The following is a 55,016-nucleotide window of genomic DNA, read 5'->3' as shown; positions in this document are numbered from 1 at the left end:
ACGCCCATGAGAATGTAATCATGACGCGCACCTTCTCAAAGGTGTACGGGCTGGGCGGAATGCGTGTCGGATGGGGCTATGCGCACCGCCCGATCATCGACGTGCTGAACCGGGTGCGCCAGCCCTTCAACCTGTCAATGACCGCATTGGCGGCGGCTGAAGCTGCGGTAAACGATGTGGAATTCCTGACCTTCTGTCAGGCCGAAAACGCGCGCCTTCGTGTGTGGCTGGCCGATCAATTGGCCAAGACAGGCGTGCCGTCGGACCCGTCCTGCACCAACTTCATCCTAGCGCGTTTCGCCGATCAGGCCGAGGCCGAGGCCTGCGATGACTACCTGAAAACGCAGGGTTTGATTGTCCGCCGGGTTGCAGGCTACAACCTGCCGAACGCCTTGCGGATCACCGTGGGCGACGAAGAAGCCTGCCGCCGTGTGGTTGCGGCGATCACTGCATTCAAAGAGGGCGCAGCATGAGCCAGATTTACGACCGCGTTGCGCTGATCGGGCTGGGCCTGATTGCTTCGTCCATGTTCTGGGCGATGAAACGTGCAGGGCTGGCCGGGGAAGTGACGGGTTATGCCCGGTCTGAAAAGTCCCGTGAAACCGCGCGCAGGATCGGATTGTGTGACCGTGTTTGCGACACGGCACGCGAGGCGGTCGAAGGCGCCGATCTTGTCGTGCTCTGCGTGCCTGTGGGGGCTATGGGCGCAGTTGCAAAAGAGATTGCATCCGTGCTGAAACCCGGTGCCACCGTTTCGGATGTGGGTTCGGTCAAGCGGGGCGTCATTCGGGCGGTGCAACCGCATATCCCCGACGGTGTGCATTTCGTCCCCGCGCATCCTTTGGCAGGGACCGAGCATTCCGGCCCTGAATCCGGGTTTGCCGAACTCTTTGACAATCGCTGGTGCCTGTTGGTCCCGGTCGAGGGTTCGGACCCGGATGCCATTGCCCGCCTGCGCGCGCTTTGGGAGGGTATGGGGTCGAATGTCGATGAGATGGATGCGGATCATCACGATCTGGTCCTCGCCGTAACGTCCCATGCGCCGCACCTGATTGCCTACACGATGGTTGGCGTGGCCGACGATCTGCGACGGGTAACCGACAGCGAAGTCATCAAATATTCGGCCGCCGGCTTCCGCGACTTCACCCGGATTGCCGCGTCCGACCCGACCATGTGGCGGGATGTGTTCCTGTCCAACAAGGATGCGACGCTGGAAATCCTGGGCCGGTTCACCGAAGAGCTTTTTGCCCTGCAACGCGCCATACGCACCGGCGACGGCGATCATTTGTTTGACTACTTCACCCGCACCCGTGCTATTCGTCGCGGCATCATCGATGCCGGGCAGGATACGGATGCGCCGGACTTTGGGCGGGGAAAGGCAAGTTCATGAAACTGCGCTGGGGGCATATTCTGATCGGGGTCGTGGCTTTGAGCGCCGCGCCGGTTCAGGCCGCGCCCCTTGACCAGTCTTTGGTGCCCCTCATGCGCCCTTTGACTGTTCAGCAGGCTGTCAGCGCGCCTGCCCCTTCTGACATTGCCAACCTGCGTCCGGTTTCGCGTCCGGTTTCCCCGCAAGTCACCGCTGCGGCGGCGCGCCCGTCGGAACTGCCGCTTCTGGGGCCGGACACGTCCTTGATGCCTTATTTGCGGCCCGAGTCTGTCGAACAGCAGGTGTTGTTCAAAAGGCGCAAGCTGCGCAAAGGGTCTGTTTGCGGGGATATTGCCATTCAAGGCAAACCTGTTGGCCGTGTGGGCAGCAAGAATTCAGCCTGCGGTGTCAAGGATGCGGTGCAGATCACCTCGGTTTCGGGTGTGATGCTCAGCCGCCCCTCGACGATGGATTGCGGCACCGCCATTGCGTTGAACAAGTGGGTCGACAAGACCGTCAAACCCACCTTCAAACGCCGCGGACCCGTGGTCGAGTTGCAAATCGCCGCCCATTATGCCTGCCGAACCCGCAACAACCGTAAAGGCGCGCGGATATCCGAACATGGCAAGGGTCGTGCGATCGATATCTCAGGTTTCAAAATGGCTGACGGTGAGGTGGTGACCGTCCTGAACGGGTGGCGCAAGAACCCTTCTCAGAAACAGCTCAAGAAGATCTGGCGCGGGGCGTGCGGCCCGTTTGGCACCGTGCTGGGGCCGAATTCCGATCGCTATCACAAGGATCATTTCCACCTTGATACGGCCCGCTATCGCAGCGGACCCTACTGCCGTTAACGCAGGATCAGGCGCGGGGCAGGGCCCAAAGGCAGCGGCCCGAGCGCCACGAAACCATCGCGGAAATTCAGTTGCAGATCCAGCGCGTTGGGGTTTCCGCCCAGCCCTGCCAGAAAGTTCAGCCCTCGGGTGACGGGATCTACGGCCTGATCGGGCAGGGCACCCGCCGCGTTTGCCATTGCGATCATATCCCGCCAGTTTTCGGCTTTGACGGCAATCTCTCCAGTCGGGATACCTTGGGCGTCCACATCCAGATCGCCTGTCGCGAACAGGCGCAGCTCACCCCATTTGATCTCGGCCAGACGCAGATCGATGGCCACGGGCTGCGGACGGCTGTCTTCGAGGGCGGACCGGCTCCAAACCTTGTCGAAAATGGTGACCATATCCAGTTCCAGCGTCTCAAAGCTCTGCGGTAACGAACTTGCGGAATGCATCAGGGCTCGCAGTTTTTCCCCCGGTGTAAACCCATCCGCGCGGGCCGTGATGGAATAGGCTTCTGAAATTGGCGTTTGTTCCATGATCAGGCTCAGCGTGTCACCCGAGGCCAGCTTGGTGGAGTTTTCCGTCACCGACCAGGCTCCGGCCGTCAAAGCCATTTTCTCCAGCACGAGCGAGACGCCGGGCTGCAATTGCAGCTCGGCAAGCAATTCGTCGGCCACAATTGTTGATGTCTGGTCGAAATATGACAGGCGTTGCGGTGTGTCCGCGAACCGCAATATCTGACGACCGGGCCAGATGGCGGGGCTTTTGAATTCGATCCAATCCGCGCTCCATGCCGTGCCGTTCACCGGATCCGCCAGCGCCGGATTGTTCAGACGGGTCATGTGGTGGGTCGGATAGCCCGCTGTCGCGACATTCGAGAAATCCGCTTGCCAGCCGCGCGCCTCCTGCTGTTCGAACCAGCCAGTGATCGCAGAGCGCAGACCATATCCGGCCACGAACCAATAGGCGCTCCATGCCAGGGAAACAAAAATCAACACTCGTATCAGACGCATTCGAAAGGCCCTTTTTCCCGCCTTGGAATTGATGTTTATAGGCCGAAACAGGCAAGGACCAGTGCAATGACGATGTGGGTATTCGGATATGGATCACTGCTGTGGAATCCGGGCTTTCCGGTGGCACGCAGTGAACGCGCGACACTTCATGGTTATTCCCGGTCCTTCTGCATGAGCTCGATCCACCATCGCGGGACCGAAGAAAAACCCGGCCTGGTGCTGGCACTGGACGAACAGGAGAACGCAAGTTGCACCGGTTTGGCCCTTGCGGTCGAGGCGGGTCACGAAGACCGTACGCTGCACGAGCTGCGCGAGCGCGAGCTGATTTCCTCGGCCTATGTTGAACGTATGCTGGATGTGCACCTGGAAAACGGCGAAATCGTCAATGCCGTTACCTATGTGATCGATGCCGACCACGTCCAGTATTGCGGCGGGATGCCGTTGGAGGAACAGGCCCGGATCATCGCCCATGCGGTTGGCGGGCGCGGTCCGAATGACGAATATCTTTACAACACCGTAGAACATCTGGCCGAGATCGGGCTGCGTGACCATGATCTTGAGTGGTTGGCGCAACGGGTGCGCGACATCACCGCATAAACTCTTGGCGTCACGCGCGGAATCCCGCTAGATTCGACGCAAAGCAGGCAAATACCGGGAACCACGCGCATGGCGCAGGCACATCAGGGCGCGAGACCCCATTTCTCGCATCCAATTCGACAAATTCTGTTGATGTTGATGGCGATCGGCCTGTCCGGGCTGGGGGTGTTTCTGGCGCTTCCATACGTTTTGCCGGTTTTTTATGCCAATCCGTATCTAAATGGCTTCATCCTGATTGTGTTCTTTATCGGCGTCTTCGCCTGTTTTTATCAGGTTACGCAGCTGATCGGGTCCGTGCGCTGGATCGAGGCCTTTGTCGGTGGTGTTGTTCGCGAAGATGCGCGCACACCACAGTTGCTGGCGCCTTTGGCATCGCTGCTGCGCGAGCGAGGCGCGCGCTCACAGATCAGTTCCACCTCTACCCGGTCTATTCTGGATTCCGTGGCCGAGCGTGTCGAAGAAGAACGTGAAATCACGCGTTATATAACCAACGTTCTGATCTATCTGGGTCTGCTGGGTACATTCTTTGGCCTGGCGACAACCGTTCCAGCCATTGTCGACACCATCCGCAGCCTGAACCCGCAGGAAGGCGAAGAGGGGCTGGCCGTCTTCAATCGCCTGATGACGGGCCTCGAGGCGCAGTTGCAAGGGATGGGTGTTGCGTTCGGGTCCTCTCTGCTGGGCTTGGCGGGATCGCTGATTGTTGGTTTGCTCGAAGTGTTTGCCGGGCACGGGCAGAACCGCTTTTATCGCGAGCTCGAAGAATGGTTGTCCTCGATCACCCGCGTCGGATTTGCCGGTGGTGAAGAGGGTGGAGCAGAGATCGCCGTACTGACACCTGTGCTGGATGCCATGTCCGAACAGATGGATGCGTTGCAGGATCTGTTTGCCGCTCAGGAAAGCGAGCGGGCTGAGGTTTCGGCCAAGCTGGGGCAACTGGTCGATGTGATTGCCGAGATGAACAATCGCCAGGCCAATACCGAAAGCGTCACTTCGGCTCTGGAGCGTGTCGCGCTGGGGCAGGATGCGTTGCTTGACCACATGCGCGAACACGGTGCAGGCGATGGAATCGACGCCGAAAGCCGGATGCGCCTGCGCTCGATGGACGTGCAGTTGCTGCGCATTCTCGAAGAGATTTCGGCGGGTCGTCAGGAAAGCATGAACGAATTCCGCAAGGATATCGAACTGCTGGTCAAGGCCCTGACCCTGCCTCGAGGCGCGGTGCGCACCACGCCGGAAGGAGAGTAACCCATGGCGCTGTCCCGCCGCACCGGTCAACGCTTCCAGGGCTCGGTCTGGCCCGGATTCGTGGACGCGATGACCGGGCTGTTGATGGTGCTGACATTCGTTCTGACCATTTTCATGGTGATTCAGTTTGTTCTGCGCGAAACTATTTCGGGGCAGGAAGACGAACTGACGACACTGGCAGACGAAGTTGCCGCGCTTGCGGGCGCGCTTGGTTTGGAAGAGCGTGAAAACAGCCGCTTGCAGGCAAGGCTGGGTGCGTTGAACACGACGCTGTCGCAGGCCGAAGACGATCTGGCGCAAGCGCAGTCGCTGATCGCCTCACTGACCACCGAACGCGACCGTCAGGCCGCCGCGCTGGATCAGGCGCAGACCCGTATCACGAATTTCGAAGCACAGGTTGCGGCGCTGCTTGCCGAGCAGGAACAGGCTTTGGGCGACATCGCAGCGCTTGAGACTGAGCGCGAGCAATTGCTGACGGAAAAAGAGGCGCTGAACCTTGCCCTTGCACAAAGTCGCGAGGAAATCGATGCGCAGACGGAAGCGGCCCGATTGGCAGCCGCCCGCCGCGAGGCGCTGGAAGCAATGGTTGCGGATCTGGAGCAAAGCGACAAGGAACGCGCGGCGGAAATTGCCACTCTTGAACAGCAACTGAGCGATGAAGAAGCCGCCCGCCTGGTCGAAGCCGCTGCTGCCGAGGCATTGCGAAACCGTCTTCAGGATGCGGATGCCGAACTGACGGCCATGACGCTCGCGTTGGAGGCACAACGCAAAGAGGCCGAAGACACGCTGACTCTTCTGGCCGCCGCGCAAGCCGCGCGGGCTGAGCTTGAGCGACAATTCGGCGACGTGAATCCTGATGAATTGCGCGCCCAGCTTGAAGCCGCCCTGGAGGCGCAAACGCAAGCGCAGGCGGATGCTGATGAACAACGCACCTTGGCCGAACAAAGGCAGGCCTTGCTGGCTCTGGCCGAATCGACATTGTCAGAAGAGAAAGAAATCTCAGCCGAGGCCCAGCGTGAGGCGGCACTTCTCAACCAGCAGATTGCCGCCCTGCGCGGGCAGTTGGGGTCATTGCAGGCCCTGTTGGATGATTTCGAAGAGCGCAACGAGGCCGCCGAAATCCAAATCCAGACTTTGGGTCAGGACCTGAATGCCGCGCTGGCCCGTGCCGCTTCGGAAGAACGCCGCCGCCGCCTGCTGGAAGAAGCCGAACGCCTGCGTCTCGAGGCCGAGGCCGAAGCACTGGCCGGTCAGAATGAGGAACTGGCAGCGCAGGCGGAAGATCTGCAACGTTATCGTTCGGAATTTTTCGGACGTCTTCGGGATGTCCTTGGCGATCAGGAAGGCGTGCGGATTGAAGGCGACCGTTTTGTCTTTTCGTCCGAGGTTTTGTTTCCGACAGGATCAGCCGTGCTGTCCGCGGAAGGGCAGCAGGAGGTTGCGAAAGTTGCCAACATCCTGCGCAGTGTCGCCGCCGAAATTCCACCCGGTCTGAACTGGGTGATCCGGGTCGACGGCCACACCGACAACGTTCCGCTGGCCGGTTCAGGCCGATACCGGGACAACTGGGAACTCAGCCAGGGTCGCGCGTTGTCTGTCGTGCGCTATATGGTCGACGCGCTGGGCATCCCGCCCAATCGTCTGGCAGCAAACGGGTTTGGTGAATTCCAGCCAGTCAATCCGGCTGACACGCCCGAAGCGCGGGCACAGAACCGCCGGATCGAGCTGAAACTCACGGAAAGATAGCAAAACCCATGCCTCTTGCCTGGGTAATCTGCGTGATGGGGTCAAACCGATTACCGTCTGCCAAAGCGAAAGCTTTGATCCGGAGTGCCCATGAAACACCGGGGTACCACGGGGTAATCCTCGGTCAGAAAGTACGCATAGGTTCCTGAAGGGTATTCTGCTGAAACGGTGAAGGCGCCGTTGCATTGGTCCAAATTGCCGTGACCCTGAACAAAAACGTAGTCCTCGTTGAAGGTGCCGTCATGCCGCCCGCCCGGCGCAGCGCCACCCGGCCGGTTGCCGGGTTTCAGACGATAGGACGACGTCATTTCGGTCACTTTGCCCCCTACGACGCCAGTGACGGCATATATCGGGAAACCATCTGCGGCATAGCCGATCAAGGGTGAATGCTCGGACGGTGACCATCCCAGCAGCTTGACCAACCCTGTCGGTACACCGTGATAGTGATATTTTCCATTCGGCTGTACATGGGCAAAATTGGCGTCCAATCCCAAGGAAACAGCGCCACCCAAGGCATTGTAGGACCACTCGGATCCGGGGTCGCCATGCCAGAACTCGGCCGCCAGCGGGTCGAACACAACCCCGTTGAGTGACACGCCAAAGTTCCACCCCATTTGCAGCGGTGTGATTGCACCTTTGGCCGTTGGATTTGCAGGCAATTTCAACCTGACCTTCTGCTGTTCGATCCGGTGCGGATTGCCTTGGTTTGGAAACCGGCCAACCAGATGATCAGGAATGCCGTTGCCCGTCACTTTGATTTTTCCGCCTTTTTCTTTCACCAAAGCGCTGCTTTTCCCGGGGTTTTCGGTTGCGGGCACCAACCTCAACGGTTCTGCGGTCGTTTCGTCGTGATAGCGAAACCTGTGCTGTGCAGTTGCCACAGCGGCAACGGCGGATAGGGCAAAGGCGGCGCCCCAGAGGATTGAAATTTTGCTCACGTGTCGATCCCTGTCTTGCGTTCATCATTGAAGATGACACGCAGCAGAAGTCTTTTTCCGTCGCACTTTATGCTGCCAGCAGAGAAAAAGCCCGGCGATGGGGATCGCCGGGCTTTGAAGGAGTTGTCTGTATTTTGGTCAGTCTGCCGTCAACAGAGGTGGTTTGTCTCCTGAAATGCGCCGTTGGTCCGGGCCAAGAATTTCAAGATCCAGTTCGCCTTTCTTGACCGAGACACGAACCACGCCGCCCTTGGCCAACTTGCCGAACAACAGCTCTTCGGCCAGGGGTTTCTTGATGTGCTCCTGGATCACGCGACCCAGCGGGCGTGCACCCATCTTGTCGTCATATCCCTTGTCGGCCAGCCACTCGGCAGCTTTTGGGGTCAGGTCGATGGTCACGCCACGATCCAGCAGTTGTGCCTCAAGCTGTAGGACGAATTTCTCGACCACTTGCAAAATGACCTCTTTCGGCAGCGGTGCGAAGGAGATCACGGCATCCAGACGGTTGCGGAATTCCGGTGTGAACATGCGCTCGATCGCGGCCGTGTCTTCGCCTTCGCGCCGATCGCGACCGAAGCCGATGGCGGCTTTGGCCTGTTCCTGCGCGCCCGCGTTCGATGTCATGATCAGCACCACGTTGCGGAAATTCACCGTGTGCCCGTTGTGATCGGTCAGCTCGCCGTGGTCCATCACCTGCAACAGGATGTTGAACACGTCCGGGTGGGCCTTTTCGATTTCGTCCAGCAGCAACACGCAATGCGGATGCTGGTCGACACCGTCGGTCAGCAGACCACCCTGATCAAACCCGACATAGCCCGGAGGGGCACCGATCAGGCGGGAAACCGCATGTTTCTCCATGTATTCCGACATGTCGAAACGCAGCAGTTCCACGCCCAGGGTATCTGCCAGCTGTTTCGCCACCTCGGTCTTGCCAACCCCCGTCGGACCGGCAAACAGATAGTTGCCGATGGGTTTTTCAGGTTCGCGCAGACCGGCGCGGGCCAGTTTGATCGCACTGGACAGCGCCTCGATTGCCAGATCCTGACCAAACACCACCCGTTTCAGCGATGCTTCGAGGTCTTTCAGCACCAACGCATCATCCTTGGTGACGTTCTTGGGCGGAATACGCGCGATCTTGGCGACAACCGCCTCGATCTCTTTGACGCCAATGGTCTTGCGCCGCTTGCTTTCCGCGACCAGATGCTGCGCCGCGCCGGCCTCATCGATCACATCGATGGCCTTGTCGGGCAGCTTGCGGTCGTTGATGTAACGCGCCGACAGCTCGACCGCCGTCTTGATCGCATCGGCGGTGTATTTGATGTCATGATGCTCTTCGAAATAAGGCTTCAGCCCGCGCAAAATCTTTACGCTGTCTTCTACCGAAGGCTCGTTCACGTCGATCTTCTGGAACCGGCGGCTCAGCGCACGGTCCTTTTCGAAGTGCTGACGGAACTCTTTGTAGGTGGTCGAGCCCATGGTGCGCAGTTTGCCGCCCTGAAGCGCAGGCTTCAGCAGGTTCGAGGCATCCATCGCACCGCCCGAGGTCGCTCCGGCACCGATCACGGTATGGATTTCGTCGATGAACAACACCGCGTCCGGGTGATCCTCCAGTTCGGTCACAACCGCTTTCAGACGTTCTTCGAAATCACCGCGATAGCGGGTTCCGGCCAGCAGCGCGCCCATGTCCAAGGAATAGATCGTGGTATTGGCCAGCACATCGGGGGCCTCGCCAACGACGATCTTGTGCGCAAGGCCTTCTGCGATGGCGGTCTTGCCCACACCCGGATCCCCCACCAGCAGCGGGTTGTTCTTGCGGCGGCGGCACAGCACCTGGATGCAGCGTTCCACCTCATCCGAGCGTCCGATCAGCGGATCGACATCGCCAGCTCGAGCCTTGGCGTTCAGATCCACGCAGTATTTTCCCAGCGCGCTTTCTTTCTGTTCGGCTTCGCCGGATGTGGTCTGGGCGTCTTCTTCCACCTGATCCGCACCGGATACCGAGCGGCTTTCGCCATAGGCAGGATCCTTGGCGACGCCATGCGCGATGAAATTGACCGCGTCGTAACGGGTCATGTCCTGCTCTTGCAGGAAATAGGCGGCATTGCTTTCGCGTTCGGCGAATATGGCGACCAGAACGTTGGCGCCGGTCACTTCGGTCCGGCCCGAGCTTTGAACGTGGATCGCGGCGCGCTGAATGACGCGCTGGAACGCTGCGGTGGGTACGGCTTCGGATCCGTCGATATCCGTGACCAGATTCGAAAGGTCCTCGTCGATGAACTCCACCAAAGTGCTGCGCAACTCGTCCAGATCGACACTGCACGCTTTCATGACGCGCACGGCATCGGGTTCTTCCAGAAGGGCCAGCAGCAAATGCTCTAGCGTTGCGAATTCATGGCGCCGTTCATTCGCAGCCGCCAGGGCCGCGTGGATGGCTTGTTCCAATGTGCTCGAGAATGAAGGCACGCGGGTGCTCCTCTGTCTTGGGTCAGAAGGGGGCGGTTTCTTGGCCGGAACCCCATCCCAACCATGTCCTCATACTATTAGAGTTTGGTTGATCGTGGCCCGGCTTCAAGGGTTTTCTTTCACTTGACAGTCACATTTGTTGTGACCGTGGCCCTGAAGAGGAGCAAATAGGCATCAGAACCGGTCTTTTCTAGCCCGAATTTCGGCAAAAACAGCCTCGGGGTCAGCGCCCACCATACCTAATTTCGCCTGAATCGCCGGATCGGCGGCCCTCAGGAACGGATTTGTGGCCTTTTCAAGGGCCAGAGTCGAAGGAACAGTGGCTTTTCCGGCCGCACGCGCGCGGTCGATATCCGCAATGCGATCTTTCAGGGCCCGGTTTTCGGGATCGACTGTAATCGCGAATTTGGCGTTGGATTGTGTATATTCGTGCCCTGAACAGACCAATGTGTCGTCCGGCAGGGCAGCCAGCTTGTTCAACGAGGCCCACATTTGCGCGGGCGTGCCCTCGAACAGGCGCCCACAACCCAGCGCCATCAGGCTGTCGGCGGTGAACACGGCGAAACTCTGCGGCATGTAGAAAGCGATATGGCCATCCGTGTGCCCGGAAACGTCCAGAATCTGAACCGGTTCGCCGCCGACCTCGAAACTGTCCCCCTCGGTAACTTGCTGATCCAGCGGCGGCAGGCGATTTGCGTCAGCGGCGGCCCCGATGACTTTTGCCGGCTGTTTGGCCAAAATTCCCGCCAGCCCGTCCACGTGATCCCAGTGATGATGGGTCAACAGCACATGTGACAGCGTCCACCCCCGGTCATCCAGCGCCTTCAGGACCGGTGCGGCCTCGGGCGCGTCGATCAGGGCGGTCTGGCCAGTGACGGCGTCATGCGCCAGAAAGGCGTAATTGTCGCTCAGGCACGGGATTGTAACGATTTCAAGAGGCATGGCCTTTTGCCCTTTCATTGCTAGACTACGCCCAGCTAAGCCGATTGACCGGATGTCCGCAATGCATCTTGATGTACAGGATCTGAGGAACTTCTATTACCGCAGCACATTGGGGCGTGCGGCGCAGGCGGCTATTCGCGGGCGTCTGATCGAGCTTTGGCCCGAAGCAAAAGGCCAGACAGTGGCGGGATTCGGTTTTGCGGTGCCTTTGCTGCGCCCTTACCTGTCGGATGCGCGCCGGGTCATCGGGTTGATGCCGGGGCCACAGGGCGTGATGCCATGGCCGGCAGGCATGCCCAACGTTTCGGTCCTGACCGAAGAAACCCTCTGGCCGATCGAGACCGGCCACGTGGACAAGCTTGTGGTGATGCATGGGCTGGAAACGTCGGAACGGCCAAACCAGTTGCTTGACGAATGTTGGCGCGTGCTGGGCCCCGGTGGCCGGGCCGTCTTCATCGTTCCAAACCGGGCGGGTCTGTGGTCACGGTCGGACAAGACCCCGTTCGGGTTCGGGCGCCCGTACTCGGCAACTCAGCTGGAGAACCAGCTCAAGGCGCATCACTTCCTGCCCGAGGTGCATTGCTCGGCCTTGTATATGCCTCCGTCGTTCCGGCGATTCTGGTTGAAATCCGGCAACCTGATCGAAAAGACCGGTCAGCGGATTCCGACGGTGATGGCGGGTGGGGTGCTGATGGTCGAAGTCAGCAAACATATCCGCCCGCCAAGCGGCAGCGTGACCAAGGACGCGGTCAAAAAACCGATCAAGGCGCTGGACGGCTTGCTGAAGCCCGCCTGAGACCCCGGGCAATTTCATGCGAAAAAATGAGGAAAAAAAGTCACAGGAATCGCAAAAACCTGCATATTCGTAACATTTTTCAACTGGGCCAATGTGTTCAAACCGTCGCACTTGCCGTAAGTTAATGAAAAATAACAATTTGTGGATAAATCTGTTACCGCTATAGCGTATTGCTTGGTTGGTTCGGCTCTGCTACATCCCCGGTGATTTTGATCCCCGACCGTCTGGCCGGGGTTTCTTCACGCCCCCGGGGTAGCTGCCGCACGCGAATTCGGGGCCCAAAATATCGGAAGGGTGGACGTGTCCGAACCAGCTTCGATTTCCACTGGCATCGCCGAGCGCTATGCCACCGCGATCTTCGAGATCGCAAAAGAGAACAACGACCTTGCAGGTCTGGAATCCGGCATCAATGATCTGGCAGCCGCGCTGGACGACAGTGCAGAGCTGCGCGACCTGATCGCATCGCCGCTGGTTTCCCGCGCTGAACAGGAAGGCGCGATCACTGCGATCGCAGACAAGATGGGTCTGAACCCCATCCTGCGCAACACGCTGGGTCTGATGGCTCAGAAGCGCCGCCTGTTCGTCGTGCCGCAACTGCTGAAGGTTCTGCGCGACATGCTGGCCGAAGAGCGTGGCGAAGTGACCGCCGAGGTTGCCTCGGCCAAGGCACTGACCAAGACCCAGATGGAAAAACTGTCCAAGACGCTGTCCGAGCGTGTGGGCAAGACGGTGACAATCAATGCGACCGTGGATGAAAGCCTCATCGGCGGTCTTGTCGTTAAAGTGGGCTCGAAAATGATCGACAGTTCGATCCGTTCGAAGCTGAACTCCCTACAGAATGCAATGAAAGAGGTCGGATAAATGGGAATCCAAGCTGCAGAGATTTCTGCAATCCTGAAGGACCAGATCAAGAATTTTGGTCAGGAAGCCGAAGTGGCCGAGATCGGTCGCGTGCTGAGCGTCGGTGACGGGATTGCCCGTGTATACGGTCTGGACAATGTGCAAGCCGGTGAGATGGTCGAATTCCCCGGCGGCATCATGGGCATGGCGCTGAACTTGGAAAGCGACAACGTCGGTGTCGTTATCTTCGGTTCCGACCGTGACATCAAAGAAGGTGACACCGTCAAGCGCACCAACTCGATCGTGGACGTTCCGATCGGTGACGAGCTGCTGGGCCGCGTTGTGGACGGTCTGGGCAACCCGCTGGACGGCAAAGGCCCGATCAACGCAACCAAGCGTGGCGTTGCAGACGTCAAGGCCCCCGGCATCATCCCGCGTAAATCGGTTCACGAGCCGATGGCAACCGGCCTGAAATCGGTTGACGCGATGATCCCGATCGGCCGTGGCCAGCGTGAGCTGATCATTGGTGACCGTCAGACCGGCAAAACCGCCGTTGCTCTGGACGCAATCCTGAACCAGAAAACCTACAACGACGCAGCAGGCGACGACGAGTCGAAAAAACTGTACTGCGTTTACGTTGCAATCGGTCAAAAGCGTTCGACCGTTGCACAGCTGGTGAAGAAACTGGAAGAATCCGGTGCGATTGAATATTCGATCGTTGTGGCCGCAACCGCTTCGGACCCGGCTCCGATGCAGTTCCTGGCGCCCTACGCCGCAACTGCGATGGCTGAATACTTCCGCGACAACGGCCGCCACGCGCTGATCATCTATGATGACCTGTCGAAACAGGCTGTGTCTTATCGTCAGATGTCGCTGCTGCTGCGTCGTCCGCCTGGACGTGAAGCGTATCCTGGCGACGTTTTCTACCTCCACTCCCGTCTGCTGGAACGTTCGGCGAAGCTGAACGAAGACTTCGGCGCGGGCTCGCTGACTGCTCTGCCGGTTATCGAAACCCAGGGTGGTGACGTTTCGGCGTTTATTCCGACCAACGTGATCTCGATCACCGACGGCCAGATCTTCCTGGAAACCGAACTGTTCTACCAGGGCATCCGTCCTGCCGTGAACACCGGTCTGTCGGTTTCGCGTGTGGGCTCTTCGGCTCAGACCAACTCGATGAAGTCGGTTGCCGGTCCGGTTAAGCTGGAACTGGCTCAGTACCGCGAAATGGCTGCCTTTGCGCAGTTCGGTTCAGACCTCGACGCCGCAACCCAGCAGCTGCTGAACCGTGGTGCGCGTCTGACCGAGCTGATGAAACAGCCGCAGTACTCGCCGCTGACCAACGCTGAAATCGTCTGCGTCATCTTCGCGGGTACCAACGGTTACCTCGACAAGATCGATGTGTCCGACGTTGGCCGTTACGAAGCTGGCCTGCTGGCACACCTGCGTGGCAAGCACGCGGATCTGCTTCAGTGGATCACGGACGAAGACCCCAAGATCAAGGGTGACGCGTCCGACAAGATCAAGGCTGCGCTGGACGAATACGCCGCAACCTTCGCTTAAGGGAGAGGCGGGCATATGCCAAATCTTAAGGACCTTAAAAACAGGATCGAGTCGGTCAAATCGACCCGCAAGATCACCAAGGCCATGCAGATGGTCGCGGCTGCAAAACTGCGCCGCGCCCAGGAATCTGCCGAAGCCTCGCGTCCGTATGCCGAACGGTTCAATGCCGTGATGGCAGGGCTGGCGGCTTCGGTCGGGGGCAGCGACAGCGCCCCCAAGCTGCTCCGGGGTACGGGCAGCGATGATGTCCATCTGCTGGTTGTCATGACAGCTGAACGCGGCCTCTGCGGCGGCTTCAACTCGAACATCGCCAAGCTGGCCCGCCAAAAGGCGGAAGAGCTGCGCCTGAAAGGCAAGACAGTCAAGGTTCTGACTGTCGGCAAGAAGGGCCGCGACGCGCTGAAGCGTGATTTTGGCGATCTGTTCGTTGGACATATCGACCTGAGCGAGGTCAAGCGTCTTGGCTATGCCAACGCGCAGGACATCGCGAAGGACATCCTGTCTCGTTTCGACGGGGGAGAGTTCGACGTTGCCACGATCTTCTACTCGAAGTTCGTCAACGTCGTGACCCAGATCCCGACGGCACAGCAAATCATCCCTGCCTCGTTCGAGGACGAAGCGGCGGGTGACGACAGCGGTGCCATCTTCGACTACGAGCCCAGCGAAGAAGCCATTCTGGCCGACCTGCTGCCCAAGGGGGTTGCGACTGCGATCTTCTCGGCTCTGCTCGAAAACGGGGCGTCTGAACAGGGTGCACGGATGTCCGCTATGGACAACGCGACACGCAACGCGGGTGAGATGATCGACAAACTGACGATCCAGTTCAACCGCTCGCGTCAGGCCGTGATCACCAACGAGCTGATTGAAATTATTTCCGGCGCCGAAGCGCTGTAAGAAAACCGGAGACGAAACATGGCGAATGCAAAAGGCAAAGTCACACAGATCATCGGGGCCGTCGTCGACGTGCACTTCGAAGATCAGCTGCCTGAAATTCTGAACGCGCTGGAAACCACCAACAACGGCAAGCGCCTGGTGTTGGAAGTTGCTCAGCACCTGGGTGAAAATACTGTCCGCACCATCGCGATGGACGCGACCGAAGGTCTGGTCCGCGGCGAGGCCGTGACCGACACCGGCGCACCGATCTCGGTTCCGGTCGGCAACGCCACCCTGGGCCGCATCCTGAACGTGGTTGGCGAACCGATCGACGAAAAGGGCCCGGTCGAAGCCACCGAAACCCGCGCCATCCACCAGCCCGCGCCCGAGTTCGACGAACAGTCGACCGAGTCGGAAATCCTGGTGACCGGCATCAAGGTCGTTGACCTGCTGGCCCCTTACGCCAAAGGCGGTAAGATCGGCCTGTTCGGCGGTGCCGGCGTTGGTAAAACCGTTCTGATCATGGAACTGATCAACAACATCGCAAAAGTGCACTCGGGCTTCTCGGTGTTCGCGGGTGTTGGTGAACGGACCCGTGAAGGGAACGACCTGTACCACGAGATGATCGAATCGAACGTCATCAAACCCGACAACCTGTCGGAAAGCCAAGTGGCCCTGGTTTATGGTCAGATGAACGAGCCTCCGGGTGCGCGTGCACGTGTTGCTCTGACCGGTCTGACCTTGGCCGAGCAGTTCCGCGACCAGTCCGGTACCGACGTTCTGTTCTTCGTCGACAACATCTTCCGCTTTACGCAGGCGGGTTCCGAGGTGTCGGCTCTGCTGGGTCGTATTCCTTCGGCGGTGGGCTACCAACCGACACTGGCCACCGACATGGGCGCCTTGCAGGAACGCATCACCTCGACCAAGTCGGGATCGATCACTTCTGTTCAGGCGATCTACGTGCCTGCGGACGACCTGACCGACCCTGCGCCGGCAACCTCGTTTGCCCACCTTGACGCGACCACCGTCCTCAACCGTGCGATCTCGGAAAAGGGTATCTATCCGGCCGTTGACCCGCTCGACTCGACCTCGCGTCTGCTTGATCCGGCCATCGTTGGAGAAGAGCACTACAAGGTTGCGACCGACGTTCAGCAGATCCTTCAGCGCTACAAGTCGTTGCAGGACATCATCGCCATCCTCGGCATGGACGAACTGTCGGAAGAGGACAAACTGACCGTGGCCCGTGCCCGTAAGATCGAACGTTTCCTGTCGCAGCCGTTCGACGTGGCCGAGGTATTCACCGGTTCGCCCGGCGTTCAGGTTCCTCTGGATGTGACCATCGCGTCGTTCAAGGCCGTTGTGGCCGGCGAATACGATCACCTGCCCGAAGCGGCCTTCCTGATGGTTGGCGGCATCGACGAAGTGATCGCCAAAGCGGAGAAGATGGCCGCAGAAGCCGCCTAAGGAGTATCCCTGATGGCAAACACGATGCAATTCGACCTCGTCAGCCCCGAGCGGAGCCTTGCTTCGCTTCAGGCGAGCGCGGTCCAGATTCCCGGCGCGGACGGGGACATGACGGCAATGCCCGATCATGCCCCCACCATCACCACGCTGCGCCCCGGTCTGCTCAAGGTCGAGGCACCCGAAGGGTCCAGCGAATACCTGGTCACCGGCGGGTTTGCCCAGATCAACGGCGACAGCCTGTCGGTCCTGGCCGAAAAGGCCATCCCGGTGGATGAAGTGACCCGCGCGCATCTGGACGAGCTGATCGAAGACGCCCGCGCCTCGCATGAGGCAGCCAAGGGTGGCGATGATCAGACCATCGTCGACGACGCGGCCAAGCTGCTGGCTGACATGGAAGCCCTAGGAACACATATGAGCCTGTAACGGGCCCACCGGTGAAAAATTTGAGCGGCCTCGCAATTGCGGGGCCGTTTTTTTGTCGTGCTTTTGCCGAAATGCCGGGGTAAGTTGCGGGAATTCAAGAATAATGATGATAAGATGAAAAAGTTTCTAACCCATCCCATTGGAATTGAGCAGGGTGAAGATGTCCTGTTCTCGGAGTTTGCTGAAGGCGGCGATATGTGGACCGGGCAGGGGCCGCGTGAACGCCGCACACACATTCGGTTCAAAGAAGCATTTCGGACCCCGCCCGTGGTGCAGATCGGGATCTCGCTGTGGGATGTCGACACGTCCTCGGCGCTGCGCGCAGAGGTTCAGGCCGAACATATCACCGCCGAGGGTTTTGACGCAGTATTCCGGACCTGGTCCGACACTCGGATTGCCCGCATCCGGGCAAGCTGGACCGCGATAGGAGAGGTGGCACACCCGGACGATTGGAATATTTCCTGATCCGGGTTCGCCATGTTTTCAGGCGTTTGAACGATTGATTGGGCTCAGTCGTCCTGCGCTTCGATCATGTCCACGCGCGTGGCGTGGCGGCCGCCTTCGAATTCGGCACACAGAAACGCGTCAACGATGTCCAGCGCCAGACCTTCGCCGACAACCCGCGCACCAATCGACAGCATGTTGGCGTTGTTGTGCTGGCGGATCATGCGGGCCGAGAATGCGTCTGAACAAACGCCACAGCGAATGCCAGGCACTTTGTTTGCAGCCATCATGATACCCTGCCCAGTGCCGCAGAGGACGATACCCAAGCTGCAATCGCCCGAGGCAACGGCCTGCGCCGCGGCCTTGCCGTGCTTGGGGTAATGGGTGCTTTCCGGGCTTGTCGGGCCGATATCAACCACGTCCCAACCTTGCTGTGCGATGTGGTTGGCCACGGACTGGCGCAGCTCGATCGCCGCGTGATCGCTGGAAAGAACAATACGTTTGTTGGCAGTCATGGAGGTGATTCCACTTGTATCGCCGATCGCGCCCCATGGTCAGATATCCGCGCAATCGGTATTTCAGATATCAGGGGCGACATGTTCGGTCGCCCCTGTAGCTCAATCCATCTGGTACATGGATTCGTAGATCGGGGTCAGCGTCTTGTCTTCGAACAGCGAAGACACACTGGTTCCGTTCCAGATGTTCAGGATCGCCTGGGTGAAGATCGGCGCAGTCGGAACGATGCGGATATTCTTTGCCTTCAAAATCTCTTTGGTCGGCTGGATCGTATCGGTCAGCACCAGCGACTTCATGACCGAGTTCGTCACCCGCTCGACCGCGGGGCCGCTCATGACGCCATGCGTGATGTACGAATGAACTTCCTTGGCGCCGTTGTCCAACAGGACCTGCGCGGCCTTGCAAAGCGTTCCGGCGGTGTCACACATGTCGTCGACGATCAGGCAGATCTTGTCCTTCACATCCCCGATAACGGTCATTTCCGCGACTTCGCCTGCTTTCTCGCGCCGCTTGTCAACGATCGACAAGGGGGCGTTGATGCGCTTGGCCAGTTCACGGGCGCGCGCCACGCCGCCCACGTCGGGTGAAACCACCATGATCTCATCCAGATTGTCCTTGAACTGGTTTTTGACATCCAGCGCAAAGATCGGCGAGGCGTACAGGTTGTCGACGGGCATATCGAAAAAGCCCTGAATCTGCGCGGCATGAAGATCCATCGTCAGAATCCGCTCGATCCCTGCGCCGGTCAGCATATTGGCCACCAGCTTGGCGCTGATGGGCGTGCGGGCCTTGGTGCGGCGATCCTGGCGGGCATAGCCGAAATACGGGATCACGGCCGTGATCCGCTGTGCAGACGAACGGCGCAGTGCGTCGGCGATGATCAGCAGCTCCATCAGGTTGTCGTTGGCCGGGTTCGAGGTCGGCTGGATGATGAACATATCCTCGCCGCGTACGTTCTCGAACACTTCGACGAAGATCTCGCCGTCGTTGAACCGTTCGACGCGTGCATCGACCAATCCCTGGTCGACACCGCGATACAGGCTCATGCGGCGTGCGATGGTTTCGGCAAGTGGAAGGTTGGCGTTCCCAGCGATAAGCTTGGGTTCGTGAAGTGTCGGCATCGACTGAGGTCCCCGGGCAGCAATGGCAATGTGACAGATTCGTGATGTTGACACCGCTTAGCATGGCCTTACCGTCCCGCAAAGGTAACGCAGCGGAGAAAGTGAACATGACCCAGATTGACTACTTTTTTGCGACAATTTCGCCCTACAGCTATCTTGCGGGGAACCGGCTGGAAGAGATTACGGCGAAACATGGTGCATCGATCAGCTACAAACCGCTGGACATCATGGCGCTGTTCGCACGCACCGGGGGTACGCCGCCAAAAGACCGTCATATCTCGCGCATCGAATACCGCGCTCAGGAATTGCTGCGCCAATCGAAGAAACTGGGGATGGAGTTCAACCTGCAACCGGCGCACTGGCCGACCAACATGGCACCGTCTTCTTATGCGATCATCGCCGCGATCAGGGATGGTTCGGGCGACGTGGGCAAGTTGTGCCAGTCGATCCTGCGCGCCTGCTGGGCCGAAGAAAAAGACGTCGCTCAGGATGATGTGATCCGGGACTGCCTGGCAAATGCCGGGTTTGACCCGGAACTGGCCAACAGTGGACTGCTGGTCGGGGCCGAGACCTATGCCGCCAACCTGGAAGAAGCCGTGGATCGCGGCGTGTTTGGCGCGCCGTTCTACATCACGCCGGATGGTCAAAGGTTCTGGGGGCAGGATCGCCTGGATGATCTGGATCGGCATCTGTCCGAGATGAAAGGATGACAACACCGACAGCGATGCAATCCGTCTTCGTCAGACGATTGGGCGACGGAGGGCGCAAAGTGCTTGCCCTTCATTGCACCATTGCGCATTCCGGCGCGTGGTCTGGCCTGTCCAAGGCATTGGATGGCAGCGTGTGTCTTGTTGCACCGGATATGCTGTCTCACGGGCGCAGTCCGGATTGGGACGATCAAAGCGATTTCTTTGACGCTGTGACAGGTCTGGCGGCGGTCGAGTTGACCAAGCCCATGGATCTGGTGGGCCATTCCTTTGGGGCGATCGTTGCGCTCAGACTGGCCATGGAGCACCCGGACCGTATTCGAAGCTTGACCCTGATCGAGCCCGTGTTCTTTGCCGTGGCAAAACAGGACGCCCCCCATTTGTACGATCAACACCGGCAAGAGTCACAACCGATTGAAGCAGCGTTCCAAGCAGGCGACGAAGCGCTGGCCGCGCGGTTGTTCAACCGGATGTGGAGCACCGGTATCGGCCCAAAATGGCCTGACCTGCCAGAGCGGACGCGCGCCGGAATGGTGCGTGGGATTCATGTTGTTCCCGCGTCTTACCCCGTTCTGTACGATGACCGCGCCGGGTTGCTTGACCCCGACAGATGCAAGCGCGTATCGATGCCAACCCTGTTGCTGAGCGGATCAAAGACCCACCCGACGATCCCCGCAATCTGTGATGGATTGCAGCGCCGTCTGCCGAACGCACGCCATGACGTGGTGCAAGGTGCACGGCATATGCTGCCCATTTCGCACCCCCGTGAAACCAGCGCGCTGCTTCGAAAGCTCTGGAAAGCTGGCCGCGGAACGGGTGTTACAACAGGCTGAGAAACTGATCGATCTCGGCCGTTCCGATCGACCAGTCGCAGACCAGTCGGCATGCAAGGCTTTCATCGTCATCGCCACCTTCCAGCTCAGCCCCCCAGAGGTGGTAGATTGCCCCGGCCTCATGTAGCTGTTTGTGCTTCGCGCGTGAAAAAGCGGCAAAGATCATATTGGCCTGTGGTTCGTGCAGGAACTCGGCCCCTTTTGCACGCAGGCCGCTGGCCAGCCGGGCACAGTTTGCGTTGGCCTGACGCGCCAGCTTCAGCCACAGATCATCCTCAAGATAAGCCGCCATCTGAGCGGACAGGTAGCGATGCTTGGAAAACAGATGCGCCCCGCGTTTGCGCCGCAGCTCGAATTCCCATGCCTTGCTCTCGTCAAAGAACACCACCGCTTCAACGCCCATCAGCCCGTTTTTCGTGCCGCCAAAGCTGACCGCGTCCACCCCGGCTTTCCATGTCATGTCAGCCGGAGAGCAATTCAGGGCCACCAGGGCATTGCTGAACCGGGCCCCATCCAGATGGACCGGCAAGCCATATTCCTTTGCGACCCCGCACAGCGCCTGCAACTCTTCCAGCGAATAGACCGATCCGCGCTCGGTGACCTGGGTGATCGACACCGGCCCGCGCTGCGGCCCGTGAACACCACGGGTTTCTTCGCCCAGGATGGACCCGCGCAGCGCGTCCGGCGCCATCTTGTCGCCGCCGGGAACAAGGGTCAGCTTGGCGCCGGTGAAAAACTCGGGCGCGTTGCACTCGTCTTCGTGAATATGGGCAACCGGAGAGCAGAAGATCGTTTCCCAAGGGTTGGACAATGTGGCAAGGGCCAGCGAATTTGCCGCTGTCCCCGTCGCCACCAGATAGACGGCCGCCCCCGGAGCTTCAAAGATGCTGCGAATGCGGTCACGCACCTCGTTCATCATCGTGTCGGCGCCATAGGCCATCTGGTAGCCCTGATTGGCCTCGGCCAGTTTGGCCATGACCTGCGGGTGAACCGGCCCGGAATTGTCAGATGCGAAATACATCAGCTAGGCTCCTCGATAATGTAGTCTTCCCACTCTTCCATGGGGGTTTCGAACTCGGACACCGTGCGCCCTCGGACCGACACGCCTGCGGCGTGCACGGTTTCCGGCGTACCAGACAACAATGGGTGCCAGTCGTAAAGCGGTTTGCCCTCCCACAGCAGCCGATAGGCGCAGGTTTGCGGCAACCAATAGGCGTGTTCGTCGATATTGTCGGGTGTCATGACGATGCATTCCGGGACAAATTGATGCCGGATGTCATATTGCGTGCAGCGGCAGCTTTCATCGTCCAGCAGTCGGCAGGCGACGCAGGTCAGGGCAACTTCGCCCGAGTCTTCATCTTCCAGCTTGTTGAGGCAGCACTTGCCGCAGCCGTCACACAGGGCCTCCCACTCGCGCTGGTTCATCTTGCGCAGGGGTTTGCGTTCCCAGAACCGGGCGGGCAGGCCGGTGCGTTCAATCGGATCGGCGCTCATAGGGCGGCCAGTATGCCCCGGGCCTGTTCACAATCGGCATTCATCTGCGCGATCAGACCATCCAGCCCCTTAAATGTCATTTCAGGGCGCAGGAATTCGATCAGCCCCACCGACAAGGTCGCCCCGTACAGGTCGCCGGAAAAGTCGAACAGGAAGGTTTCGATATTTGGCACTTCGCCATGGAACATCGGGCGCACCCCAACCGAGGCCGCGCCGTGATAACTGCCCTGATGCGGGCCATCCAGCACGTCGACCAATACCGCGTAGACACCGAATTTCGGCGGGTGGAGCCCTTCGATGGACATGTTCGCAGTTGGGAAACCCAGTTCCCGCCCGCGTTGCTCGCCGCCGATCACCTCGCCTTCGATCCTGTGCCAATGGCCCAGCATCGCGGCTGCATCCCTTGGGCGACCCTCGCTCAATGCGGTGCGGATGGCGGTTGACGAGACCACGTTTTCCGACCGCTGCATCAAAGGGGCAATCGTCACGCCAAATCCCATCTCTTGCCCGAAGCGAACCAGATCGTCAGCCGTCCCACTGCGGCCCTTGCCAAAACAGAAATCGGCCCCGACCACGACATGGGACAGACCCAGACCGTCACAAATCACGTTGCGCGCGAATTCATCAGGGGAAAGCCCGGCCAGCGCCGCGTTGAACGGCAGCTCGTACAGTTTCTCCACACCCAGCTTCTCAAGCCGATGCGCCCGCGCATTGCCGCGCATCAGGCGGAACGGAGGAGAGTCCGGCGCAAAGTATTCACGTGGATGCGGCTCGAATGTCATGACCCCCAGTGGCGCATCCGGGGCCGCGTCGCGGGCCAGTTCGATGACCGACTGGTGCCCCAAATGGACGCCATCAAAATTCCCGATCGCAACGCTGGCGCCGCGATCTTCTGGCTCGACAAACTGGAAATCTCGGATGATGTGCATAGGCGATTGCGTAGCGTTGCGTTGCGATTTGTTCAAGCGGCAGTTTGAATTCAAGGCACGGGTCCTGGCGAAACACACCAAAACCATTTGTCAGACCTGATTGCACACAGGGCATCCCCGGAATGCTGTGCGACATTCGGCCAACTGCTTGATCCAAAAAAAATACTGGGTGTAGACTGGGTTTCCGGCCCTCGGACCACGCTGGGGGGCGGACGATGGCCCGGCCAGGTTCAAATGGACCCAGCACAGGAGGCAGACCATGTATCGATTGCGACTGTTCGCGATTCGCAACGCCCGTGCGTTCGAGTGGATTTACAAATGTGTCGAACGGGGCATGGTCGCGATGGATCCGGTCTTTGCAAGGATCGGCTACAACCGCGTTGAACGCCCCATCGCGCTGGTCGAAAAAGGCGTCAAAAGTCTTTTGTTTGATTGCAAGATGTGCGGACAATGCGTTTTGTCTTCGACGGGTATGTCTTGCCCGATGAACTGCCCCAAGCAACTGCGCAACGGCCCATGCGGCGGCGTACGCCCCGGTGAGTTCTGCGAGGTGAAGCCCGATATGAAATGCGTCTGGGCTTTGGCCTGGGACGGGGCCAGCCGCATGCAACATGGGGGCGACAAGATAAAAGAGGTCCTTCCGCCTGTGGAACACACGTTGAAGGGATCATCATCCTGGCTGCGGGTCAGCCGCGAGATCGCCGCGCAGGAACGCGAGGCCCGAGACGCTGCCCGCGAAACGCTTGCGCAGGCGTTCCCGGAGGCGCGCGAAAACGAACCCTCTGCGGCACCTCTGGCTGCTGAACCCCCCAACGCGGTGAACCGGGAGCTGAAGAAATGAATGATGCCCATCGCAGCGAGGTCGAACCGATCGGCTATGTGCCTGTTCCCGAAGGCTATGTCTCGCACAGTCGATTGGAAAGAGTTCTGCGTTCGGGCCGCTTTGCGGTGACCGCTGAACTGAACCCGCCAGACAGCGCTGACCCCGAGGATGTTTTTCAGGCGGCGCAGCCGCTGGGTGAAGTGGCGGATGCGATCAATGCAACCGATGCGTCTGGTGCCAACTGCCACATGTCTTCGATAGGGATCTGTGCGTTGTTGACCCGCGCGGGGTATTCTCCGGTCTATCAGATTTCCTGCCGAGACCGGAACCGGATCGCCATTCAGGGGGATGTTCTGGGGGCTGCGGCGCTGGGCGTCAGCAACGTGCTGTGCCTGACGGGCGACGGTGTCGGAGTTGGGGATCAACCGGGGGCAAAACCGGTGTTCGACTTCGATTCCCTGACCTTGCTGCGGACGATCCGAACGATGCGCGATCAGGGAAAGCTTCTTTCCGGCCGCAAGATCACGCGCCCCCCTCAACTGTTTTTGGGTGCGGCGGAAAACCCCTGTATACCGCCCTATGACTGGCGCCCGGAACGTCTTGCAAAGAAGGTCGAGGCGGGCGCCGAGTTTATTCAGACCAACTATATCTACGACATTCCGCTCTTTGAAAGGTTCATGGATCGTGTGCGGGATGCCGGTCTGGACAAAAAAGTATTCATCATCGCCGGTGTGGGGCCCATCGCTTCGGCACGCGCGGCACGCTGGATGCGCAGCAATGTGCCCGGAATTCACATCCCGGATCATGTCATCGAGCGGATGGAAAAGGCCGAAAAGCCCGCGGAAGAGGGCAAGAAGATCTGTATCGAACTGATCCAGCAGATCCGGGACATCGCCGGTGTTTCCGGGGTTCATGTGATGGCCTACAGGCGTGAACACGTGGTGTCGGAAATCATTCTGGAATCAGGTGCGCTGAAAGGGCGAAAACGAACTCGTTCTTCCTGACGACCTTGTGTGCAGTTGAGTGCCCAAACAAAAAAGGCGCCGGTCCGGCGCCTTTTGCAAGACTGTGTTTGCCAGTCAGTCGAACTTGCGCGACGGGGCAAGCACCATGGCTTCGCCGATCAGGACCTTCTTGCCCTCGACCGAACAATGGCAGTCCAGCTTGACGCGGCGCTTGGCAAAATCGATGTCGACCACTTTCACCTCGGCATAGACCATGTCACCCGGACGCACAGGCGCCAGGAACTTCAGTGACTGACCCATGTAAACGGTGCCATGACCCGGCAGTTGTTCACCAATCACGGCCGAGATCAGACCCGCCGTCAGCATTCCGTGGGCAATACGGCCTTCGAAGATCGTATCGCGGGCATAGTCGTCGTCCAGATGCACCGGATTCCGGTCGGTCGAGACCTGCGCGAACATTTCGATATCTTCATCCGTCACCACTTTGCGCAGGTGGCGGGACATGCCCATTTCGATGTCTTCGATACAGATCGTTCCGCGCGGAAGATTGTCCAACATGTTGCCCTCACTCGAAATCGGCCGTGAAAGAAAAAACCATCATTTGGCCAAGGTTGGCAACTTTATTACTTCGCAGTTGCAGAAAATCAAGTCTTTTCTTGCTACCTCAAGCGCCCGATCGTGTAGGTTGGATTGATCTTTTCCCTTTCAATATAGGCGGTTAGGGATTCGTGGTGCGGATGATGCGACGTTTTTGTTTCTGCCGCGGCCAATCCGCCCGAGATGAACAGAGAATCAATGCCCTCTCCCATGCCGCCTAGAATGTCCGTGTGGGGGCCGTCGCCGATCACCAGAATGTCACTGTCGGGGATATCGTACCCCAGTTCCTGCAACCTGCGACGGGCCAGATCATAGATCGGGGGATGCGGTTTGCCGAAATACAGGCTCTCGCCGCCCATTTCGGTGTACAGCCTGGCCAAAGCACCGGCACACCATTCGCGCACCTCGCCGCGGTCCACGACAATGTCAGGGTTAGCACAAAGCAGTTTCATCCCCATCTGCTTGGCGTAAAGGAAATCCGGCCGGTTCACATCCGGGTCGGCCATCGGGTCGAACGGGCCGCAGCAGACAATACCCTCGGCTTCCTTCAGCGGCACACGCTCGATATGGATGGGGTGATCCAGCAATTTCAGCGGTTCGAAAAAGCCCGCATCGCGCTGCCACTCGCCCATGAAATAAACCTTATGCCCGACAGCACCGCGGAACATCGCAGATCGCGCGGAATCCCCGCTGGTGGCGATGGTGTCATACGCGTCGGCGGGGACGTTGAATTGCACGAGTTGCTCTGCCACCCCGGCGCGGGGTTTGGGAGAGTTCGTGACCAAGACCACCAGTCCACCCTTGGCGCGATAGGCCTTCAGCGCTTCGACGGCCTCGGGGTAGGCCGTGATGCCGTTGTGAACACAGCCCCAAAGGTCGACGAACAATGCCTTGTATCGGTCCGAGATCTCGGAAAGCGAGGAAACGATCTGGGTCATGGGGGCCTCTGGGTCTGATATCGCGCTGGCGACAGCTATGGCAAAGCTTGGGCCCGAACACCATCCCGCATTCCCGTTTGCGCGAAGGAATGGGTGAAACTGCTACTCGTCTTCGGTAATTTCAGTGACGTCCGGGGCCTGCTGAACGTTTTCCGTTCCCAGGATGATCTGGGCCCCGATACGCGGCTGATACCGGATAATGGCCAGGTATCCGGGTCCAAGCTCCTCCTCCAGCACCCCGACCAGAGGGGTCTCACGCAGCTTGGGTGGCAGCAAACCGGCAATGGAAGAAACCTTGAACTGCGCTTCGGCTGGCAGATCGACGATCAGCCAAACCTCGGCCCGCTTGCGCTGAGCGTTGACGTCGATGCGGATGATTTCCACGGAAACCGGATCGGCCCATTCGCGAATGGCATCGGCCAGTTGCGCCTCGGTGCGCGTCTCCAGATAACGGTTGTAGGTGGACTTCCCAAGTTGCAGGACGACGACGACCAGAAACGCGATCGCGACAAAGACGCTGGCGGTGAAGTTCAGCTTGCGCTTTCCCTTGCTGAAAACCACGGACCGCGCGGCATAGACAAGATAAACCGCGCAGGCTGACAGAATGATCGCGCCAAGGTTCGTTGCGAAAAGCAGCCCTGCCTCATAGGCCTCGGCGGGTTCGTCAAAATATAAAAGAATGCCCGAGGCCGACAGCGGGGGAACAAGCGAAACACCGATGGCCGCGCCGGGTAGAAGGCTCAATTCGGATTTGTTGATCTGGACATAGGCCCCGGCCACACCGGCAGCGAGCGCGACGATCAGGTCTTCGGTGCCGGGATCGGTGCGCGCCAGGACCTGATCGGGGATCAAAATGCCACGGGGAACATCGGCGACATAGACCAGAAACCACGCCATCATCACGCAGACAATGGCAGCCAGGCAGACCGTAAGCGCCAGCGTCACCGCGCGTTTCAGCCATCCCATGACCATCGCGGCGGCCACCCCGAGGATCGGGGTCATCAGCGGCGCCACAAGCATGGCCGCGATCACGACAGCGCCGGAGTTGCGCAGCAAACCCATGGTGGCAATCACGACAGACAGTGTCAGCAACATTGCAAAGCGTCGCCAATACGCCGCCTTGTCGGCACCTTCAAAAAGAAGGATGCTGCGGGTGGTGCTTAGTTTTCGTACGACCATTGCATTTACCTGACCTGGGATAGGCTCTGGACCCCCGGTCAGACTAACAACCGACAACGCGTCCGCAAATGGCTGTCAGCAAAGAAAAAAGGCGCCCGAATTGGACGCCTTCAGATTTGGGTCGCTTGAGGATCAGACCTTCAGGTTCGGAATGATCTGCTTTTTGCGGCTCATGATACCGGGCAGAACGACGGCGTCCCCGTCCACGGTTGCGCCAAAGCTCTTCTCGGCCACGGTTTTGACCAGATCATTGGGGACCAGCAGCGTGGCCTCTTCGTTCAGGATATCAACCACGAACAGTAGCACCTGATCGACGCCGTCTTCCTTGGCAACGTCCACCATCGAGTCCACCAGGCTGGCCTTGCGGTCCAGAACGACGCCGGGGGCGGTGGTTTCCAGAACCGAGACCCGGAATTTGGTGCCGTCGACCTCGTATTCTTTACTGTCCATGCGGATCAACTCGGCGTCCGAAAAGGACGAGACATCCGATTTCGCCGCGAACATGTCTGCCGCATATGCCGAAATGTCCAGCTCGAGCTCGGCCGCCAGACGTTCTGCAACCTCGCGGTCATGCGCTGTGGTGGTCGGAGAGCGGAATTCCAGAGTATCCGACAGAATGCAGGTAAGCGCGGCGCCCTTGATGGCGTCGGGCATCTTGGCCGCATCTTCACCCATCAGATCAACCATGATGGTGGCGGTGCAGGCCAGGGGGCGCACGGTGATGTCGATCGGGCCTTTGGTTTCCAGGCCACCGACCAGCTTGTGATGGTCGATGATGGCGCGGATGTCCGCGTCGTTGATGTTGGCCGGCAGTTCGGCGGGGTTGTTGGTGTCGACGATAACCACCGGAGTTTCCGCAGGCAGGTCCTCAAGGATCCGCGGCTTGGGCAAGTCCCAGTTTTCCAGCATGAATGTTGCTTCGGTGTTGGGTTCACCCAGCAGCACGGGTTCGGTCTGCTCACCCTTGACCTCGTTCAGGTACCACGACCACAGGATCGGCGAACCTGTGGAATCTGTGTCGGGGGATTTGTGGCCAAATACTAGCGTCGTCATGTCAGTGTCCTGCGGAATGGAAATTTGCGCGCCTTATAGGGCGGCTAAAAGCCGTTGTCACGCCGCTGAGCACTGTCTGCGACGCTTGGTCTGAAAACCGCTGGGTCCGTTCAGAATTTGGCGCGTGTCAGAACGTATCCAGCCTGTTCCAGCTGGTTCAGCAGGCCGTAGTCATCGCTCAGGTGCCCCGCGCCGACCGCAATTACAACTGTCTGATCCCTGATGTCCAGAATCTGCGCCATCCAGTTGGCATTTCGCTGCACCAGCAACTGCTGCTCGAAATTTTGCCATTCCGCATCAAAGGCTTCGGGGCTCAGGCCCGACTGCTCAAGCCCCTGTAGGCGGGCAAGCTGTATGATCTCGGCGTGCTTTTCTTCCAGATACGCGTTGGCCATGGTGGCCAATTGGTCCGCATTGCCCTGCATCGCCCCGGACAGGCGCACAAGCGACTCGACCTGTTTCTCGAGCGGATAACTGTCGAACATGGCCATCAGGTCTTCGATTCGTTCCAGCGAGTGCTGCGGGATACCTTTTTCAACGGCTAGATCGTTCAGGCGGGCGTCCATTCCGTAAGTTGAATTCGGGTCCTCGATCATGCAGGGCGGAATGCTCAGCATCATGGTCAGGAACCACGGACGCATCTTCGCAGCCATCCAGCCGGGGATGCCGCGCTGGGCCAGGGCTGCGGACAGCGCATCCCAGTCGTCTTCCGCCATCAGATCGATCAAAGTAGGGCCCGAGGTAATCATCACCGCACTCAGGTCGTTGGCCATGGTCTTTTCGAAGGCGTCCATGTCGTGCTGAGTGACTTCGAAATAAAAGGCGTCCGCTTTGCTGAGTTCGGGCGACAGGCGGTCAATCACGTCTTCCATGCGCGGATCGTAACTGTGCAAAGTGCCGATGATGTGCAAAACCGTGTCGCCCTTGCGTGCAATCCAGTGATTGCCTTCGGGATAAGCGATCTGGGCCACTGCACTTTGCAATTTGGTCCGGGTTTCCTCGGGCAGTTGCGGGCGCAGGTCCACCCCCTCGCACGCGGCCTGAGCCGAGATCGGAAACAGAAGGAACGCAAGAAAAGTGAGCAAACGCATGGGGCCAGCCTAAATGGTGTCAAGAAGTTGAACCCAGACTTAGCCACGCCACCTGCCGATGTTCAAGCCGCCCGTCTGGTATTCTCCGGCAATCTGCGTAGCATGGCGGCATGAACCGCGAGCAGGATCTTTATCCCCCGGTCAAGGCGCTGCTGGAGCGTCAGGGATACACCGTCAAAGGTGAAGTCGGCGCAGCCGACATCGTTGCGGTGCGCGATGGGGATGGGCCGGTGATCGTCGAACTGAAACTGCGGTTCACGCTGGCCCTGTTTCATCAGGCGATCACCCGGCTGAAACTCACTGATCTGGTTTATGTTGCAGTCTACAAACCCACGGGCCGAACGGCCCGGCGGGCGCTCAAGGATAATCTGGCACTGTGTCGTAGGCTTGGCCTGGGCCTGATCACCGTGCGGGCTGATGGCACGGTCGAGGTTCAGTGCGATCCCGGCCCCTACGCGCCCCGTAAGAACAAAGCCAGGGCCGCACGGTTGCTGCGCGAATTCGACCGGCTGCAAGGCGACCCGAACGCTGGGGGCGCGACGCGCCATGGTATCGTGACGGCGTATCGGCAGGATGCGCTGAAATGTGCGGCCTATCTGGCCGAAAATGGCCCGTCCAAGGGGGCGGATGTCGCCAGATCGGTCGCGGTCCCGGTCGCCACCCGGCTTATGCGGGAAAACCACTACGGGTGGTTCGAGAAGGTTGAAAAAGGCATCTATGGGCTTACGTCAGAGGGCGCAGAAGGGTTGAAGCATTGGGCCTATAGCTGGGAACAGGCTGACTGATCCATTTTGCAAAAAAAAATCTCTCACAAATTGTTGACTCGGACTTTTAGACTCCCTAGCTATGCGTCGTTATCACTCACACACCCCGAGTGCTAACGCCTCGTCGGAAGGCGGGGGGAGGATAGATAAACTTTGAGCCCAAGGAGCTACAAAGATGGCATTGAAACCGCTTCATGACCGTGTGCTGGTTCGCCGCGTAGAGAGCGAAGAGAAAACCGCAGGCGGCCTGATCATCCCTGACAGCGCAAAAGAAAAGCCGAGCGAAGGCGAAGTCGTCGCAACCGGCGAAGGTGCGCGCAAGGACAGCGGCGAACTGATCGCAATGGCTGTCAAAGCTGGGGACAAGATCCTGTTCGGCAAATGGTCGGGCACCGAGGTCAACGTCAACGGCGAAGAGCTGCTGATGATGAAAGAAAGCGACATCATGGGGATCATCGAGTAAGCGCGCGCTTTCTCTGATCTTCATTTCAAACTTATTTCTCAAGGAGAAACGACATGGCTGCAAAGGACGTCAAATTCGACACCGATGCCCGCAACCGTATGCTGAAGGGTGTGAACATCCTGGCCGACGCGGTTAAAGTGACCCTGGGCCCCAAAGGCCGCAACGTGGTTCTGGACAAATCTTTCGGCGCACCGCGCATCACCAAGGACGGTGTTTCGGTTGCCAAGGAAATCGAACTGGAAGACAAGTTCGAAAACATGGGCGCGCAGATGGTGAAAGAAGTCGCCAGCCGCACCAATGACGAAGCCGGCGACGGCACCACCACCGCAACCGTTCTGGCACAGGCGATCGTAAAAGAAGGCCTGAAGCAGGTTGCAGCTGGCCTGAACCCAATGGACCTGAAGCGCGGCATCGACCTGGCAACCGCCAAGGTTGTTGAAGGCATCAAAGAAGCCTCGCGCGAAGTCAAAGACTCGGCAGAAGTTGCTCAGGTTGGCACCATCTCGGCCAACGGCGAAGCCGAAATCGGTCAGCAGATCGCAGACGCGATGCAGAAGGTTGGCAACGAAGGTGTCATCACCGTCGAAGAAAACAAAGGTCTGGAAACCGAGACCGACGTTGTCGAAGGTATGCAGTTCGACCGCGGCTACCTGTCGCCTTACTTCGTCACCAACGCAGACAAGATGATTGCAGAGCTCGACGACTGCATGATCCTGCTGCACGAGAAGAAACTCTCGTCGCTGCAGCCGATGGTTCCGCTGCTGGAACAAGTGATCCAGTCGCAGAAGCCGCTGCTGATCATCGCGGAAGACGTTGAAGGTGAAGCGCTGGCAACTCTGGTTGTCAACAAACTGCGCGGCGGCCTGAAAATTGCTGCTGTCAAAGCACCTGGCTTCGGCGATCGCCGTAAGGCCATGTTGCAGGACATCGCAATCCTGACCGGCGGTCAGGTTATCAGCGAAGATCTGGGCATGAAGCTCGAGTCCGTCACCATGGACATGCTGGGCACCGCCAAGAAAATCGAAATCACCAAAGACGAAACCACCATCGTCGACGGTGCTGGCGAGAAAGCCGAGATCGAAGCACGTGTTGCTCAGATCCGCACCCAGATCGAAGAAACCACCAGCGACTACGACCGCGAGAAGCTGCAAGAGCGCGTTGCCAAACTGGCAGGCGGTGTTGCCGTTATCCGCGTCGGCGGCATGACCGAAGTCGAAGTGAAAGAGCGTAAGGACCGTGTGGACGATGCTCTGAACGCAACACGCGCTGCCGTTCAGGAAGGCGTTGTTGTGGGCGGTGGTGTTGCTCTGGTCCAGGCCGGTAAAGCACTGGAAGCTCTGAAAGGTGCAAACGCCGATCAGGACGCAGGTATCAACATCGTTCGCAAGGCAATCGAAGCGCCGCTGCGCCAGATCGCCGAGAACGCGGGTGTCGACGGCGCGGTTGTAGCCGGTAAGGTCCGTGAATCGTCGGACGCAGCGTTCGGCTTCAACGCGCAGACCGAAGAATATGGCGACATGTTCTCGTTCGGTGTGATTGACCCGGCCAAAGTGGTTCGGACTGCTCTGGAAGACGCTGCATCGGTTGCTGGCCTGCTGGTCACCACCGAAGCAATGGTTGCCGACAAGCCGGCCAAGGAAGGCGCGGCACCTGCCGGCGGCATGCCCGACATGGGCGGCATGGGCGGCATGATGTAAGCACGCCGTATTCGCCTCTGGCGAATTCTGGCGACCCGACAGGCGCTTGGCGGTATCGCCAAGCTGCCGAGAGGGGAGCATTGGAGCTTGAGAACGGGGTCGCCTTCGGGCGGCCCCGTTTTGTGTTGACAGTTCTGTTTTCAAGGCGTGTTTAGACGCTGCTTTGTCCGGCGCCGGATGTCTGTTCCCACAACCTTCGCGAAAGTGAGTGTGCAAATCCCGCCCGAACGGTTATGCGGATGGCATGAGATTGTTTTTGCTCACCGCCCTGACCATGTGTGCCTTTGCGGCGAACTCCATTCTGAACCGGCTGGCCATCGACAGCGGAGCCAGCGATCCAACCGGATTTGCCATCGTTCGGGTTTTGGCGGGGGCCGTGGTCCTGGCCGCTCTTGTGCTGGCACGCGGAGGGCGCCTTCCGCTGCGCAATCGAAGGCGGATCATTGGCGCGGGGTCGTTGACGCTCTACATGATCGGATTTTCAATCGCCTACCTGACGCTGGATGCAGGCTTGGGTGCATTGATTCTGTTCGGCGTGGTGCAAATTACGATGTTTTCTGTCGGCGCATTGACGGGCGCGACTCCGACCGCCCGGCAGGTGGCGGGGGCAGGGGTTGCGCTTGCAGGTCTTGCCTACGTGCTGTGGCCGACTGGCGCCGTTCAAGTCGACTTGGCTGGCGCGGCTCTGATGGCCGCCGCCGGTATTGGTTGGGCCCTTTACTCGATAGCGGGTCGATCAGAAACAAACCCGCTGGAGGGAACGGCCGCCAATTTCATTGTCGCTTTGCCGGTGACTGCCCTGGCGATGCTTGCCGGCGGCAGCATCTGGCAGATGAGCGGGGCGGGATATCTGCTGGCCGTCCTGTCCGGCGCGGTAACATCCGGGCTTGGTTATGCTTTGTGGTACCGTGTTTTGCCTCAACTGGCCCCGTCCGTGGCGGCTGTCGTTCAACTCAGCGTGCCAGTGATCGCAATTCTCGGCGGTGTCGCCTTTCTGGGCGAGATTGCCGGAGTGCGGCTGATCATCGGCGCCACGCTTGTTTTGGGCGGTATCGCGCTGGCCGTGCTGCGACGTCACCGGGGCTAGGGCTTTTATCAAAGGCTGATAGGCTTTATCTGGCGGTTATGAAACTTTTGATTGCCTTGCTCTTCTGCCTCGTTCCTGCCGCAGCCAGTGCGAAATGCGTGATCCTTCTGCACGGTCTCGCGCGCACCGAGGCCTCGTTCACCGTGATGGAGCAGCTGTTCAAGGCGCATGACTATACCGTTGTGCGCCACGGGTATCCATCGACCGAAATCGGTATTCCGGAACTGGCAAGGCAAACCATACCGGACGCGCTTGCGGCATGTGGCGATGACAAAGCCAATGTCGTTGCGCATTCCATGGGCGGTATCCTGTTGCGCTATTGGCTCAAGGACCATCGGCCCGAAAACCTGGGTCGTGTCGTCATGCTCGGCCCGCCCAATCAGGGCAGCCAGTTGGTCGATGAGCTGAGCGCATGGGAAGTGTTCGGGTATCTGAACGGCCCGGCGGGCCTGCAATTGGGCACAGGTCCTGAAGGCATTCCGCGCCGCCTGCCGCCGGTGGATTTTGAGCTGGGGGTGATCGCGGGTGAGAATTCGCTCAACCCGCTGTTTTCATCGCTGATCGACGGGCCGGATGACGGTAAGGTTTCGGTTGAAACCACCAAGGTCGAAGGGATGAAGGATCATCTTGTTCTGCCGGTGACCCACACCTTCATGATGAACAACCCGCGCGTTATGGCACAGGCGCTGCATTTCATCGAATTCGGCCAATTCGATCGGCAGATCACCTGGCTGGACGGCGTGATGGAGATAATCGACGAGATCTGCATCGGGCAGGATTGCTCGGAACCTGACTCGGAGCCCACACGATGACCTCTCTGGATCTGACTTTGACCGGCGCAGAGGTTCTTTTGCCGGGGGATGGTCTGTCGCGCTGCGATCTCTCGATGGCGGAGGGCGTCATTCAGCAAGATCGGACCGGGCGCAGGGTTGACCTGACCGGTTATCTTGTCCTGCCCGGTATCGTCGACCTGCACGGGGACGGGTTCGAACGCCACATCGCCCCGCGCCGGGGCGCAATGAAGCAAATGAGCGAAGGCATTCTGGCAGCCGAAGCCGAACTGGCCGCCAATGGCATCACCACCGCCGTTCTGGCCCAGTTCTACAGCTGGGAAGGTGGCGTGCGTGGCCCCGAGTTTGCCGCGCAGGTGTTTCGGGCCATCGCTGCGGTCAAGGACAGCGCCGTCACGGATCTGATCCCACAATTGCGGTTCGAGACCAACATGCTGGAGGATTACGAGGGTCTGGCCCATCGCATCGCCGAATGGCAGGTGCCCTATGTGGTGTTCAATGATCACCTGCCGCATGATCGTTTGGCGCAGGGCAAAAAGCCGCCGCGCCTGACCGGGCAGGCGTTGAAGGCCGGACGCAATCCGGATGCGCATTTTGAGATGCTGCTCAATATGCATGCCCGTAGGAACGAGGTTCCCGCTGCCGTCGAAGCACTCAGCGCCGAACTTGTCTCAATGGGGGTGCGTTTGGGCAGCCATGATGACGCGACCGCCGAGACAAGGGCATGGTGGCGCGACCGGGGTGTGCGCATTGCCGAATTCCCCGAAACGCTTGAAGCCGCCGAAGCCGCGCGTTCCGCCGGGGATCACGTTATCCTCGGCTCTCCCAACGTTGTGCGGGGCGGATCACACAAGGGGAACGCAAGCGCCGTCGAACTGATCGCCATGGGGCTCTGTGATGCGTTGGCCTCGGATTATCACTATCCCAGCCCGCGCCGCGCGGCGTTGATGCTGGCCAAAACCGGTCTGCTGGATCTGGCCGGTGCCTGGGCGCTGGTCTCGTCCGGCCCCGCGCGGGTGCTGGACATGCAGGACAGGGGCACGCTCGTGCCGGGAAAACGCGCGGATCTGGTCATCCTGGACGCGGGCACCCATCGCGTTGCAGCCACCTTGGCCGGTGGGCGCGTCAGTTACATGTCAGGCGACATCGCCGCCCGGTTTCTGGGTTAGGCCCCGAAAAACCTTTATCTTTTCCCAAATTCTCTCGCCGAAGGCGTCGCGCGCAGGCGCGACAGCCTCAACGTTTGATGCGGTTGAAATGCCCCATCTTGCGCCCGGCCTTTACCTCGGCCTTGCCATAGAGATGCAGCGCCACATCCCGCTCGCGGGCCAGCTCGGGTACACGGTCCATGTCGTCGCCGATCAGGTTCTCCATCACGACGTCGGAATGGCGCTGCCCGTCCCCCAAAGGCCACCCCGCCACGGCGCGGATATGCTGTTCGAACTGATCGACAGCACAGCCGTTCTGCGTCCAGTGCCCCGAATTGTGAACCCGCGGAGCGATTTCATTCACGATCAGGCCACCGGGCGTCACGAACAGCTCAACGCCCATCACACCAACATATTCGAGAGCGTTCAGGATGTTCGCCGCCAGCAGGATTGCGTCTGTGCGCTGGGCCGGGGACAGGCGGGCAGGGATGGTGGTGGTGCGCAGGATGCCATCGCGGTGCACATTCTCACCCGGATCGAAACAGGCGACCTGACCGTCCAGACCACGGGCCGCGATGATCGACACCTCGTGCGAGAATTCCACAAACCCTTCCAGAATGGCTGGTGCCCCGGCCATATCGGCCAGAGCGGCCTCGGCATCCTCAGGCTTGCGCAGCCGGGCCTGCCCTTTGCCGTCATAGCCGAAGCGACGGGTTTTCAGGATGGCGGGTGTCCCGATCTGTTCGATCGCCGTATTCAGGCTGTTCAGGTCGGCGATATCCGCAAACGGGGCCGTCTTCAGGCCCAGCTCTTGCAGAAACGTCTTCTCGGTCAACCTGTCCTGGCTGACCCGCAATGCTTCGCGCCCGGGGCGGATCGGGCGGTGCGCTTCCAGAATGTCCAGCGCTTCGGTCGGGATGTTTTCGAACTCATAGGTGATGACATCCACCGCGTCAGCAAAGGCTTTCAGCGCATCTGCATCGTCATAGGTCGCAGTGGTGACGCGATCCGCAACCTGCCCCGCCGGTGGGTTCGCACCCGGCTCATAGATATGGCTGACAAAACCCAGCCTGGCGGCTGCCACGGACAGCATCCGGCCCAGCTGACCGCCCCCCAGAATCCCGATCACTGCACCTTGGGCGAGCATTTCCGCCATCTTCAACTCTCCAAACGTTTGCCAATTGCCCCAAGCGCGGACCGCAGCGCCTCGTGCGCGCCCCCGTCTTTCAGGGCGTCCGTCATTTGCAGGCTCAGCGTGCCCTCGGTCGCCAGGGCGTCACGCTCCTGCGCCAACCGTCCGGCGGCGCCTTTTTCCATCGAGGCCAGAAAACCCGCCATCAACTGCGTTGTATAGAACTCGGCCCCGTGCGCATCACCGGTTGCGTCACCCAGCCATTCGGCACCGGTGGCCATCAGGTCCAGAATGCCGGGAACCATGGCACAAATGGCGAAATGCGCGTTCAGCGCGGCTTCATCCGCAACCTTGACCACGGGGTTCTCGGGCTCAAACAGATCCGCCAGCAGGCGATCATTGCCAAAAGCCGCCATCGGGCAACCGCCGGTTTCCAGAAAGCCCAGCGGGATGGTCTGCACGAAATCCGACGCCGGCGCGCAAAGCGCGGCCAGGTGCTCGGCCGAAACCGCCGCCATGACCGACACGATCTGCTGATCGGCGCGGAATGTCAGCGGGTCCAGAACCTCGGCCGCGATATGCGGGCGCAGGCACAGGAACACGATGTCCGAGGTGTCAATCACGGCCTGAGGCGCAGCGACGGTTGCACCCAGTTCCGCCTTCAAGGCGGCTGAAACCTTGGCATTGCGCTCGGTTACGCTGATCTGGTGCCCCTTGGCGGCCATCAGCCGCGCAATCGGCGCGGCGATATGGCCGGTGCCGATAAATCCGATCCGGCTCATCCCTGCGGTTCCTGGGGGATCGAGGCTGACAACGCGTCACGCCAGCTGTCCAGCCTTTCGGCCAAAGCATCATCCTGCAATGCAAGAATGCCCGCCGCCATCAGGCCGGCATTGGCCCCGCCGGCGGACCCGATCGCCATGGTCGCCACCGGAAACCCCTTGGGCATCTGCACGATGGAATACAGCGAATCCACGCCCGACAAGGCTCGGGTCTGCACCGGGACGCCAATCACAGGCACCCGCGTTTTCGACGCCATCATGCCCGGAAGGTGCGCTGCCCCGCCCGCACCTGCAATGATCACCTGCAACCCACGCGAAACGGCGGTCTTACCATAGTCCCACAGCCGGTCCGGCGTGCGGTGGGCCGATACGATGCGCGCTTCGTAGGCGACGCCCAGTTCGTCCAGAATATCCGCGGCTTCCTTCATCGTGGGCCAGTCCGACTGGCTGCCCATGATGATCCCTACTTTCACATCGCTCATCCGCATACGTCCCCGCGCTCAGAAAGAGCGCGCACTATAGCCAAATCCGGTTGACTGGCAATGCGGTACAGGGCGTTCAGGCGATGATATCGGGCGTCAGGCGGTCTTCGATCAGGCGGATGATGTCTTTCAGGCGCAGTTTCTCTTTTTTCAGGCGCCGCAAGGTCAGTTGATCGGCCGTTCCCTTGTCATGCAATGCCTGAATCGCCTCATCCAGATCGCGGTGCTGTCGGCGGAATACCTCAAGCTCAACACGCAATACTTCATCTGTTTTCATCGAAAGATCGGTAGGCGCGTTCATTGGCGACTCGAGTTGGTTGTGGTGCTTGGCCAACAAGATAGTGTGTCAGACGTTATCGCGCCAGACCTTGTGGACATCCTGGTTTCTTCCCATATTCTATTGCAGGCGGTTGCCAGAACGGGGCCGCACACCACGTCGCTTTTACAAAGAAGGACGAAAATACGTGTCGAAACTTACTCTTGGCTCATACCCGCATCTTTTGGGGTTCGAGCAGTTGGAACGCCTTCTGGAACGGTCTGCAAAGGCCGGAAATGAGGGATACCCGCCCTATAACATCGAACAGACCTCGGATTTTTCCTATCGGATCACTCTTGCAGTGGCCGGGTTTGCCGAAGAGGATCTGTCAATCACGATCGAGGATCGCCAGTTGGTAATCCGGGGCCGTCAGCGCGACGACAGCGAGGGGCGCATCTTCCTGCATCGCGGCATTGCGGCGCGTCAGTTCCAGCGCATGTTCGTGTTGGCCGATGGCGTCGAAGTGGGCGAGGCGATCATGGAAAACGGTCTGCTGCATGTGGATCTGACCCGCGCCGTGCCGGAAACCGTGGTTCAGACGATCAACATACGGAAGGGGTAAGAGCAATGAATACACCGATTGAAATCAACACCCAGGGCAACCGTATTGTCTATGTCAAAACGGTTGAAGTATCTGAATTGCCTCGGGAAGTTCGTGAACAGGCCGGCGATCTGGATCAGCTTTACGCCGTCCACGATTCCGACGGGCAGCAACTGGCGCTGGTCGCTGACCGCAAGCTGGCCTTCGTGCTGGCGCGCGAACATGACCTGTCTCCGGTGGCGGTTCACTAGGCGGCCTGAAACACTGCTGAAAAGACGTGACATTTTCTGCCTATGCAGTGATCGTGCCATGAATGCTAAAGCAGGAGTGGCATCATGGGCTGGTTTGACTTTGACTGGGTGGACGCCTTCAGTGATCGCGCCTTCGGTGGCAACGGATGTGCCGTCGTCCATGAAGGTGCGCGCCTGACGCAAGAGGTCTGCATGGCCTATGTGCGCGAAACCTCTCTGGTCGAATGCACCTTTACCGGGCCGTCCGACGTGGCCGACATCCGCGTCCGCTACTTTCTGGCCAGCCGCGAAATTCCCTTTGCGGGGCATCCGACTATCGCCACCGTCGCGGCGATGCGATCCCGTGGCATGATCTTGGGCGACGGGCTGACGCTGGAAACCGGTGCCGGCCTGGTGTCGATCCGTTTGCAGGGGGATCAGATCGAAATGACTCAGGTCGCACCGCAATTCGGTACGCGCGTTCCCGCGGAACTGGTGGCGGCAGCGGTCAGTCTGCCACCGGAAGCCATCATTTCTCCGCCTCAAATGGTTTCGACCGGCTTGCCGTTCTGTATCACCGTCCTGCGGGATCATGCGGCCTTGCGGGCCGCTCAACTGGTTGAAGGCCCGTTGCGCAAAGTGGCTGAAACTGCGGGGTATTCCGGCTCGGACATGGCCGAGCCGTTTCTTGTCACGCTGCAAGGGGCAACTGATGAGGGGGATACGTTTTCGCGCCTTCTCATGGCACCGCCCAGCCCGCCCGAAGATCCGTTTACCGGGTCTGCCACCGGTGCGATGGCCGCCTATTTGTGGATACATGGCTTGATGCAAAAGGAAAGCTTCATCGCCCAGCAGGGTCACGATATGGGCCGCCCCGGGAAGGCCATCGTCACGCGTGTCGGCCCGTCTGATGCGATGACGGGCATCAAGGTTTCTGGTCAAGGGCATATCCTGATGCGCGGGCAGGTCGACCTTCCGGAAACGCCGATAAACTAGGCGGGCGTTGACCTAGGGCTGACCGCGAAACCCTGGCCGGATGCGACGGGCTACATCCAGGCCAACCGCAGAATCGGGGCCGTACTTGGTTCGATCCCGTGTCGTTTACACAACCTGTCCAGATATGACCCTGAAACCGGCAGCCCGGCCATCCGGTTGGCCATCAGTTTCTTCTGATGGCCGTAGATGTGTACCGAATGCACGGCTTCGGTTTCGATTTCGTTCGTCGCGATGCGCGGATCGTGGAGCTTCCACAATTCCTCCTGGGCCAGCGGATAAAAGGTTTCAGCAGCCATGGCATGGCGGTCCTCTGCCGTCCGGCGCAGGAAATGGCCAAAGGCTTTGGGCCCCGAACTGGCCCAGGGCAGGGCTTCGATGCCCCAGCGTTCCCCTCTGGCGGTTCGTTCCCGATTGTGGCGCTGCAATCTGCGTCCACGCCAGGGTTGGGACGGGTTAGACGACATGACAAATTCCAGCATCTGTTCCAGGGTCGCCGATCTTGTGGGCAGGCGCAGCACACCAGTTGGGAAGTCACCCCGCCTGGAGCGACCGAACACGAAATCCGTCGAAAATTCAAACGCCCGTACGCAATAGGCATCCAGATCGACCCAGATCATCTCGCCTTGCCGCATCAGGTGCAGCCGGAAAATATCCGAGAAGACGGCAACGCCCTGTCTGTCTTCGGCCTTGACCACAAAAGGCGGCGGCCAGAAAACGTCGCTGGCAGGGCGGGTTTCGACGCCTGCCGGAATGCCTTTTACCTCGTGCGCGACATACAGGACGAAGCGGTGGCCGTGATCCAGAAAGGATTGAAGGCAGAGTTGCTCCAACCAACTCAGATCGGATCCAAACCAGAAACTGGCAATGGTCGGAGACCTGTTCGTCATCTCAGTTTCACACCCGCCTTGAGGTCCTGAAAACCATCAGGACCAGCGGCAATTGTCAATCGAAGACCAAAAAAAGGAACGGCCCCAGGAATGACCGGAGGCCGCCAAACAAAGTCTGATGAGACCGTTATCCGTTTGCTGCGATCAGGCCCATGCTTTCCAGTTTCAGCAGCACCTGATGGGCGCAGTTGTCGACCTCGACATTTTCGGTTTCGACCCGCAGCTCGGGGTTTTCCGGAACATCGTAAGGGTCCGAGATGCCGGTGAACTCCTTGATCTTGCCCTCGCGCGCAAGCTTGTACAGACCCTTGCGATCGCGGCGTTCGCATTCCTCGATGCTGGTGGCCACATGCACCTCGCAGAAGGCACCGAACTGCTCGATCTCTTCCCGGACGGCGCGGCGCGTGGTGGCATAGGGCGCAATCGGGGCGCAGATGGCGATGCCGCCGTTCTTGGTGATCTCGGACGCCACATATCCGATGCGGCGGATGTTCAGGTCGCGGTGTTCCTTCGAGAAGCCCAGTTCCGAGCTGAGATTCTTGCGCACGATGTCGCCATCCAGCAGCGTCACCGGGCGGTCGCCCATCTCCATCAGCTTGACCATCAGCGCGTTTGCGATGGTCGACTTGCCCGAGCCCGAAAAGCCGGTGAAGAAGACGGTGAAACCCTGCTTGGAGCGCGGCGGGAAGCGGCGGCGCAGTTCCTCGACCACCTCGGGAAACGAGAACCATTCGGGGATTTCCAGCCCTTCACGCAGGCGGCGGCGCAGTTCGGTACCCGAGATGTTCAGGATCGTGACGTTGTCCTTGTCGAGAATCTCATCATTCGGTTCGTACTGGGCGCGTTCCTGCACATAGACCATGTGCTTGAAGTCCACCATTTCAACGCCGATTTCGTCCTGAAACTGTCGGAACAGATCCTGCGCGTCATAGGGGCCGTAGAAATCCTCACCCTTGCTGTTCTTGCCGGGGCCTGCGTGGTCGCGGCCGACGATGAAGTGGGTGCAGCCGTGGTTGGCGCGGATCAGGCCGTGCCAGACGGCCTCGCGCGGGCCAGCCATGCGCATGGCCAGATTCAACAAGCTCATAGAGGTGGTCGAGGCGGGGTACTTGTCCAGCACCGCCTCGTAACAGCGCACGCGGGTAAAATGATCGACGTCGCCCGGTTTGGTCATGCCCACGACCGGGTGGATCAGCAGGTTGGCCTGTGCCTCTTTGGCGGCGCGGAAGGTCAGCTCCTGATGCGCGCGGTGCAGCGGGTTGCGGGTCTGGAAGGCCACGATGCGGCGCCAGCCCAGCTTGCGGAAATAGGCGCGCAATTCATTCGGCGTGTCGCGACGCCCACGAAAATCGTAATGCACGGGTTGTTGGATTCCGACCACCGGTCCGCCCAGATAGACCTTGCCGGCCACGTTGTGCAGATAGTTCACCGCCGGGTGGGCATCGTCATCGGCGCCAAAGACCTTCTCTGCCTCGCGTGACTTGTCCGGAGTCCAGCGGTCGGTCACGGTCATGGTGCCCAAGATCACGCCTTCCTGATCGCGCAGAGCGATATCCTGCCCAAGTTCGATCTGATCCGCGAAGTCTTCGCTGACATCCAATGTGATGGGCATTGGCCAAAGCGTTCCATCGGCCAGGCGCATATTCTCGACCACATTGTCGTAATCCGCTTCGCTCAGAAATCCCTTGAGCGGGTTGAACCCGCCATTCATCAGAAGTTCCAGGTCGCAGATCTGACGCGGGCTCAGATCCCAGCTGGTCAGGTCGGCCGCTTCCACCTTCAGCTTCTGCGCCGAATCGTATGACACATACAGTTCGGGGATCGGGGCCAGATTGCTTAACATCGTCATTGGAATTCTCTTGTCGCAGTGTTGATTTGCCAGTGGATATCAGGCGGTTTCGAGGCGTTTGCACCGACTGACAGGCGAAGTCCACAGGCGTGAATGTAACAAAGGAGGATATGCGCCGAATATTTTTGAATTGGAAGGAATTTCTAATTCACGGGTCAAATCGATGATCTGATCCTTGCGATCATAGGTTATTGCTTCATGCAGAGAATTTCTGTTCCTGTTCTGTGGCGTTCTGCTCAAGTGTGGACGCACGGGTGACGGGCAGGGCGGGAATCGGTTCAGACACGCCGCGCAGCTGGAACAATCTGATATCGTTCTGGGGCACGACGACACCTGCGGCCTTCAGCAACTCTTGCGAGACCAGCAGTTCGACCTTCAGCGCCTTGGTTTCGCTTTCCAGACGACTGGCGACATTGACGGCGTCGCCGATTATGGTTTTCGATGCGTGGCCCGCGGCGCCGATCTCACCCACCACCAGATCCCCAAGATGCAGACCCATCCCGATGCGAATGCCGGGGCTTCCTTCGGCCTCGAGCTGTGCGTTGAATTCATCAAGGGCGTGACTGATGTCGATGGCGGCTTGCAATCCGGCACGGGCGGACGCCGCTGCATTCGGCTTTTCAAAAACGGCCAGCAGCCCGTCTCCCATATATTTGTCCACGACACCGCCTTCCTTGGTGATGGCTGGCACGACCGCATCGAAAAACCGGTTCAGCAGGAACACGATGTCATAAGGCAATTGGCCGGTCGTGCGCGCGGTAAAGCTGCGCATGTCCAGAAACAAAACAGCCAACTGACGTTCCTGACCCTGGCTGGCATGTCCGCGTATGCGCCCGCCATCTGGCCTGAAAACCCGAAAAACGGTGGTGGGTTCCGTTGGGCGTATCTGGCAGGCCAGTCGCGTCTGCGGCGAGGCGCCCACAGCGGCAAGGCTGCGTGCTTCGACGTCGCCGGGCGGCGGCAGGGCGTCGCTGCCATCCTCTACGATGACCCGGCATGTGGTGCAGCGCCCCTTTCCACCGCACAGGGCGGCGTGCGGCACGCCGTTCACCTGCGAAATCTCAAGCAACGTCATGCCTTTTTCTGCGACCACCTCGGGCCCTTTGGCGTAATTCACGCGCACCGAATGCCTGCGCCGCCACAGTTTGCGCCCGATGTAAACCAGACCCGTCGCCCCCAGAGCCAGCCAGAAGATCAAAAGGCCATAGTCTTTTACACTGAACAGGGTCTGGAAGGTCTCGGGCGATGGCCAATTGTAGTGCTCGATATATTGCTCGCGCAGGAATTCATCAGCAAAGTCGGCCCATATGCGTCGACCTTCGGTCAGCAATCCAGCCAGCGCGAAAAACGGCACGAAAACCGCAACGCCGATTAGATAGGGCACGACCCGCGGCCACCACCGGGTCAGCCGCAACCACATATGCAAACCGATGCAGCCGTGTATCCAAACGATCAGCAACAAGGCGCTTTGCATCCATACGGCAATACTGGGCCACATCAAAATGATGATATATCCCATCTCGTCATTGACGTCATAGACTTCGTGCGCGACCCGCGTCTGCACGATGTGCGAGATCAATTGCAGCGGAATCAGCAAGCCCAGAACGACCTGCAACGCCGTGCTGAAGGGCATGCGCAGGGTTCTGCGTTGCGCGATCGATGTCAGGGCCAGACCTGCATGCGTGAACAGGGCAGCATAGAAAAGCACGCTCATGACATCGTGGCGGGTGACGGCCTTTCGACCGTCCTGCATCCCGTGCAGGTAATCCGTGTGAAACAGGCCCAAGCCAATATTTATGAAGTGAAAGAACGCGAACACAAACAACACAAGACCACTGACGATCCTGAGTCGGGTTGACCACCCGCCGCGCCAAAGAGCGTTGTTCAAATGTTCACCTGTTTTTCGCTTTTCCCTCGGCAATCCTGATACGCCGCCGGCTGGGGGTCAAGGGATTGGCGGTCGGCATCGGCTGCCGTTCAGTGATTGCAGCGCTGCGTATGCTGTGCAGTGCCCCCTTAAACCCCGGGGGCACTGTACTGAAAGGGCTGACGGCCTTCGGATCTGAACTCACCGGGGCAGCCCCGCAACATTCAGAACGCGCGTTATTCGTTTTCCGCCAGGAACCGTTCGGCATCCAATGCCGCCATGCAGCCCATACCGGCGCTTGTGACCGCCTGACGATAGACGTGATCGGTCAGATCGCCCGCTGCGAACACGCCCGGAACCGAGGTTTCCGTGCTGCCCGGTTTGGTGACGACATAGCCACCCATATGCGTTTCAAGCGTGTCCTTGACCAGCTCGTTCGCGGGCGCGTGGCCGATGGCAACAAACACGCCTTTACAGGGGATTTCTGTGATCTCTCCGGTTTTGACATGTTTGACGCGAACGCCCTCGACTCCCAGCGGCGCGTCGGTACCGATCACTTCGTCCAACTCGTGGAACCACAGAGGCTCGATTTTGTCGTTCTTCATCAGCCGATCTTGCAGAATCTTTTCCGCGCGCAGCTCATCGCGGCGATGGATCAGAGTCACCTTGCTGGCGAAATTGGTCAGGAACAGGGCCTCTTCCACGGCCGTATTGCCGCCGCCGATCACCACGATTTCCTGTCCGCGATAGAAGAACCCGTCGCAGGTGGCGCAGGCTGAAACGCCAAAGCCCTTGAACTTTTCTTCCGACGGCAGGCCCAGCCACTTGGCGCGCGCGCCGGTCGCCAGAATGACGGCGTCCGCCGTGTAGGTAGTGCCGCTGTCGCCCTTGGCGGTGAAGGGGCGCTGGCTGAGGTCCAGATCGTTGATGATGTCGCCGATCACTTCGCAACCCATGGCCTTGGCATGATCCTGCATCCGTACCATCAGGTCCGGGCCCTGTACCTCGGTGTCGCCGGGCCAGTTCTCGACCTCGGTCGTTGTCGTCAGCTGGCCGCCGGGCTCGATACCCTGCACCAGGATGGGTTCCAGCATGGCGCGGCTTGCGTAAACGCCCGCAGTGTATCCTGCTGGCCCCGATCCGATGATCAGAACCTTGGTGTGTCGTGTGTCGGCCATGGTAACTCCGCTCGAATTGCCTGAATTGGGCTTTCAGCCCGTCGCCCCGATATAGCGACCGACAGACCCGGCTTAAAGCCCCTTACTGTTCAAGGCCGTTCAAGCCACCTTGCGCAGGGTCAGGGCGAAATGAGAGATTTGAAAACAAAGAAAATTGCGCATGTACGAAACATTATTGCGCGCGCGTGGGGGGCTGATATAAGAACCGCAATAATCAGGAGCATTTGATGGTCACGACTCGGCTGGATGATATCGACCGCAAAATTCTGGCGGAACTACAGGCAGACGGTCGTATGACCAATGTGGAACTTGCCAAACGGGTCGGAATTTCGGCGCCGCCCTGTCTGCGCCGGGTGCGCACACTGGAAGAAACCGGCTATATCACCGGTTACCACGCCGAGGTGAATTCTCGTGAGTTGGGATTCGAAGTGCAGGTGTTCGCCATGGTCGGTCTTGACAGTCAGGCCGAGACCGAACTGCGCGCGTTCGAAGAACGCTGCCGCGAATGGCCGCTTGTCCGTGAATGCCACATGCTGAACGGCGAGGTGGACTTCATCCTGAAATGCGTCGCACCCGATCTAAGCAGTTTTCAGCAGTTTCTGACCGGTGAACTGCTGACCACGCCAAACGTGGCCAGCGTCAAGACTTCGCTTGTTATCCGCGGCGCAAAAGACGAACCAGGCGTGCCGTTCGACGTTCTGGAAGAACGAATGAACCGGACGGCGTAACCCCCAGACGTTTTGCAGGTGCGGTGTTCGGTGGCAGCATGGCAGCCACCGCCAAGGATAGAATCCAACTTAGTAACAGCTGCATGATGCCCCCCATAATGCAGTAATCGCTATCGTACTCAGGCTGTCATCGCGTCGATTTCTCCGTCCCCGGCACGCGGCATCAGCGGCGGACCAAAATCGTTGAGCGACTCGATATGCGCAAACAGGTTCAGATAAACCGACCGCAACGAGTGGCTGATCATCCGGACCGCGTTCACACCTGGGTGATACGTTTCGAACTGTAAACCATCTACCCGAATAACGGAATGCCGTTTCAGACAAATGTGAAACAGTTCAACTGGCGTCGGCGGCATTGTTTCAATCACGCCCGTTCCATCCTGAAATTCGGATACAGGTGTCAGAATCGGGTCATTTCCGTACAAATGCCGTAAATGTGTCGGTGTGCCCACGATCCGTGCCGCAGGCCCGGCGATTACACCCGACATCGGTTTTTGCATCCCGAATGTATCTGCCGTGACGCGCGTAAGCGGCCGCGTGCGGCCCCGCGAATCCGGACGTCCCGGGATCAGAGTGACAGATCCCTTCCAAAGCACGGTTTCCGACGCGCCATCCTGCGTCAGGACAGTATCCCCCGGCATCAGGTCTTCGATGGCCATGGGCCCATGTTCCGTTTCAACCAGCGATCCGCGCGTGAAGGCACAAAAAGCGTCTTCGAACATTGGCAGAGCGGGCGCGATGTGTCTGGTTTGAACCACGTTTCCGTTTTTCAACAGGCTGCTGACTTCATATCGGCGCAGCTGAGCCTTTGGTTTCGCAACCGGCCGCGGTGCTTCCCGCAGCATGGCTGTCGTTTCGATCGCATTTCTGGCCGCGCGGGCCAGTGAACTAGGAATAGTCATAAATATTCCTTCCCCTCAAATTGTCCGGTCAGGCGCGGCGTATCCCCGTACAGGCCAACCTGGCGAACTGGTTCTTTGTCTTGAAACAAATGGTTGACCCTTGGGCGGCGGTCGGTCGGACCCCGCATTGCGACAAAATCTCGCTTTCCAATGGTCAACACATTGACCCCCCAGACAAACTCGTACTTCACGGGCGAAAATTGCCCGCACACACACAACTCCTGAATCCGTCTCGACCCCCTCAGATCGCGACGCACCACACATCGGGCAGGAGCAAGCCCGAAGCGCGTTCACCCAATCGAGACCGGCAGCTTGGCCTCAGGGTGTTTCTGTCTCAGCGTCGTGCCGCGATGCGGCTGGCGACCCTGACAGAATGGCTTGATACCCGCTTCCACGGCATTTCCAGCTTCTGGCTCCGCGTGGCGGCAACCATGGCTTTGAGAAAGCGAGATTTGGTTTTCATTTTCTGGTCCTGCTCTGAACGGGTTTGTTTCCCGCATCCGTTATGAACCTTTTATGACGCACGTTTGCGGCATGGATAAGGCTTATCCGGGATGTTTTGCAGACAAGAAATTTATAGTCGGTCCATCCTTCCACTCAACACGCCAGCGTCCGAAACAAGGACGTCAGAAGACCATCTGATAGCTGGCAAAACTCGTTACGATTCTGAGTCCGGTAAACACAACAAATGTGGCGGAAAAGTGGCGCGACGCCTAAATCTGGGCCAAAATCACAATCTTATGACCGAGATCAACCGCCCGTAATCGGCCTCGTTTGCATGTGTTGTGCGGCGGTAGGAATAGAACCGGTCCGGGTCGGAATATGTGCAGTGCCGGGTCCATTCCGCCTGCCCGACACCGGCCTGCCGCAATCGGTGCAAGCCAAAGGCGGGCAGGTCGAATTGCAGCCGGTCATCCTGTCCGTTTGCAAAGAACCGGGTGTTGTCTGGAGAATCGGCGATAAATGCGTCCAGAAACTCGGGGCCCACCTCGTAGGCGCGTTGCGAAATGCTGGGGCCGATGACGGCGTTGACATTCCGGCGTGTTGCGCCAAGCGCTTCCATGGCGTCCAGCGTCGCCTCCAGCACACCGTCAAGCGCGCCGCGCCAGCCCGCATGGGCTGCTCCGATCACATTGGCCGCGGGATCGGCAAACAGAACTGGCTGACAATCTGCCGTCAGAATCGTCAGCGCCAGACCGGGTGTCGCCGTCACGACCGCGTCCGCGCGCGGTTTTTCACCTTCCAGAGGCTGTTCAACCGTCAGAACTGTTGGGGAATGAACTTGATGCACGCCGATCATCGCCTCGGGCGCGACGCCCATCGCATCGGCAACCCGCCGGCGGTTCAGCGCGACAATTTCGGTTTGATCTGACGATCCATAACCGCAATTCAACCCGTCGAAGATACCAGAGGACGCCCCGCCGCGACGGGTGAAGAACCCGTGCCGAAATGGGGAAAGCAAGTCCGAAGTCAGAATTTCCAGTGTCATGGCTCTAATCCCGGCGGTGGTGCAGCATAGGCCGGATAGAGGCCCATCACCTTGAACAGATTTCCCATTTCGGCCGGATGCGTCAACCGGCGATGCGCGGCAGCCAGGGCATCCAGCCCGGAACCGCTCAGCGACCGGGACAAAGCCTGTGCCCGGGCGGTTATGCCAAGCCGTTCCAGAAACACGCCCTGCGGTGTCAGGCGTGTGTGCCTGGCTCCACAAGCGCGGGTCGCAATGGCCAGTGGCTCAAAATCCACATGTGCCGTCAGGTCGGCCTGACCGGGTGACGCCAGCGGATCGGCGGGCTCGTGGTTTTGCAGGGCTTGCAGCGTATCACCCAACGAATGCCAGTCGCCATAATCGACAATCAGCGCGGCACCTCCGTGGCTGGCGATCCGACCGGCAATCACGGTCAGAATGGGGATCGCTGCGGCGCATAGCTCGACCAGATCACCATCCTTGGTGTCCGAAAGCCTGTCCGCCAGCGCCACCTGCGGCCCGTTGGGCCCTCGCCCAAACAGCAATTCGCCGTCGCGCTCGCCGACCAGGCGTTCACTCCAGCCGTCACCGTCGCGCAGGAACTGCCGGACAGGCAGCGCGTCGAAGAACTCGTTCGCCGCCAGCAGCAGTGGCTGGTCCGGCAACTCTGCGACACTGTCGGCCCAGTTCGGTGTGTAATCCTTCAGGGTGTCCGCCTGCACCTGCCTCAGGGCAGGCGAGGCCTCGACCAGCACAATCCGGGCAGCATCGTGAAATCCCTGCACGGTTCGGGTGGCACGCAATATATCGCTCATCAGAGTGCCGCGCCCGGGCCCCAATTCGCACAGGGTGAATGGCGCGGGACGGCCCTGATCCATCCAGCATTGCGCAAGGCACAGCCCGATCAGTTCGCCAAACATCTGGCTGATTTCCGGTGCCGTGGTGAAATCCCCGGCAGCCCCCAGCGGATTGCGCGTTGTATAATAGCCCAGCGTGGGATGCAGAAGGCATTCGGCCATGTAGTCGGCCACGCTCATCGGTCCATCCTGTCGGATGCGGGCGATCAGGTGATCGGTCAGGCTCATTTTGCCCGCCCTGCGCGAAAGACAAACCACAGGCCAAGCGCGATCATGGGCAATGACAGGATCTGGCCCATGGTCAGGCCATATCCGCCCACATGCCATGCAAGCCCCAGCGGATTGCCGGGCGACACGAACTGCGCATCCGGCTGGCGGAAGAATTCAACAATAAAGCGCGATGCGCCGTAACCGGCCAGAAACGTGCCCATGATCAGGCCGGGTTTCTGAAAGGCCCCCCGGCGATAGACCAGCCACAGCAACAACGCACCCAGCAACACGCCTTCCAGCGCCGCTTCGTACAGCTGCGAGGGGTGCCGGGCGCACATTCCCGCAACCACGCCGGGGCAGTCCTGCGCGGCAAAACCGGGAAAGATGACGGCCCAGGGCAGCTCGCTCGGGCGGCCCCACAGCTCGGCATTGACGAAATTGGCAAGCCGCCCCAACAGCAGGCCGGGTGGCACGGTGTAGGCAACCAGGTCGCCCAGCGACAGGGCGGGGATCTGATGGCGGCGGGCAAACAGGTACGAGGCTAGGATCACGCCCAGCAGCCCCCCATGAAACGCCATGCCGCCTTGCCAGACCTTCACGATCTCAAGCGGATACGACAGGTAATAGCCGGGTTGGTAAAACAGCACGAAGCCAAGCCGCCCGCCCAAGATCACGCCCAGAATGATCCAGGTGACCAGATCCTCCAGTTGGTTCGGTTTCATCGGCGGGCCGTCCGCAGGCCACAGGGCAGGGCGGCGCAACGCCACGACTGCCAGCCGCCACGCAATCAGGATGCCCGCGATATAGGCCAGCGCATACCACCTCAACGCGAACTCCATCCCGAACAGCGAGATCGAGAACAATTCGGGCGACAGATCGGGGAAATTCAGAACAGCCTGCATGTGCGTCTCATTGCCCGGGGTTTGCAGGGCAAGTCAACCTTGAGCCTGCGGCATTCTTTCCCCATATAGAGATCAACCGCGATACCGGAGTAGTGATATGCAAACCCGCAACAAGATACTGGACGACATGTCCCAGCTGATGACCAACGCCATGGGTGTCGCGCAGGGCGCGCGGGAAGAGGCCGAGAACGCGATGAAGTCGATGATCGACCGCTGGCTGGCCGACCGTGATTTCGTCACCCGCGAAGAATTCGACGCCGTCCGCGCCATGGCCCAGAAAGCGCGCGAAGATAACGCCGCACTCGAAGCCCGCATTGCCGCGCTCGAGGCGAAACTGGACAAGTAACGCCGCGGGCGTTCCCTGATTTCACAGTTTTGGACAAACTCTGACGCCGCGCAATCCGATCGGGATTGTGCGGTGCCGTGCATTCTGACGCATTGCGGGATTTAATCAAGACAAAGCTGACCTGGCAGCCAATATTTTGATCCCCGTTGCCTTCTGTCCACAACTTATTGCTGTTATCCCCAACAAATAGGGTTGCCAGAACCTACGCCACATCGCACCATATTTAGTACAGGCCTATGGGGGAAGCCCGGTTTGTAGAGCAGGCAACTAGCGCTGGGGCGCTGCCAGCCCCAAAATGCTAGAGATTAGTGAGGTGGCATTATGGCCCTTTCCGAGCAGTATCTCGAAGAAGACATTCATCCGATCGACATTGTTGAACATCTGGCCGAACATCACGACTGGGATTTTGACCGCATTGGGGACGATCAGATCGCCATGGCTGTCGAAGGCCAGTGGCGGACCTATTCAATCACTCTGGCCTGGTCCAACTATGACGAAACGCTGCGGATGGTGTGTTCGTTCGAAATGGAACCACCGGCCGAGCGGGAAATGCAGCTCTATGAGCTGCTCAACAAGATGAATGATCAGTGCTGGGCAGGTGCCTTTACCTATTGGGCGAACCAGAAGCTGATGGTGTACCGGTACGGGTTGGTCCTTGCCGGGGGGCAGACAGCCAGCGCCGAACAGATCGATACGATGATCACCGCTGCCGTCATGAGCGCGGAACGGTACTATCCGGCGATTCAACTGGTCACCTGGGGCAATCGAGAGCCAGAAGAAGCCATGCAAGTGGCCATTGCAGAGGCCTACGGCCGGGCGTAAAGCTTTGCCCCGAACCGACATGTAACTCGGGAGGGGCAAATGGACATGACGCGTGTGGCCGAACAGGGGCTTGTGCTTCTGGGGTGCGGAAAGATGGGGTCCGCAATGCTGGCGGGATGGCTGGAACACGGCCTCCCGCCAGCGTCCGTTTGGGTGATCGATCCGCACCCGTCCGACTGGCTGAAGGCGCAGGGCGTCAACATCAACACACCCTTGCCCGAAGCCCCTGCCGTGGTGTTGGTCGCGGTCAAGCCGCAGATGATGGGCGAGGCCTTGCCTGCCATTCAGGCGCTGGGCGGTGGCAGCACGCTGTTTGTTTCGGTCGCGGCGGGCACCTCGATTGCCACGTTCGAATCCGTTCTGGGCAGCGATACGCCGATCATTCGCGCCATGCCCAACACCCCCGCCGCCATCCGTCAGGGCATCACCGCGCTGATCGGCAACAGCCACGCCTCGGCCGAGGATCTGGCTCTGGCCGAAAATCTGCTGTCGGCGGTGGGTGAGACGGTTCGTCTTGAAGATGAGGCGCAGATGGATGCGGTCACTGGCCTCAGCGGATCCGGTCCTGCCTATGTGTTCCATCTGATTGAAACGCTTGCCAAAGCCGGCGAGGCGCAGGGCTTGCCGCATGACCTTGCGATGAAACTGGCCAAATCGACGGTGGCCGGGGCCGGCGCACTGGCGATGGCCGCTGACGAGGATCCGTCTCAACTGCGGATCAATGTAACATCGCCGAACGGCACGACCCAGGCCGCGCTTGAGGTGCTGATGCATGAAGAACGCGGCTTCCCTGACTTGCTGCACCGCGCCGTCAAGGCCGCAACCGACCGATCCAAGGAGCTGTCACGTGAGTGAGATTTCTTTCGACGATTTTCTCAAGGTCGATATCCGCGTGGGCGAGGTGATACGCGCCGAACCCTATCCCGAAGCCCGCAAACCCGCGATCAAGATGTGGATCGACTTTGGTGATGAGATCGGCGAGCGCAAGACGTCGGCCCAGATCACCGCGCACTATGATCCGTCGACCTTGGTGGGCAAACAGGTCATGGCCGTGGTCAATTTCCCCCCTCGCCAGATCGGCAGATTCATGTCCGAAGTTCTGGTGCTGGGTCTGCCCGATGAAAACGGCGAGATTGTTCTGATCGGTCCCGACGGCCGAGTTCCGACAGGCGGGCGGATGCATTGATGAAACTGTTGATCACACGCCCGATGACGCCGGCAGTCGAGGCCCGCGCCCGCGACGCGTTTGACGTGAAGATTCGAGACAATACGGCGCCCATGTCGCGGCAGGAAATGCTGTCGGCGCTGACGGATTTCGACGTGGTCGTGCCCACGCTGGGTGATCAGTTTTCGGCTCGGATATTTGCGGATGCAGGCGCGCCTCGGTGCAAGCTTCTGGCCAATTTCGGCGTCGGCTACAATCACATCGATGTCGAGGCCGCGCGCGCAGCCTCGGTCGAGGTGACCAACACGCCCGGCGCAGTCACTGACGCCACGGCGGATATCGCCATGACCCTGTTGTTGAGCACGGCCCGACGCGCGGGCGAAGGCGAACGGCTGGTCCGCGCGGGCCAATGGCAAGGCTGGCATCCCACGCAGATGCTGGGTCATCATGTAACGGGCAAACGCGTCGGTATCGTCGGGATGGGCCGTATCGGGCAGGCCATCGCGCGCCGGTGCCATTTCGGTTTCGAAATGCAGGTTGCCTATCAATCCCGCAGCGCCAAGCAACTGGACTTTCCGGCCGAGTTCATACCTGACCTTGAATCACTCGCCGCGTCGGTCGATTTCCTTGTGCTCGCCGTTCCCGGCGGTGCCGAAACACGACACCTGATCGACGCGCAGGTTCTTCAGGCGATGAATCCTTCGGCCATTCTGGTCAATATCGCGCGAGGCGAGGTCGTGGACGAAGCGGCCCTTATCGCGGCGCTGCAATCGGGTCAGATTGCCGGGGCCGGACTGGATGTCTACGAGTTTGAACCCAAAGTGCCCCGGGCCCTTTGTGAAATGGAAAACGTCACCCTGCTGCCCCATCTGGGCACGGCCACCGAAGAGGTACGCAGCAGCATGGGGCACATGGCACTGGATAACGTGGCGGCCTTTGTGGCGGGCGAGGCGTTGCCCAACCCGGTCTAGTCGCCCACCGCCTCGCGCCAGTGTTTGCGGCAAAGCGAAACATAGGTCTCGTTGCCACCGATTTGCACCTGGGCGCCTTCGGTGATGGCGTTGCCGTTTTCGTCCTGACGTATCACCATCGTGGCCTTGCGTCCGCATTTGCATATGGTGCGGACTTCACGCATCTCATCGGCCAGGGCCAGCAGCGCGGCTGATCCGGGAAACAGCTTGCCCTGAAAATCCACCCGCAGCCCGTAGGCCAGCACCGGTACGTCCAGATCGTCGACGGCGCGCGCCAATTGCCAGACCTGCGCTTCGGACAGGAACTGGGCCTCATCGATGAACACGCAGGTTACGGGACCTTCGTTCAAACGATTTCGGATCATCGCAAAGACATCGTCGCCGGGCGTAAAGGTATCGGCCTCCTCCGAGATACCGATGCGTGATGCGATCCGTCCGGCACCCGCCCTTCCGTCAATGGCCGCAGTCATCAGGTAGGTCTGCATCCCGCGCTCGCGATAGTTGTGCGAGGCTTGCAGCAACACGGTCGATTTCCCCGCGTTCATGGTTGAATAGTTGAAGTACAGCTTTGCCATGACGCGGGTCTAAAACGCTTGGGGAAAAGGAACAAGATATCAATCGTTTTGATGGAGCGACGTCG

The 55,016-nt window shown here is 59.6% G+C and carries 60 protein-coding genes (1 of these 60 only partly in view); 32 read left to right on the top strand and 28 right to left on the bottom strand.

All coding sequences use genetic code 11. From position 1 onward, the window contains the following. The 3 genes in view from hisC to GOW56_RS14065 are tightly spaced (each overlapping or abutting the next) and all read left to right on the top strand, a layout consistent with a single transcriptional unit that may run on beyond the window. Nucleotides 1-473, top strand: partial view of a histidinol-phosphate transaminase gene (gene hisC, locus GOW56_RS14075; protein WP_171206279.1) — the 3' portion only. It extends 613 nt beyond the left edge of the window; 473 of the gene's 1,086 nt are visible here — the last part of the coding sequence; the start codon falls outside the window, past its left edge; it ends in the stop codon at nt 471-473. Further along, on the top strand, nt 470-1,390 hold the full coding sequence (locus GOW56_RS14070) for a prephenate/arogenate dehydrogenase family protein (RefSeq protein WP_171206278.1): 921 nt from the start codon (nt 470-472) through the stop codon (nt 1,388-1,390). The genes hisC and GOW56_RS14070 overlap by 4 nt, the downstream gene beginning before the upstream one ends. Continuing rightward, the gene (locus GOW56_RS14065; RefSeq protein WP_171118833.1) at nt 1,387-2,220 is read left to right on the top strand and encodes an extensin family protein; all 834 of its coding nucleotides are present in this window, start codon (nt 1,387-1,389) and stop codon (nt 2,218-2,220) included. Before GOW56_RS14070 ends, GOW56_RS14065 begins: the two co-directional genes overlap by 4 nt. Here GOW56_RS14065 and GOW56_RS14060 read toward each other — a convergent pair. Next, on the bottom strand, nt 2,217-3,215 hold the full coding sequence (locus tag GOW56_RS14060) for a DUF2125 domain-containing protein (protein ID WP_171206277.1): 999 nt from the start codon (nt 3,213-3,215) through the stop codon (nt 2,217-2,219). The genes GOW56_RS14065 and GOW56_RS14060 overlap by 4 nt on opposite strands. Before the next feature lie 66 nt (nt 3,216-3,281). On the opposite strand from GOW56_RS14060, the gene GOW56_RS14055 reads away from it, so the two are divergent. From GOW56_RS14055 to GOW56_RS14045, 3 genes are all read left to right on the top strand, one after another. Next, nucleotides 3,282-3,812 carry a gamma-glutamylcyclotransferase gene (locus tag GOW56_RS14055; protein WP_152459021.1) on the top strand — a complete coding sequence of 177 codons (531 nt, stop codon included), beginning with the start codon at nt 3,282-3,284 and terminating at the stop codon, nt 3,810-3,812. Nucleotides 3,813-3,881: 69 nt separating this feature from the next. Further along, nucleotides 3,882-5,060 (top strand): biopolymer transporter ExbB, encoded by a 1,179-nt coding sequence (locus GOW56_RS14050; RefSeq protein WP_171168959.1) that lies wholly within the window; start codon nt 3,882-3,884, stop codon nt 5,058-5,060. Nucleotides 5,061-5,063: 3 nt separating this feature from the next. Next, complete coding sequence (locus tag GOW56_RS14045; RefSeq protein WP_171206276.1) at nt 5,064-6,806, top strand: peptidoglycan -binding protein; 1,743 nt, start codon at nt 5,064-5,066, stop codon at nt 6,804-6,806. 50 nt (nt 6,807-6,856) lie between these two features. Here GOW56_RS14045 and GOW56_RS21845 read toward each other — a convergent pair whose 3' ends face one another. From GOW56_RS21845 to gloB, 3 genes are all read right to left on the bottom strand, one after another. Beyond that, entirely contained in the window at nt 6,857-7,744 is an 888-nt protein-coding gene (locus tag GOW56_RS21845; RefSeq protein ID WP_171206275.1) for a YHYH protein, read from the bottom strand. Between the two features lie 138 nt (nt 7,745-7,882). Continuing rightward, the gene (gene clpA / locus GOW56_RS14035; RefSeq protein ID WP_171206274.1) at nt 7,883-10,207 is read right to left on the bottom strand and encodes an ATP-dependent Clp protease ATP-binding subunit ClpA; all 2,325 of its coding nucleotides are present in this window, start codon (nt 10,205-10,207) and stop codon (nt 7,883-7,885) included. Between the two features lie 174 nt (nt 10,208-10,381). Continuing rightward, on the bottom strand, nt 10,382-11,149 hold the full coding sequence (gene gloB / locus GOW56_RS14030) for a hydroxyacylglutathione hydrolase (RefSeq protein ID WP_171206273.1): 768 nt from the start codon (nt 11,147-11,149) through the stop codon (nt 10,382-10,384). Nucleotides 11,150-11,210: 61 nt separating this feature from the next. Here gloB and GOW56_RS14025 point away from each other — a divergent pair, with 61 nt between their 5' ends. The 7 genes from GOW56_RS14025 (at nt 11,211) to GOW56_RS13995 (ending at nt 17,570) form a co-directional block, all read left to right on the top strand. After that, nucleotides 11,211-11,945, top strand: coding sequence for a class I SAM-dependent methyltransferase (locus GOW56_RS14025; RefSeq protein WP_152459015.1), 735 nt, complete (start codon nt 11,211-11,213; stop codon nt 11,943-11,945). 300 nt (nt 11,946-12,245) lie between these two features. Then, nucleotides 12,246-12,806, top strand: a complete 561-nt coding sequence (locus GOW56_RS14020) for a F0F1 ATP synthase subunit delta (RefSeq protein WP_171118817.1) — start codon at nt 12,246-12,248, stop codon at nt 12,804-12,806. After that, nucleotides 12,807-14,345, top strand: coding sequence for a F0F1 ATP synthase subunit alpha (gene atpA / locus GOW56_RS14015; RefSeq protein ID WP_152459013.1), 1,539 nt, complete (start codon nt 12,807-12,809; stop codon nt 14,343-14,345). Nucleotides 14,346-14,360: 15 nt separating this feature from the next. Further along, nucleotides 14,361-15,239, top strand: coding sequence for a F0F1 ATP synthase subunit gamma (locus GOW56_RS14010; RefSeq protein WP_171118815.1), 879 nt, complete (start codon nt 14,361-14,363; stop codon nt 15,237-15,239). A gap of 18 nt (nt 15,240-15,257) precedes the next feature. After that, complete coding sequence (atpD, locus tag GOW56_RS14005) at nt 15,258-16,682, top strand: F0F1 ATP synthase subunit beta (RefSeq protein WP_152459011.1); 1,425 nt, start codon at nt 15,258-15,260, stop codon at nt 16,680-16,682. A gap of 12 nt (nt 16,683-16,694) precedes the next feature. Beyond that, complete coding sequence (locus GOW56_RS14000) at nt 16,695-17,105, top strand: F0F1 ATP synthase subunit epsilon (protein WP_171118811.1); 411 nt, start codon at nt 16,695-16,697, stop codon at nt 17,103-17,105. A gap of 114 nt (nt 17,106-17,219) precedes the next feature. Continuing rightward, nucleotides 17,220-17,570, top strand: a complete 351-nt coding sequence (locus tag GOW56_RS13995; protein WP_152459009.1) for an H-type lectin domain-containing protein — start codon at nt 17,220-17,222, stop codon at nt 17,568-17,570. Between the two features lie 44 nt (nt 17,571-17,614). On the opposite strand, the gene rpiB is transcribed toward GOW56_RS13995, so the two are convergent. Beyond that, complete coding sequence (gene rpiB, locus GOW56_RS13990) at nt 17,615-18,064, bottom strand: ribose 5-phosphate isomerase B (protein ID WP_171206272.1); 450 nt, start codon at nt 18,062-18,064, stop codon at nt 17,615-17,617. 102 nt (nt 18,065-18,166) lie between these two features. Beyond that, a complete protein-coding gene (locus tag GOW56_RS13985) occupies nt 18,167-19,186 on the bottom strand; it encodes a ribose-phosphate pyrophosphokinase (RefSeq protein ID WP_152459007.1) in 1,020 nt (339 codons plus the stop codon). Nucleotides 19,187-19,293: 107 nt separating this feature from the next. Here GOW56_RS13985 and GOW56_RS13980 point away from each other — a divergent pair, with 107 nt between their 5' ends. After that, entirely contained in the window at nt 19,294-19,896 is a 603-nt protein-coding gene (locus tag GOW56_RS13980; protein ID WP_171206271.1) for a 2-hydroxychromene-2-carboxylate isomerase, read from the top strand. Next, nucleotides 19,893-20,726, top strand: a complete 834-nt coding sequence (locus GOW56_RS13975; protein WP_171206270.1) for an alpha/beta fold hydrolase — start codon at nt 19,893-19,895, stop codon at nt 20,724-20,726. Before GOW56_RS13980 ends, GOW56_RS13975 begins: the two co-directional genes overlap by 4 nt. Here the strand turns inward: GOW56_RS13975 and GOW56_RS13970 are convergent. Genes GOW56_RS13970 through GOW56_RS13960 form a run of 3 tightly spaced genes read right to left on the bottom strand, consistent with a single transcriptional unit; the run spans nt 20,713 to nt 23,149 of the window. Continuing rightward, a complete protein-coding gene (locus GOW56_RS13970) occupies nt 20,713-21,747 on the bottom strand; it encodes a low specificity L-threonine aldolase (RefSeq protein ID WP_171206269.1) in 1,035 nt (344 codons plus the stop codon). The two genes, GOW56_RS13975 and GOW56_RS13970, sit on opposite strands and share 14 nt — an antisense overlap. Beyond that, nucleotides 21,747-22,220 (bottom strand): YcgN family cysteine cluster protein, encoded by a 474-nt coding sequence (locus GOW56_RS13965; RefSeq protein WP_171206268.1) that lies wholly within the window; start codon nt 22,218-22,220, stop codon nt 21,747-21,749. Before GOW56_RS13965 ends, GOW56_RS13970 begins: the two co-directional genes overlap by 1 nt. Further along, complete coding sequence (locus GOW56_RS13960) at nt 22,217-23,149, bottom strand: bifunctional riboflavin kinase/FAD synthetase (protein ID WP_171206267.1); 933 nt, start codon at nt 23,147-23,149, stop codon at nt 22,217-22,219. Before GOW56_RS13960 ends, GOW56_RS13965 begins: the two co-directional genes overlap by 4 nt. Nucleotides 23,150-23,408: 259 nt before the next feature. On the opposite strand from GOW56_RS13960, the gene GOW56_RS13955 reads away from it, so the two are divergent. Together GOW56_RS13955 and GOW56_RS13950 are read left to right on the top strand one after the other, a co-directional pair. Further along, nucleotides 23,409-23,990 carry a methylenetetrahydrofolate reductase C-terminal domain-containing protein gene (locus GOW56_RS13955; RefSeq protein ID WP_171118794.1) on the top strand — a complete coding sequence of 194 codons (582 nt, stop codon included), beginning with the start codon at nt 23,409-23,411 and terminating at the stop codon, nt 23,988-23,990. Then, the gene (locus GOW56_RS13950) at nt 23,987-24,976 is read left to right on the top strand and encodes a methylenetetrahydrofolate reductase (protein ID WP_171206266.1); all 990 of its coding nucleotides are present in this window, start codon (nt 23,987-23,989) and stop codon (nt 24,974-24,976) included. The genes GOW56_RS13955 and GOW56_RS13950 overlap by 4 nt, the downstream gene beginning before the upstream one ends. A gap of 75 nt (nt 24,977-25,051) precedes the next feature. Here GOW56_RS13950 and GOW56_RS13945 read toward each other — a convergent pair whose 3' ends face one another. The 5 genes from GOW56_RS13945 to GOW56_RS13925 all read right to left on the bottom strand — a co-directional run bounded on the left by GOW56_RS13945 (nt 25,052) and on the right by GOW56_RS13925 (nt 29,795). Beyond that, the gene (locus GOW56_RS13945; protein ID WP_171168938.1) at nt 25,052-25,495 is read right to left on the bottom strand and encodes a MaoC family dehydratase; all 444 of its coding nucleotides are present in this window, start codon (nt 25,493-25,495) and stop codon (nt 25,052-25,054) included. 101 nt (nt 25,496-25,596) lie between these two features. After that, the gene (locus GOW56_RS13940; RefSeq protein WP_152458999.1) at nt 25,597-26,472 is read right to left on the bottom strand and encodes a TIGR01459 family HAD-type hydrolase; all 876 of its coding nucleotides are present in this window, start codon (nt 26,470-26,472) and stop codon (nt 25,597-25,599) included. 102 nt (nt 26,473-26,574) lie between these two features. Further along, complete coding sequence (locus GOW56_RS13935; RefSeq protein ID WP_152458998.1) at nt 26,575-27,651, bottom strand: DUF389 domain-containing protein; 1,077 nt, start codon at nt 27,649-27,651, stop codon at nt 26,575-26,577. A 132-nt stretch (nt 27,652-27,783) separates the two neighbouring features. Then, nucleotides 27,784-28,704, bottom strand: a complete 921-nt coding sequence (locus GOW56_RS13930) for a manganese-dependent inorganic pyrophosphatase (protein WP_171206265.1) — start codon at nt 28,702-28,704, stop codon at nt 27,784-27,786. Nucleotides 28,705-28,814: 110 nt separating this feature from the next. Continuing rightward, a complete protein-coding gene (locus GOW56_RS13925; protein WP_171206264.1) occupies nt 28,815-29,795 on the bottom strand; it encodes a TraB/GumN family protein in 981 nt (326 codons plus the stop codon). Between the two features lie 110 nt (nt 29,796-29,905). Between GOW56_RS13925 and GOW56_RS13920 the strand changes: the two genes are divergently transcribed. The 6 genes from GOW56_RS13920 (at nt 29,906) to GOW56_RS13895 (ending at nt 35,766) form a co-directional block, all read left to right on the top strand. After that, entirely contained in the window at nt 29,906-30,580 is a 675-nt protein-coding gene (locus GOW56_RS13920) for a DUF2161 domain-containing phosphodiesterase (RefSeq protein WP_171206263.1), read from the top strand. Nucleotides 30,581-30,734: 154 nt separating this feature from the next. Next, a complete protein-coding gene (gene groES / locus GOW56_RS13915; RefSeq protein ID WP_152458994.1) occupies nt 30,735-31,022 on the top strand; it encodes a co-chaperone GroES in 288 nt (95 codons plus the stop codon). Between the two features lie 53 nt (nt 31,023-31,075). Next, nucleotides 31,076-32,719 carry a chaperonin GroEL gene (gene groL, locus GOW56_RS13910; protein ID WP_152458993.1) on the top strand — a complete coding sequence of 548 codons (1,644 nt, stop codon included), beginning with the start codon at nt 31,076-31,078 and terminating at the stop codon, nt 32,717-32,719. 244 nt (nt 32,720-32,963) lie between these two features. Further along, entirely contained in the window at nt 32,964-33,806 is an 843-nt protein-coding gene (locus GOW56_RS13905; RefSeq protein ID WP_171206262.1) for a DMT family transporter, read from the top strand. A gap of 38 nt (nt 33,807-33,844) precedes the next feature. Continuing rightward, nucleotides 33,845-34,618 (top strand): alpha/beta fold hydrolase, encoded by a 774-nt coding sequence (locus GOW56_RS13900; RefSeq protein WP_171206261.1) that lies wholly within the window; start codon nt 33,845-33,847, stop codon nt 34,616-34,618. Next, the gene (locus GOW56_RS13895) at nt 34,615-35,766 is read left to right on the top strand and encodes an alpha-D-ribose 1-methylphosphonate 5-triphosphate diphosphatase (protein ID WP_171206260.1); all 1,152 of its coding nucleotides are present in this window, start codon (nt 34,615-34,617) and stop codon (nt 35,764-35,766) included. The genes GOW56_RS13900 and GOW56_RS13895 overlap by 4 nt, the downstream gene beginning before the upstream one ends. A gap of 67 nt (nt 35,767-35,833) precedes the next feature. Here the strand turns inward: GOW56_RS13895 and GOW56_RS13890 are convergent, their stop codons facing one another. The 4 genes from GOW56_RS13890 to GOW56_RS13875 all read right to left on the bottom strand — a co-directional run bounded on the left by GOW56_RS13890 (nt 35,834) and on the right by GOW56_RS13875 (nt 38,442). Continuing rightward, on the bottom strand, nt 35,834-36,901 hold the full coding sequence (locus tag GOW56_RS13890) for a 5-(carboxyamino)imidazole ribonucleotide synthase (protein WP_171206259.1): 1,068 nt from the start codon (nt 36,899-36,901) through the stop codon (nt 35,834-35,836). A gap of 2 nt (nt 36,902-36,903) precedes the next feature. Next, nucleotides 36,904-37,659: an NAD(P)-binding domain-containing protein gene (locus GOW56_RS13885; protein ID WP_171206258.1), complete on the bottom strand. Its 756-nt coding sequence runs from the start codon at nt 37,657-37,659 to the stop codon at nt 36,904-36,906. Beyond that, on the bottom strand, nt 37,656-38,141 hold the full coding sequence (gene purE, locus GOW56_RS13880; RefSeq protein WP_152458987.1) for a 5-(carboxyamino)imidazole ribonucleotide mutase: 486 nt from the start codon (nt 38,139-38,141) through the stop codon (nt 37,656-37,658). The genes GOW56_RS13885 and purE overlap by 4 nt, the downstream gene beginning before the upstream one ends. A gap of 76 nt (nt 38,142-38,217) precedes the next feature. Further along, entirely contained in the window at nt 38,218-38,442 is a 225-nt protein-coding gene (locus GOW56_RS13875; RefSeq protein ID WP_152458986.1) for a YdcH family protein, read from the bottom strand. A gap of 163 nt (nt 38,443-38,605) precedes the next feature. Between GOW56_RS13875 and GOW56_RS13870 the strand changes: the two genes are divergently transcribed. From GOW56_RS13870 to GOW56_RS13860, 3 genes are all read left to right on the top strand, one after another. Then, nucleotides 38,606-39,019, top strand: a complete 414-nt coding sequence (locus tag GOW56_RS13870) for an Hsp20 family protein (protein ID WP_058275530.1) — start codon at nt 38,606-38,608, stop codon at nt 39,017-39,019. Between the two features lie 5 nt (nt 39,020-39,024). After that, a complete protein-coding gene (locus GOW56_RS13865) occupies nt 39,025-39,249 on the top strand; it encodes a DUF1150 family protein (protein ID WP_152458985.1) in 225 nt (74 codons plus the stop codon). An 84-nt stretch (nt 39,250-39,333) separates the two neighbouring features. Beyond that, nucleotides 39,334-40,224: a PhzF family phenazine biosynthesis protein gene (locus tag GOW56_RS13860; protein WP_171206257.1), complete on the top strand. Its 891-nt coding sequence runs from the start codon at nt 39,334-39,336 to the stop codon at nt 40,222-40,224. A gap of 50 nt (nt 40,225-40,274) precedes the next feature. Here GOW56_RS13860 and GOW56_RS13855 read toward each other — a convergent pair whose 3' ends face one another. From GOW56_RS13855 to trxB, 4 genes are all read right to left on the bottom strand, one after another. Continuing rightward, on the bottom strand, nt 40,275-41,111 hold the full coding sequence (locus tag GOW56_RS13855; RefSeq protein ID WP_171118768.1) for a hypothetical protein: 837 nt from the start codon (nt 41,109-41,111) through the stop codon (nt 40,275-40,277). Between the two features lie 127 nt (nt 41,112-41,238). Next, the gene (locus GOW56_RS13850) at nt 41,239-42,960 is read right to left on the bottom strand and encodes a bifunctional sulfate adenylyltransferase/adenylylsulfate kinase (protein ID WP_152458982.1); all 1,722 of its coding nucleotides are present in this window, start codon (nt 42,958-42,960) and stop codon (nt 41,239-41,241) included. A 196-nt stretch (nt 42,961-43,156) separates the two neighbouring features. Next, the gene (locus tag GOW56_RS13845; RefSeq protein WP_171206256.1) at nt 43,157-44,848 is read right to left on the bottom strand and encodes an adenylate/guanylate cyclase domain-containing protein; all 1,692 of its coding nucleotides are present in this window, start codon (nt 44,846-44,848) and stop codon (nt 43,157-43,159) included. A gap of 215 nt (nt 44,849-45,063) precedes the next feature. Beyond that, nucleotides 45,064-46,005: a thioredoxin-disulfide reductase gene (trxB, locus tag GOW56_RS13840; protein WP_152458980.1), complete on the bottom strand. Its 942-nt coding sequence runs from the start codon at nt 46,003-46,005 to the stop codon at nt 45,064-45,066. 227 nt (nt 46,006-46,232) lie between these two features. On the opposite strand from trxB, the gene GOW56_RS13835 reads away from it, so the two are divergent. Beyond that, on the top strand, nt 46,233-46,733 hold the full coding sequence (locus tag GOW56_RS13835) for an Lrp/AsnC family transcriptional regulator (RefSeq protein WP_171206255.1): 501 nt from the start codon (nt 46,233-46,235) through the stop codon (nt 46,731-46,733). 119 nt (nt 46,734-46,852) lie between these two features. Here GOW56_RS13835 and GOW56_RS13830 read toward each other — a convergent pair whose 3' ends face one another. The 5 genes from GOW56_RS13830 to lgt all read right to left on the bottom strand — a co-directional run bounded on the left by GOW56_RS13830 (nt 46,853) and on the right by lgt (nt 51,072). After that, nucleotides 46,853-47,635 (bottom strand): Hint domain-containing protein, encoded by a 783-nt coding sequence (locus GOW56_RS13830; protein WP_171118763.1) that lies wholly within the window; start codon nt 47,633-47,635, stop codon nt 46,853-46,855. Between the two features lie 334 nt (nt 47,636-47,969). Continuing rightward, entirely contained in the window at nt 47,970-48,098 is a 129-nt protein-coding gene (locus tag GOW56_RS22020) for a hypothetical protein (protein ID WP_256367481.1), read from the bottom strand. Between the two features lie 267 nt (nt 48,099-48,365). After that, a complete protein-coding gene (gene pgeF / locus GOW56_RS13825) occupies nt 48,366-49,124 on the bottom strand; it encodes a peptidoglycan editing factor PgeF (RefSeq protein ID WP_171168904.1) in 759 nt (252 codons plus the stop codon). Then, the gene (locus GOW56_RS13820) at nt 49,121-50,188 is read right to left on the bottom strand and encodes a class I SAM-dependent methyltransferase (RefSeq protein ID WP_171206254.1); all 1,068 of its coding nucleotides are present in this window, start codon (nt 50,186-50,188) and stop codon (nt 49,121-49,123) included. Before GOW56_RS13820 ends, pgeF begins: the two co-directional genes overlap by 4 nt. Further along, the gene (gene lgt / locus GOW56_RS13815) at nt 50,185-51,072 is read right to left on the bottom strand and encodes a prolipoprotein diacylglyceryl transferase (RefSeq protein WP_171206253.1); all 888 of its coding nucleotides are present in this window, start codon (nt 51,070-51,072) and stop codon (nt 50,185-50,187) included. The genes GOW56_RS13820 and lgt overlap by 4 nt, the downstream gene beginning before the upstream one ends. A gap of 97 nt (nt 51,073-51,169) precedes the next feature. On the opposite strand from lgt, the gene GOW56_RS13810 reads away from it, so the two are divergent. From GOW56_RS13810 to GOW56_RS13790, 5 genes are all read left to right on the top strand, one after another. Next, nucleotides 51,170-51,418, top strand: coding sequence for an accessory factor UbiK family protein (locus tag GOW56_RS13810; RefSeq protein ID WP_171206252.1), 249 nt, complete (start codon nt 51,170-51,172; stop codon nt 51,416-51,418). A 321-nt stretch (nt 51,419-51,739) separates the two neighbouring features. After that, complete coding sequence (locus GOW56_RS13805) at nt 51,740-52,240, top strand: YbjN domain-containing protein (protein WP_152458973.1); 501 nt, start codon at nt 51,740-51,742, stop codon at nt 52,238-52,240. 39 nt (nt 52,241-52,279) lie between these two features. Then, nucleotides 52,280-53,095, top strand: coding sequence for a pyrroline-5-carboxylate reductase (gene proC / locus GOW56_RS13800; protein WP_171118754.1), 816 nt, complete (start codon nt 52,280-52,282; stop codon nt 53,093-53,095). Further along, nucleotides 53,088-53,426, top strand: a complete 339-nt coding sequence (locus tag GOW56_RS13795; protein WP_117867910.1) for a tRNA-binding protein — start codon at nt 53,088-53,090, stop codon at nt 53,424-53,426. The genes proC and GOW56_RS13795 overlap by 8 nt, the downstream gene beginning before the upstream one ends. Then, nucleotides 53,426-54,376 carry a D-glycerate dehydrogenase gene (locus GOW56_RS13790; protein WP_171206251.1) on the top strand — a complete coding sequence of 317 codons (951 nt, stop codon included), beginning with the start codon at nt 53,426-53,428 and terminating at the stop codon, nt 54,374-54,376. The genes GOW56_RS13795 and GOW56_RS13790 overlap by 1 nt, the downstream gene beginning before the upstream one ends. On the opposite strand, the gene GOW56_RS13785 is transcribed toward GOW56_RS13790, so the two are convergent. Continuing rightward, nucleotides 54,373-54,951, bottom strand: a complete 579-nt coding sequence (locus GOW56_RS13785; RefSeq protein ID WP_171206250.1) for a thymidine kinase — start codon at nt 54,949-54,951, stop codon at nt 54,373-54,375. The genes GOW56_RS13790 and GOW56_RS13785 overlap by 4 nt on opposite strands. Nucleotides 54,952-55,016 lie beyond the last annotated feature (65 nt).

This window comes from Ruegeria sp. HKCCA0235A, assembly GCF_013033235.1.
Taxonomy (GTDB): domain Bacteria; phylum Pseudomonadota; class Alphaproteobacteria; order Rhodobacterales; family Rhodobacteraceae; genus Ruegeria.
Note: the sequence above shows the minus strand (reverse complement) of the source record. Positions and strands in the feature narration are given on the sequence as shown.

Excerpts from the sequence above, each read along its gene's own strand:
- GOW56_RS13830 (WP_171118763.1), bottom strand. The coding sequence starts at position 47,635 with ATGACTATTCCTAGTTCACTGGCCCGCGCGGCCAGAAATGCGATCGAA.
- GOW56_RS13935 (WP_152458998.1), bottom strand. The coding sequence starts at position 27,651 with ATGGTCGTACGAAAACTAAGCACCACCCGCAGCATCCTTCTTTTTGAA.
- GOW56_RS13865 (WP_152458985.1), top strand. The coding sequence starts at position 39,025 with ATGAATACACCGATTGAAATCAACACCCAGGGCAACCGTATTGTCTAT.
- GOW56_RS14065 (WP_171118833.1), top strand. The coding sequence starts at position 1,387 with ATGAAACTGCGCTGGGGGCATATTCTGATCGGGGTCGTGGCTTTGAGC.
- GOW56_RS13920 (WP_171206263.1), top strand. The coding sequence starts at position 29,906 with ATGAACCGCGAGCAGGATCTTTATCCCCCGGTCAAGGCGCTGCTGGAG.
- GOW56_RS13805 (WP_152458973.1), top strand. The coding sequence starts at position 51,740 with ATGGCCCTTTCCGAGCAGTATCTCGAAGAAGACATTCATCCGATCGAC.
- trxB (WP_152458980.1), bottom strand. The coding sequence starts at position 46,005 with ATGGCCGACACACGACACACCAAGGTTCTGATCATCGGATCGGGGCCA.
- GOW56_RS13900 (WP_171206261.1), top strand. The coding sequence starts at position 33,845 with ATGAAACTTTTGATTGCCTTGCTCTTCTGCCTCGTTCCTGCCGCAGCC.
- GOW56_RS13940 (WP_152458999.1), bottom strand. The coding sequence starts at position 26,472 with ATGACCCAGATCGTTTCCTCGCTTTCCGAGATCTCGGACCGATACAAG.
- gloB (WP_171206273.1), bottom strand. The coding sequence starts at position 11,149 with ATGCCTCTTGAAATCGTTACAATCCCGTGCCTGAGCGACAATTACGCC.
- GOW56_RS13855 (WP_171118768.1), bottom strand. The coding sequence starts at position 41,111 with ATGACGAACAGGTCTCCGACCATTGCCAGTTTCTGGTTTGGATCCGAT.
- GOW56_RS13955 (WP_171118794.1), top strand. The coding sequence starts at position 23,409 with ATGTATCGATTGCGACTGTTCGCGATTCGCAACGCCCGTGCGTTCGAG.
- GOW56_RS14055 (WP_152459021.1), top strand. The coding sequence starts at position 3,282 with ATGACGATGTGGGTATTCGGATATGGATCACTGCTGTGGAATCCGGGC.
- groES (WP_152458994.1), top strand. The coding sequence starts at position 30,735 with ATGGCATTGAAACCGCTTCATGACCGTGTGCTGGTTCGCCGCGTAGAG.
- GOW56_RS13810 (WP_171206252.1), top strand. The coding sequence starts at position 51,170 with ATGCAAACCCGCAACAAGATACTGGACGACATGTCCCAGCTGATGACC.
- proC (WP_171118754.1), top strand. The coding sequence starts at position 52,280 with ATGGACATGACGCGTGTGGCCGAACAGGGGCTTGTGCTTCTGGGGTGC.
- GOW56_RS13960 (WP_171206267.1), bottom strand. The coding sequence starts at position 23,149 with ATGCACATCATCCGAGATTTCCAGTTTGTCGAGCCAGAAGATCGCGGC.
- GOW56_RS13965 (WP_171206268.1), bottom strand. The coding sequence starts at position 22,220 with ATGAGCGCCGATCCGATTGAACGCACCGGCCTGCCCGCCCGGTTCTGG.
- GOW56_RS13975 (WP_171206270.1), top strand. The coding sequence starts at position 19,893 with ATGACAACACCGACAGCGATGCAATCCGTCTTCGTCAGACGATTGGGC.
- GOW56_RS13930 (WP_171206265.1), bottom strand. The coding sequence starts at position 28,704 with ATGACGACGCTAGTATTTGGCCACAAATCCCCCGACACAGATTCCACA.
- GOW56_RS13980 (WP_171206271.1), top strand. The coding sequence starts at position 19,294 with ATGACCCAGATTGACTACTTTTTTGCGACAATTTCGCCCTACAGCTAT.
- GOW56_RS13860 (WP_171206257.1), top strand. The coding sequence starts at position 39,334 with ATGGGCTGGTTTGACTTTGACTGGGTGGACGCCTTCAGTGATCGCGCC.
- GOW56_RS13790 (WP_171206251.1), top strand. The coding sequence starts at position 53,426 with ATGAAACTGTTGATCACACGCCCGATGACGCCGGCAGTCGAGGCCCGC.
- GOW56_RS13875 (WP_152458986.1), bottom strand. The coding sequence starts at position 38,442 with ATGAACGCGCCTACCGATCTTTCGATGAAAACAGATGAAGTATTGCGT.
- GOW56_RS13925 (WP_171206264.1), bottom strand. The coding sequence starts at position 29,795 with ATGCGTTTGCTCACTTTTCTTGCGTTCCTTCTGTTTCCGATCTCGGCT.
- GOW56_RS13995 (WP_152459009.1), top strand. The coding sequence starts at position 17,220 with ATGAAAAAGTTTCTAACCCATCCCATTGGAATTGAGCAGGGTGAAGAT.
- groL (WP_152458993.1), top strand. The coding sequence starts at position 31,076 with ATGGCTGCAAAGGACGTCAAATTCGACACCGATGCCCGCAACCGTATG.
- GOW56_RS13785 (WP_171206250.1), bottom strand. The coding sequence starts at position 54,951 with ATGGCAAAGCTGTACTTCAACTATTCAACCATGAACGCGGGGAAATCG.
- GOW56_RS13890 (WP_171206259.1), bottom strand. The coding sequence starts at position 36,901 with ATGGCGGAAATGCTCGCCCAAGGTGCAGTGATCGGGATTCTGGGGGGC.
- GOW56_RS22020 (WP_256367481.1), bottom strand. The coding sequence starts at position 48,098 with ATGAAAACCAAATCTCGCTTTCTCAAAGCCATGGTTGCCGCCACGCGG.
- GOW56_RS13820 (WP_171206254.1), bottom strand. The coding sequence starts at position 50,188 with ATGAGCCTGACCGATCACCTGATCGCCCGCATCCGACAGGATGGACCG.
- GOW56_RS14025 (WP_152459015.1), top strand. The coding sequence starts at position 11,211 with ATGCATCTTGATGTACAGGATCTGAGGAACTTCTATTACCGCAGCACA.
- GOW56_RS13950 (WP_171206266.1), top strand. The coding sequence starts at position 23,987 with ATGAATGATGCCCATCGCAGCGAGGTCGAACCGATCGGCTATGTGCCT.
- atpD (WP_152459011.1), top strand. The coding sequence starts at position 15,258 with ATGGCGAATGCAAAAGGCAAAGTCACACAGATCATCGGGGCCGTCGTC.
- GOW56_RS13895 (WP_171206260.1), top strand. The coding sequence starts at position 34,615 with ATGACCTCTCTGGATCTGACTTTGACCGGCGCAGAGGTTCTTTTGCCG.
- GOW56_RS13885 (WP_171206258.1), bottom strand. The coding sequence starts at position 37,659 with ATGAGCCGGATCGGATTTATCGGCACCGGCCATATCGCCGCGCCGATT.
- GOW56_RS14050 (WP_171168959.1), top strand. The coding sequence starts at position 3,882 with ATGGCGCAGGCACATCAGGGCGCGAGACCCCATTTCTCGCATCCAATT.
- GOW56_RS14070 (WP_171206278.1), top strand. The coding sequence starts at position 470 with ATGAGCCAGATTTACGACCGCGTTGCGCTGATCGGGCTGGGCCTGATT.
- atpA (WP_152459013.1), top strand. The coding sequence starts at position 12,807 with ATGGGAATCCAAGCTGCAGAGATTTCTGCAATCCTGAAGGACCAGATC.
- GOW56_RS13985 (WP_152459007.1), bottom strand. The coding sequence starts at position 19,186 with ATGCCGACACTTCACGAACCCAAGCTTATCGCTGGGAACGCCAACCTT.
- rpiB (WP_171206272.1), bottom strand. The coding sequence starts at position 18,064 with ATGACTGCCAACAAACGTATTGTTCTTTCCAGCGATCACGCGGCGATC.
- GOW56_RS13835 (WP_171206255.1), top strand. The coding sequence starts at position 46,233 with ATGGTCACGACTCGGCTGGATGATATCGACCGCAAAATTCTGGCGGAA.
- GOW56_RS13905 (WP_171206262.1), top strand. The coding sequence starts at position 32,964 with ATGAGATTGTTTTTGCTCACCGCCCTGACCATGTGTGCCTTTGCGGCG.
- purE (WP_152458987.1), bottom strand. The coding sequence starts at position 38,141 with ATGAGCGATGTGAAAGTAGGGATCATCATGGGCAGCCAGTCGGACTGG.
- GOW56_RS14045 (WP_171206276.1), top strand. The coding sequence starts at position 5,064 with ATGGCGCTGTCCCGCCGCACCGGTCAACGCTTCCAGGGCTCGGTCTGG.
- GOW56_RS13970 (WP_171206269.1), bottom strand. The coding sequence starts at position 21,747 with ATGTATTTCGCATCTGACAATTCCGGGCCGGTTCACCCGCAGGTCATG.
- GOW56_RS13945 (WP_171168938.1), bottom strand. The coding sequence starts at position 25,495 with ATGTTGGACAATCTTCCGCGCGGAACGATCTGTATCGAAGACATCGAA.
- GOW56_RS13850 (WP_152458982.1), bottom strand. The coding sequence starts at position 42,960 with ATGACGATGTTAAGCAATCTGGCCCCGATCCCCGAACTGTATGTGTCA.
- GOW56_RS14000 (WP_171118811.1), top strand. The coding sequence starts at position 16,695 with ATGGCAAACACGATGCAATTCGACCTCGTCAGCCCCGAGCGGAGCCTT.
- pgeF (WP_171168904.1), bottom strand. The coding sequence starts at position 49,124 with ATGACACTGGAAATTCTGACTTCGGACTTGCTTTCCCCATTTCGGCAC.
- lgt (WP_171206253.1), bottom strand. The coding sequence starts at position 51,072 with ATGCAGGCTGTTCTGAATTTCCCCGATCTGTCGCCCGAATTGTTCTCG.
- GOW56_RS14060 (WP_171206277.1), bottom strand. The coding sequence starts at position 3,215 with ATGCGTCTGATACGAGTGTTGATTTTTGTTTCCCTGGCATGGAGCGCC.
- GOW56_RS14010 (WP_171118815.1), top strand. The coding sequence starts at position 14,361 with ATGCCAAATCTTAAGGACCTTAAAAACAGGATCGAGTCGGTCAAATCG.